Source organism: Kitasatospora sp. NPDC058115 (assembly GCF_042884635.1).
Taxonomy (GTDB): domain Bacteria; phylum Actinomycetota; class Actinomycetes; order Streptomycetales; family Streptomycetaceae; genus Kitasatospora.
In genome coordinates this window covers 1-56,562 of sequence record NZ_JBHVTL010000042.1, presented here as the reverse complement: position 1 = coordinate 56,562, position 56,562 = coordinate 1, and the positions used below count along the sequence as shown (strand labels likewise).

Annotated in this window: 48 protein-coding genes (1 of these 48 only partly in view); 16 read left to right on the top strand and 32 right to left on the bottom strand. The window is 74.9% G+C overall.

The features are described from left to right. Nucleotides 1-9, bottom strand: the beginning of a protein-coding gene (locus ACFVVL_RS32805; RefSeq protein ID WP_380296260.1) for a PaaI family thioesterase. The gene continues 564 nt to the left of window position 1, outside the view; 9 of the gene's 573 nt are visible here — the first part of the coding sequence; its start codon is at nt 7-9; the stop codon falls past the left edge of the window. Nucleotides 10-133: 124 nt separating this feature from the next. Here ACFVVL_RS32805 and ACFVVL_RS32800 point away from each other — a divergent pair, with 124 nt between their 5' ends. Next, nucleotides 134-583, top strand: a complete 450-nt coding sequence (locus ACFVVL_RS32800; RefSeq protein WP_380296245.1) for a DUF3093 domain-containing protein — start codon at nt 134-136, stop codon at nt 581-583. A gap of 253 nt (nt 584-836) precedes the next feature. On the opposite strand, the gene ACFVVL_RS32795 is transcribed toward ACFVVL_RS32800, so the two are convergent. The 4 genes from ACFVVL_RS32795 to ACFVVL_RS32780 form a co-directional block, all read right to left on the bottom strand. After that, the gene (locus ACFVVL_RS32795; RefSeq protein ID WP_327681335.1) at nt 837-1,136 is read right to left on the bottom strand and encodes a DUF4193 domain-containing protein; all 300 of its coding nucleotides are present in this window, start codon (nt 1,134-1,136) and stop codon (nt 837-839) included. A 453-nt stretch (nt 1,137-1,589) separates the two neighbouring features. Next, nucleotides 1,590-2,570 carry an acyl-ACP desaturase gene (locus tag ACFVVL_RS32790; protein ID WP_380296246.1) on the bottom strand — a complete coding sequence of 327 codons (981 nt, stop codon included), beginning with the start codon at nt 2,568-2,570 and terminating at the stop codon, nt 1,590-1,592. Nucleotides 2,571-2,892: 322 nt separating this feature from the next. Further along, entirely contained in the window at nt 2,893-4,203 is a 1,311-nt protein-coding gene (locus ACFVVL_RS32785) for a sensor histidine kinase (RefSeq protein ID WP_380296247.1), read from the bottom strand. 95 nt (nt 4,204-4,298) lie between these two features. Continuing rightward, a complete protein-coding gene (locus ACFVVL_RS32780; protein WP_148642660.1) occupies nt 4,299-4,952 on the bottom strand; it encodes a response regulator transcription factor in 654 nt (217 codons plus the stop codon). A gap of 458 nt (nt 4,953-5,410) precedes the next feature. On the opposite strand from ACFVVL_RS32780, the gene ACFVVL_RS32775 reads away from it, so the two are divergent. Beyond that, a complete protein-coding gene (locus ACFVVL_RS32775) occupies nt 5,411-5,596 on the top strand; it encodes a hypothetical protein (RefSeq protein WP_030301315.1) in 186 nt (61 codons plus the stop codon). A 160-nt stretch (nt 5,597-5,756) separates the two neighbouring features. Here ACFVVL_RS32775 and ACFVVL_RS32770 read toward each other — a convergent pair whose 3' ends face one another. Then, nucleotides 5,757-6,560, bottom strand: coding sequence for an inositol monophosphatase family protein (locus ACFVVL_RS32770; protein WP_387681712.1), 804 nt, complete (start codon nt 6,558-6,560; stop codon nt 5,757-5,759). Between the two features lie 42 nt (nt 6,561-6,602). Continuing rightward, nucleotides 6,603-7,745 (bottom strand): ferrochelatase, encoded by a 1,143-nt coding sequence (locus ACFVVL_RS32765; protein WP_380296249.1) that lies wholly within the window; start codon nt 7,743-7,745, stop codon nt 6,603-6,605. 128 nt (nt 7,746-7,873) lie between these two features. Here ACFVVL_RS32765 and ACFVVL_RS32760 point away from each other — a divergent pair, with 128 nt between their 5' ends. Both ACFVVL_RS32760 and ACFVVL_RS32755 read left to right on the top strand, forming a co-directional pair. After that, a complete protein-coding gene (locus tag ACFVVL_RS32760) occupies nt 7,874-9,130 on the top strand; it encodes an MFS transporter (protein WP_387681701.1) in 1,257 nt (418 codons plus the stop codon). A gap of 92 nt (nt 9,131-9,222) precedes the next feature. Next, nucleotides 9,223-10,545, top strand: coding sequence for a D-arabinono-1,4-lactone oxidase (locus ACFVVL_RS32755; RefSeq protein ID WP_380296251.1), 1,323 nt, complete (start codon nt 9,223-9,225; stop codon nt 10,543-10,545). Here ACFVVL_RS32755 and ACFVVL_RS32750 read toward each other — a convergent pair. After that, nucleotides 10,542-11,420, bottom strand: a complete 879-nt coding sequence (locus ACFVVL_RS32750; RefSeq protein ID WP_387681698.1) for a hypothetical protein — start codon at nt 11,418-11,420, stop codon at nt 10,542-10,544. The two genes, ACFVVL_RS32755 and ACFVVL_RS32750, sit on opposite strands and share 4 nt — an antisense overlap. 581 nt (nt 11,421-12,001) lie before the next feature. On the opposite strand from ACFVVL_RS32750, the gene sepH reads away from it, so the two are divergent. Further along, a complete protein-coding gene (gene sepH, locus ACFVVL_RS32745) occupies nt 12,002-13,078 on the top strand; it encodes a septation protein SepH (protein WP_380296254.1) in 1,077 nt (358 codons plus the stop codon). Between the two features lie 61 nt (nt 13,079-13,139). Here sepH and ACFVVL_RS32740 read toward each other — a convergent pair whose 3' ends face one another. After that, the gene (locus tag ACFVVL_RS32740) at nt 13,140-14,000 is read right to left on the bottom strand and encodes a sulfurtransferase (protein WP_380296256.1); all 861 of its coding nucleotides are present in this window, start codon (nt 13,998-14,000) and stop codon (nt 13,140-13,142) included. A gap of 155 nt (nt 14,001-14,155) precedes the next feature. Here ACFVVL_RS32740 and ACFVVL_RS32735 point away from each other — a divergent pair, with 155 nt between their 5' ends. After that, on the top strand, nt 14,156-14,905 hold the full coding sequence (locus ACFVVL_RS32735; RefSeq protein ID WP_387681693.1) for a VOC family protein: 750 nt from the start codon (nt 14,156-14,158) through the stop codon (nt 14,903-14,905). Between the two features lie 235 nt (nt 14,906-15,140). Here ACFVVL_RS32735 and ACFVVL_RS32730 read toward each other — a convergent pair whose 3' ends face one another. From ACFVVL_RS32730 to ACFVVL_RS32715, 4 genes are all read right to left on the bottom strand, one after another. Next, the gene (locus ACFVVL_RS32730; RefSeq protein ID WP_380295647.1) at nt 15,141-15,797 is read right to left on the bottom strand and encodes a thymidine kinase; all 657 of its coding nucleotides are present in this window, start codon (nt 15,795-15,797) and stop codon (nt 15,141-15,143) included. Between the two features lie 33 nt (nt 15,798-15,830). Then, nucleotides 15,831-17,015, bottom strand: coding sequence for an alkaline phosphatase family protein (locus ACFVVL_RS32725; protein WP_380295649.1), 1,185 nt, complete (start codon nt 17,013-17,015; stop codon nt 15,831-15,833). 151 nt (nt 17,016-17,166) lie between these two features. Beyond that, complete coding sequence (locus ACFVVL_RS32720; protein WP_380295651.1) at nt 17,167-17,757, bottom strand: DUF5998 family protein; 591 nt, start codon at nt 17,755-17,757, stop codon at nt 17,167-17,169. Between the two features lie 93 nt (nt 17,758-17,850). Beyond that, nucleotides 17,851-20,664 carry a GNAT family N-acetyltransferase gene (locus ACFVVL_RS32715; RefSeq protein ID WP_387681688.1) on the bottom strand — a complete coding sequence of 938 codons (2,814 nt, stop codon included), beginning with the start codon at nt 20,662-20,664 and terminating at the stop codon, nt 17,851-17,853. Nucleotides 20,665-20,893: 229 nt separating this feature from the next. Here ACFVVL_RS32715 and ACFVVL_RS32710 point away from each other — a divergent pair, with 229 nt between their 5' ends. Beyond that, the gene (locus tag ACFVVL_RS32710) at nt 20,894-21,175 is read left to right on the top strand and encodes an HPr family phosphocarrier protein (RefSeq protein ID WP_344332683.1); all 282 of its coding nucleotides are present in this window, start codon (nt 20,894-20,896) and stop codon (nt 21,173-21,175) included. Nucleotides 21,176-21,300: 125 nt separating this feature from the next. Here ACFVVL_RS32710 and ACFVVL_RS32705 read toward each other — a convergent pair whose 3' ends face one another. Next, complete coding sequence (locus ACFVVL_RS32705) at nt 21,301-21,933, bottom strand: NAD(P)-dependent oxidoreductase (RefSeq protein ID WP_387681684.1); 633 nt, start codon at nt 21,931-21,933, stop codon at nt 21,301-21,303. 132 nt (nt 21,934-22,065) lie between these two features. On the opposite strand from ACFVVL_RS32705, the gene ACFVVL_RS32700 reads away from it, so the two are divergent. Further along, nucleotides 22,066-22,872, top strand: a complete 807-nt coding sequence (locus ACFVVL_RS32700; protein WP_387681681.1) for an SDR family NAD(P)-dependent oxidoreductase — start codon at nt 22,066-22,068, stop codon at nt 22,870-22,872. A 6-nt stretch (nt 22,873-22,878) separates the two neighbouring features. After that, nucleotides 22,879-23,739 carry a GNAT family N-acetyltransferase gene (locus ACFVVL_RS32695; protein WP_387681678.1) on the top strand — a complete coding sequence of 287 codons (861 nt, stop codon included), beginning with the start codon at nt 22,879-22,881 and terminating at the stop codon, nt 23,737-23,739. A 143-nt stretch (nt 23,740-23,882) separates the two neighbouring features. Here the strand turns inward: ACFVVL_RS32695 and ACFVVL_RS32690 are convergent, their stop codons facing one another. Further along, the gene (locus ACFVVL_RS32690; protein ID WP_387681675.1) at nt 23,883-24,515 is read right to left on the bottom strand and encodes a TetR/AcrR family transcriptional regulator; all 633 of its coding nucleotides are present in this window, start codon (nt 24,513-24,515) and stop codon (nt 23,883-23,885) included. 397 nt (nt 24,516-24,912) lie between these two features. Between ACFVVL_RS32690 and ACFVVL_RS32685 the strand changes: the two genes are divergently transcribed. Next, nucleotides 24,913-25,659 carry a sensor histidine kinase gene (locus ACFVVL_RS32685; protein WP_387681672.1) on the top strand — a complete coding sequence of 249 codons (747 nt, stop codon included), beginning with the start codon at nt 24,913-24,915 and terminating at the stop codon, nt 25,657-25,659. Nucleotides 25,660-25,786: 127 nt separating this feature from the next. Continuing rightward, nucleotides 25,787-26,230, top strand: coding sequence for a response regulator transcription factor (locus tag ACFVVL_RS32680; protein WP_387681669.1), 444 nt, complete (start codon nt 25,787-25,789; stop codon nt 26,228-26,230). A gap of 21 nt (nt 26,231-26,251) precedes the next feature. Here ACFVVL_RS32680 and ACFVVL_RS32675 read toward each other — a convergent pair whose 3' ends face one another. Further along, nucleotides 26,252-26,521, bottom strand: coding sequence for a hypothetical protein (locus tag ACFVVL_RS32675; protein WP_380295666.1), 270 nt, complete (start codon nt 26,519-26,521; stop codon nt 26,252-26,254). A 289-nt stretch (nt 26,522-26,810) separates the two neighbouring features. Between ACFVVL_RS32675 and ACFVVL_RS32670 the strand changes: the two genes are divergently transcribed. Next, nucleotides 26,811-27,440 (top strand): TetR/AcrR family transcriptional regulator, encoded by a 630-nt coding sequence (locus ACFVVL_RS32670; protein ID WP_387681666.1) that lies wholly within the window; start codon nt 26,811-26,813, stop codon nt 27,438-27,440. Nucleotides 27,441-27,532: 92 nt separating this feature from the next. Here ACFVVL_RS32670 and ACFVVL_RS32665 read toward each other — a convergent pair whose 3' ends face one another. The 3 genes from ACFVVL_RS32665 to ACFVVL_RS32655 all read right to left on the bottom strand — a co-directional run bounded on the left by ACFVVL_RS32665 (nt 27,533) and on the right by ACFVVL_RS32655 (nt 31,802). Then, nucleotides 27,533-28,726 carry an RtcB family protein gene (locus tag ACFVVL_RS32665; protein WP_387681663.1) on the bottom strand — a complete coding sequence of 398 codons (1,194 nt, stop codon included), beginning with the start codon at nt 28,724-28,726 and terminating at the stop codon, nt 27,533-27,535. Between the two features lie 332 nt (nt 28,727-29,058). Continuing rightward, a complete protein-coding gene (locus tag ACFVVL_RS32660) occupies nt 29,059-30,426 on the bottom strand; it encodes a M16 family metallopeptidase (protein ID WP_380295676.1) in 1,368 nt (455 codons plus the stop codon). Nucleotides 30,427-30,446: 20 nt separating this feature from the next. Continuing rightward, nucleotides 30,447-31,802: a M16 family metallopeptidase gene (locus ACFVVL_RS32655; RefSeq protein ID WP_380295669.1), complete on the bottom strand. Its 1,356-nt coding sequence runs from the start codon at nt 31,800-31,802 to the stop codon at nt 30,447-30,449. Between the two features lie 260 nt (nt 31,803-32,062). On the opposite strand from ACFVVL_RS32655, the gene ACFVVL_RS32650 reads away from it, so the two are divergent. Both ACFVVL_RS32650 and ACFVVL_RS32645 read left to right on the top strand, forming a co-directional pair. Further along, nucleotides 32,063-34,513, top strand: a complete 2,451-nt coding sequence (locus tag ACFVVL_RS32650) for a DNA topoisomerase (ATP-hydrolyzing) subunit A (RefSeq protein ID WP_387681660.1) — start codon at nt 32,063-32,065, stop codon at nt 34,511-34,513. 139 nt (nt 34,514-34,652) lie between these two features. Continuing rightward, on the top strand, nt 34,653-35,561 hold the full coding sequence (locus ACFVVL_RS32645) for a sucrase ferredoxin (protein ID WP_380295673.1): 909 nt from the start codon (nt 34,653-34,655) through the stop codon (nt 35,559-35,561). A 53-nt stretch (nt 35,562-35,614) separates the two neighbouring features. Here ACFVVL_RS32645 and ACFVVL_RS32640 read toward each other — a convergent pair whose 3' ends face one another. The 6 genes from ACFVVL_RS32640 to ACFVVL_RS32615 form a co-directional block, all read right to left on the bottom strand. Then, on the bottom strand, nt 35,615-37,390 hold the full coding sequence (locus ACFVVL_RS32640; RefSeq protein WP_387681657.1) for a cation acetate symporter: 1,776 nt from the start codon (nt 37,388-37,390) through the stop codon (nt 35,615-35,617). Further along, nucleotides 37,387-37,740: a DUF485 domain-containing protein gene (locus ACFVVL_RS32635; protein WP_380295753.1), complete on the bottom strand. Its 354-nt coding sequence runs from the start codon at nt 37,738-37,740 to the stop codon at nt 37,387-37,389. Before ACFVVL_RS32635 ends, ACFVVL_RS32640 begins: the two co-directional genes overlap by 4 nt. A 294-nt stretch (nt 37,741-38,034) precedes the next feature. Further along, on the bottom strand, nt 38,035-38,724 hold the full coding sequence (locus tag ACFVVL_RS32630) for a response regulator (RefSeq protein WP_380295755.1): 690 nt from the start codon (nt 38,722-38,724) through the stop codon (nt 38,035-38,037). Further along, a complete protein-coding gene (locus ACFVVL_RS32625; protein ID WP_387681653.1) occupies nt 38,721-39,881 on the bottom strand; it encodes a sensor histidine kinase in 1,161 nt (386 codons plus the stop codon). The genes ACFVVL_RS32630 and ACFVVL_RS32625 overlap by 4 nt, the downstream gene beginning before the upstream one ends. A gap of 30 nt (nt 39,882-39,911) precedes the next feature. Continuing rightward, nucleotides 39,912-40,397, bottom strand: a complete 486-nt coding sequence (locus tag ACFVVL_RS32620; protein WP_387681650.1) for a DUF1453 domain-containing protein — start codon at nt 40,395-40,397, stop codon at nt 39,912-39,914. A gap of 154 nt (nt 40,398-40,551) precedes the next feature. Next, nucleotides 40,552-42,663, bottom strand: a complete 2,112-nt coding sequence (locus tag ACFVVL_RS32615; protein ID WP_380295760.1) for a type IIA DNA topoisomerase subunit B — start codon at nt 42,661-42,663, stop codon at nt 40,552-40,554. A gap of 539 nt (nt 42,664-43,202) precedes the next feature. Between ACFVVL_RS32615 and ACFVVL_RS32610 the strand changes: the two genes are divergently transcribed. Then, the gene (locus ACFVVL_RS32610; RefSeq protein WP_380623529.1) at nt 43,203-43,433 is read left to right on the top strand and encodes a hypothetical protein; all 231 of its coding nucleotides are present in this window, start codon (nt 43,203-43,205) and stop codon (nt 43,431-43,433) included. Between the two features lie 177 nt (nt 43,434-43,610). On the opposite strand, the gene ACFVVL_RS32605 is transcribed toward ACFVVL_RS32610, so the two are convergent. From ACFVVL_RS32605 to ACFVVL_RS32575, 7 genes are all read right to left on the bottom strand, one after another. Next, on the bottom strand, nt 43,611-44,420 hold the full coding sequence (locus tag ACFVVL_RS32605) for a S1 family peptidase (protein ID WP_380295772.1): 810 nt from the start codon (nt 44,418-44,420) through the stop codon (nt 43,611-43,613). A 308-nt stretch (nt 44,421-44,728) separates the two neighbouring features. Beyond that, nucleotides 44,729-46,372, bottom strand: a complete 1,644-nt coding sequence (locus ACFVVL_RS32600; protein ID WP_380295763.1) for an RNA polymerase sigma factor — start codon at nt 46,370-46,372, stop codon at nt 44,729-44,731. A gap of 545 nt (nt 46,373-46,917) precedes the next feature. Next, nucleotides 46,918-47,796 (bottom strand): FadR/GntR family transcriptional regulator, encoded by an 879-nt coding sequence (locus ACFVVL_RS32595; RefSeq protein WP_387681646.1) that lies wholly within the window; start codon nt 47,794-47,796, stop codon nt 46,918-46,920. Between the two features lie 162 nt (nt 47,797-47,958). Beyond that, a complete protein-coding gene (locus ACFVVL_RS32590; RefSeq protein WP_387681643.1) occupies nt 47,959-48,864 on the bottom strand; it encodes a hypothetical protein in 906 nt (301 codons plus the stop codon). A 3-nt stretch (nt 48,865-48,867) separates the two neighbouring features. Further along, nucleotides 48,868-50,958 carry an ATP-binding cassette domain-containing protein gene (locus ACFVVL_RS32585; protein WP_387681640.1) on the bottom strand — a complete coding sequence of 697 codons (2,091 nt, stop codon included), beginning with the start codon at nt 50,956-50,958 and terminating at the stop codon, nt 48,868-48,870. 226 nt (nt 50,959-51,184) lie between these two features. Then, on the bottom strand, nt 51,185-51,943 hold the full coding sequence (locus ACFVVL_RS32580) for an NUDIX domain-containing protein (protein ID WP_380295769.1): 759 nt from the start codon (nt 51,941-51,943) through the stop codon (nt 51,185-51,187). A gap of 150 nt (nt 51,944-52,093) precedes the next feature. Then, nucleotides 52,094-54,214, bottom strand: a complete 2,121-nt coding sequence (locus ACFVVL_RS32575) for a glycogen debranching N-terminal domain-containing protein (protein ID WP_387681708.1) — start codon at nt 54,212-54,214, stop codon at nt 52,094-52,096. 564 nt (nt 54,215-54,778) lie between these two features. On the opposite strand from ACFVVL_RS32575, the gene ACFVVL_RS32570 reads away from it, so the two are divergent. Continuing rightward, the gene (locus ACFVVL_RS32570) at nt 54,779-56,095 is read left to right on the top strand and encodes an alpha/beta fold hydrolase (protein ID WP_387681637.1); all 1,317 of its coding nucleotides are present in this window, start codon (nt 54,779-54,781) and stop codon (nt 56,093-56,095) included. Nucleotides 56,096-56,562 lie beyond the last annotated feature (467 nt).

The window sequence follows — 56,562 nt, the reverse complement described above, 5'->3', positions numbered from 1 at the left end:
GGGGGTCATGGGGGCGGCGGGCGCGGTGGGGGCTGTCGAACCGGTCACGCCTCCCCACCCTACCGAGCGGTAGCCGGGCCCGGGACGGGGGTTGCGTCCGGCCGCCGCCGTCACGGCGCCCACAATGGAGGGCATGTACGACGAACGCCTCACCGTGCCGCGCTCCTGGTGGCTGTTCCCGGTCGTGATCGGCCTCACGCTCGCGCTGATCCTGCTGCGCCTCAGCGCCGTGGGCGCGCTGGTCGGGCTGGTGGTCGGGATCGCCGCCGGCGCCGCCGCGATCAGCAGTTACGGCTCGGCCCGGATCCGGGTGGTCCAGGGCTCGCTGGTGGCCGGGCCGGCCCGGATCCCGGTGGACGCCCTCGGCGCCGCCCAGGCGCTCGGTCCGGCGGACGCCGCGGCCTGGCGCGGCCCGAAGGCCGACCCGCGGGCCTTCATGCTGCTGCGCAGCTACGTGCCGACCGCGCTGCGGGTCGAGGTGAGCGACCCGGCGGACCCGACGCCGTACCTCTATCTGTCGACCCGCTCGCCGATGAAGCTGGCCGAGGCCCTGGACGACGCCCGCCGCAGCGCCCGCGCCTGAGGCCCGGCCGGAGCGGACGAGCTCCGGGCGGGGCCCGGACGGGCCAGGAGACGACCGAAAGGAAAGGGACGGTACCGCCTCGGCGGTACCGTCCCTTCGCGTTCCTGGAAACGCTTTCCATCCGACCGTATGACTGGTGCGTCCGTCGCGACGGACGCCGGAGCTGCCGTCCGGCCCCGCTGCCCGGGGCCGGAAGGGGCGTCGCACCGGTCTCGCGGACACCGCGAAACCCGAGTCATGACCGCCCTGGTCCTCAGGCGCCGCAGTCCCGGCAGATCGGGTTGCCGTTCTTCTCGCTGTACAGCTGGCTGCGGTGGTGGACCAGGAAGCAGCTCATGCAGGTGAACTCGTCGGCCTGCCGCGGCAGCACCCGGACGGAGAGCTCCTCGTTCGAGAGGTCCGCGCCGGGGAGCTCCATGCCCTCGGCCGCTTCGAACTCGTCGACGTCGACCGAGCTGCCGCCCTTGTCGTTCCTGCGGGCCTTGAGCTCCTCGATGCTGTCCTCGTTGAGCTCGTCATCGGTCTTGCGTGGGGTGTCGTAGTCGGTAGCCATTTTTCGCTCTCCCCCTCCGGGTTGTGCGGTGTGTGCGGTATCTCCAGCGCACGTAACGCATGGGGGGTCGGTCTTGTGCCCGACCCGAGGCGGAGATTTTGCCTTACTTCAAGCCCCGTTACTCAATCGACACTCAGCCAGGGGTCCGTTGGGGTGATCCACTCGGGCGTTCGGGGCCTCACGCAGGGCCATCGCCGCCGCGCGCGAGCGACCGAATCGTGGACACGCTCCGTAAGCGAAGGGCCTTGCCGCGCTCGCCAATTCCCTTGCCCACCAGGGTCGGGAGCCAATCCTCCGATTCGCCCCCGATCGCCGCCGCACTCACCGACGGCGATCGGAGGGGCCGACGGAGTGATCACTCTCCGGCGTCGCCCGGTTCCCCGGAGCGACACGGTGTGAGCTTGGTCACGTTCGGGGCCGCCCCGGGCAAACCGTGGAAAATCCGCCCAAGCCCTACGCCTGCTGCCGGGCCGCCCGGCGGGCCAGCATCGCCGCCTGCCGCTCCTCGAACTTGCTCGCCTGGGCGTCGAGGCCGTCCAGGAAGACGCCGAGTTCCTGCTGGGCCTGCGCGCCGTCCGGGCCGAGGCCGGCCAGGTCCATGATCCTGAGGTGGCGCAGCACCGGCTGCAGCACGTCGTCGTGGTGGATGCGCAGGTTGTAGACGCCGCCGAGGGCGATCTGGGCGGCGGCCCGCTCGAAGCCGGGGATGCCGTGGCCGGGCATCCGGAAGTTGGTCACCACGTCGGCGACGGCGCGCATCGCCTGGTCCGGGGCGATCTCCAGGGCGGCCTTCAGCAGGTTCCGGTAGAAGACCATGTGCAGGTTCTCGTCGTTGGCGATCTTCGCGAGGAGCTGGTCGGCCAGCGGGCAGCCGGCGAAGTGGCCGGTGTTGCGGTGCGCGATGCGGGTCGCGAGCTCCTGGAAGGCCACGTAGGCGACCGACTGCAGCATGCTGTGCGCGTTGTCGGAGGAGAAGCCGTCCGACATGTGGGCCATCCGGGCCCGCTCCAGCTCGTCGGGGTCGACGGCCCGTGTGGTGAGCAGGTAGTCGCGGATGGCTATGCCGTGCCGCCCCTCCTCGGCGGTCCAGCGGTGCACCCACTCCCCCCAGGCGCCCTCGCGGCCGAACATGGTCGCGATCTCGTGGTGGTAGCTGGGGAGGTTGTCCTCGGTCAGCAGGTTGACCACGAGCGAGACCCGGCCGAGCGGGGTCACCTTGGACTGCCCGAGCTCCCAGGCCTCGCCGCCGAGCACGCCGTCGAAGTCGCGGCCCTGGCTCCACGGGACGAACTCGTGGGGCATCCACTCCTTGGCGACCTTGAGGTGCCGGTCGAGCTCCTTCTCGACGACCTCCTCCAGGGCCAGGATCAGCCGCGTGTCGGTCCAGGCGCTCGAACCGAGCGAGGTGCTGCGCTGCACGGGGGCGATGGTCACGGGTCTGGCTCCTGGGGGACGGGCACGCGCGGGACGGGCGCGTTGGGACGGGCACGCCGGAGTCCGTTCGGACGGCACTTACGGTCGCGTAGGTTACGACACCGTAAGTTGCTCGGGCCGGAAATGACAAGCCGCCCCCGCCTGGCCTTATGTCGTCTTGACGGGCCCGGCGGGGGCGGCTCGGAATGGTCGGCGCACGGACTTGGCTCACCCGGACAGCGCAACGGCCCCGCCGCGGCCCCGAGAAGGGCCGTGACGGGGCCGCGGGGGCCCGGGGAGCGCCTGCCCGGAGGGGAAGGGCGCCCGGCGTGTCCGGGGGCCGTCACCCGCCCGGGATGCGCACGCGCATGGTGAGGCCGCCGCCGGCGCGGGGGGTGGCCTCGATGGTGCCGTTGTGCGCCCGGACCACCGAGCGGACGATCGAGAGGCCGAGGCCGACCCCCTTGTCGCTGCGGGTCCGGTCGGCGCCCTTGACCCGGCGGAACGGCTCGAAGATGTGCTCCAGCTCGTACCCGGGCACGACCGGGCCGGTGTTGGAGACCACCAGCTCCCCGCCGCCGGGCACCGGGGCGGTGGTGATCTCGACCCAGCCGTCCGGGGCGTTGTAGCGGACGGCGTTCTGCAGCAGGTTGAGCGCGATCCGCTCCAGCAGGACGCCGTTGCCGGAGACCGTCGCCGGGTGCAGCGAGGCGCGCAGGTCGACCTCGCGCTTCGCCGCCTCCGCCCGGGTCTGCTCCAGGGCCCGGGTGGCCACCTCGGAGAGCTCCAGCGGACGGCGGTCGGTCAGCTCGTTGTCGCTGCGGGCGAGCAGCAGCAGGCCCTCGACGAGCTGCTCGCTGCGTTCGTTGGTGGCCAGCAGGGTCTTGCCGAGCTGCTGGAGGTCGGGCGAGGCCTGCGGGTCGGAGAGCTGGACCTCCAGCAGGGTGCGGTTGATCGCCAGCGGGGTGCGCAGCTCGTGCGAGGCGTTGGCGACGAAGCGGCGCTGGGAGTCGAAGGAGCGGTCGAGGCGCTCCAGCATGTCGTCGAAGGTGTCGGCCAGCTCCTTGAGCTCGTCGTCCGGGCCGTCCAGCTCGATCCGCCGGTGGAGGTCGGAGGAGGCCACCTCGCGGGCGGTGCGGGTGATCCGGCCGAGCGGGCGCAGCACCCGGCCGGCCATCGCGTAGCCGGCCGCGAAGGCGATCACGGCGAGGCAGACCAGCATGGTGAGCGACTTGCGCAGCAGCGTGTTGAGCGCGCTGTCGGACTTCACGGTGTGGCTGTTGGCGAGGTACTGGTTGAACTGCTCCGTGCTCATCCAGACGCCGTTCACCCGGGCTCCGGACGGGCCGAAGTCGAAGGGCGGGGGCTGGACGTCGCGCAGGGCCTGTTTGACGAAGACGTACATCAGCAGGAGCAGCACCACGCCGGCCATCAGGAACATCCCGCCGTAGAGCAGGGTGAGCCGGATCCGGATGGTGGGGCGGAACGGCAGCCAGGCGAGCATGCCGTCACCGGGCACGTAGGTGGCGTGCGAGGAGTGCAGGCGGGGGGCGCGCGGCGGGTGGGCGGGCCTGGGCGGTACGGGCCGGTCGGGCACGGCGCGCCCGCCGGTGGGCGCGCCGGAGGGCCCGCCGGCCGGGGGCGGGGTGGTCATGATGGTCCTCTCGGGGCGTCCGCCGGGGCGGGCGCGTGGGTGGGGGCCGGGATCCGGACGGGACCGCGGGTTCCGGTCGGAGCCGCGGCGTCCGGTCAGATCCGGTAGCCGGAACCCGGGACGGTGACGATCACCGGCGGGTCGCCGAGCTTGCGGCGCAGCGTCATCACGGTGACGCGCACGACGTTGGTGAACGGGTCGGTGTGCTCGTCCCAGGCCTTCTCCAGCAGCTGCTCGGCGGAGACGACGGCGCCGCCGGCCCGCATCAGCACCTCCAGGACGGCGAACTCCTTGGGGGCGAGCTGGACGGGGCGGCCGTCGCGGATGACCTCGCGGCGGCCGGGGTCGAGCGAGATGCCGGCCCGCTCCAGGACGGGGGGCAGCGGGACGGTCGCGCGGCGGCCCAGGGCGCGGACCCGGGCGACGAGTTCGCTGAAGGCGAACGGCTTCGGAAGGTAGTCGTCCGCGCCGATCTCCAGGCCCTCGACCCGGTCGCTGATGTCGCCGGAGGCGGTCAGCATGATCACCCGGGTGGCCAGGCCCTGGTCGACCACACTGCGGCAGACGTCGTCACCGTGGACGAGCGGCAGGTCGCGGTCGAGCACGACCACGTCGTAGTCGTTGACCGCGATGCGCTGGAGCGCGGCCTCCCCGTCGTAGACCACGTCGACGGCCATCGCCTCGCGGCGCAGACCGGTGGCCACTGCCTCGGCGAGCAGCTGCTCGTCCTCGACGACGAGAACCCGCACGGTGGTTGTCCCTTCTTCAGGCCGGCCCGGGAAGCGGACGCACGGCTCCGACGCTGCCTCCATCCTGCCTGGTCCGGCGGTAAGGCAGCGATAAGCTGCCCCGCGGGCACGGCTGCCCGCGGGGCGCCGCGGGTGCCCGCGGCGGGGGGTTCGTGGCGGAAGCAGTCCGGTTGGACTGTGACGCGGGCAACTTTCTTCGGCCGGGAGGTTTCCCGCCCCCGGGGGTGGGGAGGACAGCTGCACACCCGCGATCCGGTTTCTGAGCCGATCGCACCCACCCGCCGTGCGTTCATCCGCGCCGGCCCTGGGGCTGGGGCGTCACCGGGAGCGGCCGAGGGGCCGTCTCCGCGCCCGTCCGGAGATCTTCGACCGCCCGGACCGGACGCTTCCGCTGGCCACCGACACTCCAGGGCGGGGGGCGCACGACCGTGCACGTCCGACACAGTAAGGGGGCCCGTATGGACGCCTTCACCGCCGGAATCCTGCAGCGCATCGCCAATGCCGAGCAGGACCTGCACCGCGCGATCGAGGCCGGGGACGAGTTCCTCGCCGAGGTGGAACAGTCCGAGCTGGACGATCTGCGCCGTCTCGCCGCCGAGCACGGCGTGGACACGGTGCTGGAGCGCCACCGCACCGCCGCCTGATCCCAGCCCGACCCGTCGCCGGATCTCCGGCACCAGCGGCCCTGTGGGGGCCGTGCGAAATCCAGGCCCTGGCATCCCCCGTATGTCAGGGCTCTTCGTCGCCCCGGGGGCCCGTCCTCCCGACCGCACCGGCGGTGGGAGGGCGGGCCCCTTCGCGTGCTCAGTCCGCCCAGGCGTTCAGCGCGGCCAGCCGGTCCAGGAGCGGTTCGAAGACGCCGGGGGCGGCGGCCACGGTCAGCTCGCCGTCCGCGTCCCGGCCGGGGCGGCCGCCGACCAGGGCGCCGGCCTCGGCCGCGATCAGGCAGCCGGCCGAGCGGTCCCAGGGGGCCAGCCCGCGCTCGTAGTAGCCGTCCAGCCGGCCGGCGGCGACGTCGCAGAGGTCGACGGCGGCGGCGCCGCTGCGGCGGATGTCGCGGACCTCGGGCATCAGCCCGAGCACCACCTCGGCCTGCCGGACCCGCACCTCGCGGACGTAGGCGAAGCCGGTGCCGATCAGTGCCTGGCCCCACGGCGGGGCCGGGCGGGCGGCGATCGGGCGGTCGTCGCGCCGGGCGCCGCGGCCGAGCACGGCGTGGAACAGCTCGCCGCGCGCCGGGGCGTACACGACGCCGACCACCGCGCGCCCGTCCAGTTCGGCGGACACGCTGACCGCCCAGGAGGGCAGTCCGTAGAGGTAGTTGACCGTGCCGTCGAGCGGGTCGACGACCCAGCGCACCCCGCTGGTGCCGGGCCGTTCGGCGCCCTCCTCGCCGAGGTAGCCGTCCTCGGGCCGGCGGGCGGTGATCAGTTCCAGGACCAGCTTCTCGGAAGCCAGGTCCATCTCGGTGACCACGTCGACCGGGCTGCTCTTGGTGCCGGCGACCCCGAGGTCGGCGGGCCGGCCCTCCAGCAGCAGGGTGCCGGCCCGGCGGGCGGCGTCCAGGGCGACGTCGAGCAGTTCGTCGAGCAGGGCGGGATCGGGCACGGCGGGGCTGGACACGGGGTTCTCCTCCGGGGGCGGAACGGGTCAGCGCTCGGCGGCGGCCGGGCGGGGGGCGCGCGGATTGGGGCAGCAGGCCACGGCGCAGACGTCGTGGCTGGGGCCGAGCGCGCCGAGGGCGCAGCGGGTCACCGGCTCGCCGCGCTCGGCGGCGGCCCGCTCCAGGACGAGCTCCCGGACGGCGGCGGTGAACCGGGGGTCGGCGCCGACGGTGGCGGCCCGGGCGACCGGCAGGCCGAGCTCGGCGGCCTTGGCCACCGCCTCGGTGTCGAGGTCGTACTTGACCTCCATGTGGTCGGAGACGAAGCCGATCGGGACCATCACCACGGCCGGGGCGCCGTCGGCGTGCTGGGCCTCCAGGTGGTCGCAGATGTCCGGCTCCAGCCACGGGATGTGCGGGGCGCCGCTGCGGCTCTGGTAGACGAGCTCCCAGGGGCGGTCGGCGACCCCGGTGCGCTCGGCGACGGCGGCGGCGACCAGCCGGGCCACGTCCAGGTGCTGGGCGACGTAGGCGCCGCCGGGGCGTCCCCGGGCCGGGTCGTCGGGGGCGCCGGAGCTCTCGGCCATGGCGTCCGGGATCGAGTGGGTGGTGAACGCCAGCCGGGCGCCGGCCCGGACCTCCCCGGGCAGCCGGTCCAGGGCGGCCAGGGTGGCGTCGGTCATCGGCCCGACGAAGCCGGGGTGGTTGTAGAAGTGGCGCAGCTTGTCGACCCGCAGCTCCGGCAGGCCCTCGGCGGCCAGGGCGGCCAGCGCGTCGGCGAGGTTCTCCCGGTACTGGCGGCAGCCGGAGTAGCCGGCGTAGGCGCTGGTGGCCAGCACGGCGATCCGGCGGTGTCCGTCGGCGGCGATCTCGCGCAGGGTGTCGACCAGGTAGGGCGCCCAGTTGCGGTTGCCCCAGTACACCGGCAGGTCGAGTCCGTGCCCGGCGAAGTCCTCGCGCAGCGCGGCCAGCAGTGCGCGGTTCTGCCCGTTGATCGGGCTGACGCCGCCGAACAGGAAGTAGTGCTTGCCGACCTCCTGGAGCCGCTCCTTCGGGATGCCGCGGCCGCGGGTGACGTTCTCCAGGAACGGGACGACGTCCTCGGGGGCCTCGGGCCCGCCGAAGGAGAGCAGCAGCAGGGCGTCGTACGGGGCGGCGCCGGTGACGGTTGTGTTGCGCGCGTCGGACATGGAACCGATCCTGCCACCCTGAACGGGGGGGCCGGTTCCGGGGCCGCGCCCGATGCCCGGAAAATACCGTTTGCCAAGGTTCGTAAGCTGTCTTTGCCAGCGACGTTCCTTACCCCTCCGGAGCCCTCGTGCTGTCCAGCTACCGCCAGATCTTCGCCGCCCCCGGGAGTCTGGCCTTCTCCTCCACCGGGTTCATATCCCGGCTGCCGATCTCCATGACGGGGATCGGCATCGTCACCATGCTCTCCGAGCTGCGCGGCTCCTTCGGCGTGGCCGGTCTGGTCTCGGCGACGATGGCCGTGTCCGCGGCGGTCCTGGGCCCCCAGGTCTCCCGGCTGGTGGACCGGCACGGACAGCGCCGGATCATCCTGCCGGCCACCGCGCTCACCGTGGTCGCCGCGATCGGCCTGCTGCTGTCCGCCCGCTTCGAGGCGCCGGTGTGGACGCTCTTCGTGTTCGCCGCCGGCATGGGCGTGATGCCGAGCACCGGGGCGATGGTGCGGGCCCGCTGGGCGCACCTGTACCGGGACGAGGGGACGAAGCTGCACACCGCGTACTCCTTCGAGGCGGTGGTCGACGAGGTCTGCTTCATCGTCGGCCCGATCCTCGCGGTGACGCTGGCCACCGCGGTCTTCCCGGAGGCGGGCGTGCTGCTCGCCGGCGTCTTCCTGGCGGTGGGCGTGGCCCTGTTCGCCGCCCAGCGCTCCACCGAGCCGCCGGTCCATCCGGCCGCCCGGCACGTCGGCAGCCCGGTCATCCTCAACCGGGGCCTCCAGGTGCTGATCCTGACCTTCGTGTCCACCGGCGCGATCTTCGGCTCGGTCGAGGTGGTCACCGTGGCGTTCACCAAGGCGCAGGGGCACGGCGCCACCTCCGGTCCGATCCTGGCGCTCTGGGCGCTCGGCTCCTGTGTGGCCGGCGTGGTCTACGGCACCCTGAAGCCGGCCGGGTCGATGGCCGTGCGCTTCCTCGCCGGCGTGGTGTTCATGGCCGTCAGCATGGTCCCGCTGCTGCTGCTCGCCGAGAGCGTGGACGGGGTCGGCGGGCTGGTGGCGGTCGGCGGTGCGCTGCTGGTCGCCGGCATCGCCATCTCCCCCACCCTGATCACCGCGATGGCCCTGGTCGAGCGGCTGGTGCCGGCCGCGCAGCTGACCGAGGGCATGACCTGGACGACCACCGGACTGGCGCTGGGCGTCGCGGTCGGCTCCTCGGCCGGCGGCTGGGTGGTCGACGCGGCCGGGGCCGCGGCCGGCTACTGGGTGCCGCTGACCGCCGGGGTCTTCGGCGTGCTGGTCGCGCTCGCCGGGGTCGGCCGCCTGCGCGCCGGGGTGGCCGCCGAGGGGACCGCGCTGCCCTCGACCCAAACCGTGGACCTCGAACGGTGACCTGACTTACCCTCCTCCCTACCCGTGGCCTACCCGCGGGTAGGGACCGAGGTGAGCCGACGCCGTTCGGCCACGGAGCAGGAGGCGCCGCAATGCCCCAGGCCAGTACCGCGACCCCCACCCGCTGGACCAACTGGGCGGGCAACCAGAGCACCGTGCCCGCCCGGGTGGTCACCCCCGGCACGGCGGAGGAGCTGGCCAAGGAGATCCTGCGCGCCGGTGACCGGGGGCGGACCGTCAAGGCGGTCGGTTCCGGCCACTCGTTCACCGCGATCGCCTCGCCCGGCGACGGCGTGCTCGTGCGGCCGCACGCGCTGACCGCCGTGCGGGAGATCGACCGGGAGAACGGGACGGTCACCGTCGAGGCCGGTCTGCCGCTGCACCGCCTCAACCGCGTGCTCGCCGCCGCGGGCCTCTCGCTCACCAACATGGGCGACATCGAGGTGCAGACCGTGGCCGGCGCCACCAGCACCGGCACCCACGGCACCGGACGGGACTCCGGCTCGCTCGCCGCCCAGATCCGCGCCCTGGAGATCGTGCTCGCCGACGGCAGCATCCGGCGCTGCTCCCCCACCGAGGACCCGCGGCTCTTCGAGGCCGCCCGGCTCGGCCTCGGCGCGCTCGGCGTGATCACCGCGCTCACCCTCGCCGTCGAGCCGGCCTTCCTGCTCACCGCGCACGAGCAGCCGATGCGCTTCGACGAGGTGCTGGACCGGCTGGACGACCTCACCGCCGTCAACGAGCACTTCGAGTTCTACTGGTTCCCGCACACCGACCGCTGCTCCACCAAGCGGAACAACCGCAGCCAGGGCCCGGCCGCGCCGCTGCCCCGGTTCAAGGGGTGGCTGGAGGACGACTTCCTCTCCAACACCGTCTGGGAGGGCGCCTGCCGGGTCGGCCGCCGCTTCCCCGGCTCGGTGCCGGCGATCGCCGCGCTGGCCAGCCGGGCCTGGTCGGACCGCAGCTACACCGACACCGCGTACAAGGTGTTCACCAGCCCCCGCAAGGTGCGCTTCACCGAGATGGAGTACGCGGTGCCGCGCGCGGCGGCCGGCGAGGTGCTGCGCGAGCTGCGGGCGATGGTCGAGCGGTCCGGCTGGCGGATCAGCTTCCCGGTCGAGGTGCGGTTCGCCCCGGCCGACGAGGTCTGGCTCTCCACCTCGCACGGCCGGGACACCGCGTACATCGCCGTCCACCTCTACCGGGGCACCGCCGAGCAGGGGTACTTCACGGCGGTCGAGCGGCTGATGACCGAGCACCGGGGCCGCCCGCACTGGGGCAAGCTGCACACCCGCGACGCCGAGTACCTCGCCGGGGTCTACCCGCGCTTCGCCGACTTCACCGCGCTGCGCGACGAACTGGACCCGGACCGCCGCTTCGGCAACGACTACCTGCGCCGGGTGCTGGGGGCCTAGGGGGTGTTCCCCGGCGGAGCCGCCGGAGCCGCCTCCGGGGCGGCCGGGGCGGCGGGGGCGGCGGGCGGTTCGACGGCGGTGGTCGGGGCCGGGGGCTTCGGGGTCGCGGCGCCGGAGGGCTTCGCGGAGGCGGCCCCGTCGCCCGACGGCGCGGAGGGCGCGCCGGACGCGGGGGGCGCGGACGGCTCGCCGGTGGGGCGCGCGGAGGGCTTCGCGGACGGTTCCGTGCCCGGCCCCGCACCGGAACCGGCCGACGGGGAGGCCGGCGCTGCGCCGCCCCCGGTGTCCGGACGCGCGTCGGAGGCGCCGGGGCTCGGCCGCCCGGAGGCACCGCCGTCCCGGCCGGCCGAGGGCGAGGACGAGGGCACCGAGGACGGTCCGGAGGACGGTGCGTCACCCGTGGGGGCGGTCGGTTTCCGGTCGACCCGGCCACCGATCGAGGTCCCGGTGCCCGACTCGCCCTTGACCGTCGCCGACACCGGCTGCCCGGTCGCCAGCTCGAAGGCGAGGATCGGCACCATCGCGAGGGTGAACACCAGCACCGAGACCGCCGCGTACGACTTCCAGGTCCATCGGCGACGCGCCCGGACCACCTGCGGAGTGCTCCACTGCGCGGAGGGCGGCGGATCCGCCGCGGGGGCCGGCTCCGGCGCCTGCCGCAGCCCGTTCGCCAGCTGCCCCGGGCCGGCGGTCCGGTCCACCGCACCGCGCAGTTGTTCGCCGGTGCGCTTGAAGAGGTGCTGGAACACCGCACCTCCGGTGGTCGCGCCGATGCTCACCACCGCCGCGCCGAGAATGGTGCCGTACACCCCGAGTTCGGACGCGAGCACCGCCCCCACCACGGTCGCCAGTGCGCTGGCGGCGACCTGAGCCACACTCAGATCAATTCGCCTGCGACCTTCCTCGGCTCCGTCCGGGGCGGGCTTCACCTGCGGCATCAACATCCCTCGCGTCAGTACGACTGTCCTTCGAACAAGTCACTCCATCTTGCCCAAAGAAGGACACAAGGGTCGAAAATGCGGTTCTGCGCGAGAGATATATGTGAAGATGATCACCGTTCATCGGCCGATCCTCGGCCATTGGGGTCGTGCGCTCTTGAGATTCCCGTGAATCGCGGGAGACTTGAGCGGCGAGCCGCCCCTTTGGATGCCACGAATGGAGTACTGTTCGTAAAGCCTGAGCCCTGGGTCGACTTGTCGACTGCCCCTCAACCGGCAGCCTGACGAAGAGCCACGGAACAGGCACGCACGGCGACGCCCGTCCCGGACCGTCGCGTTCACTGCGCGTGCGAGGACGGCCGGGACACCCAGGCGCGACGTCGACGGATGGCGTGGCAAAAAGGCAACCGTGCCACAGCGGCGTGGACGGGCGTAGGCCCGACACGCCGGGGAACTCAGCAAGGTTGTGGCCAGTCGCGAGCGGGCAGGCCACACTCAGTACGGGAGCAGCGACGCAGGTGACGTCGGCAGGCACCACCCGGGAGGTAACCGTGCCCGAACTGCGGGTTGTGGCCGTCAGCAACGACGGCACACGGCTGGTGCTCAAGGCTGCCGACAGCACGGAGTACACCCTTCCCATCGATGAGCGGCTGCGCGCCGCCATCCGTGGCGACCGGCCCCGCCTCGGCCAGATCGAGATCGAGGTCGAGAGCCACCTCCGCCCCCGGGACATCCAGGCGCGGATACGAGCCGGTGCCTCCGCCGAGGAGGTCGCGCAGGCGGCCGGCATCTCCGTCGACCGGGTCCGCCGCTTCGAGGGTCCGGTGCTGGCCGAGCGCGCCTTCATGGCCGAGCGGGCCCGCAAGACCGCGATCCGCCGGCACGGCGAGGCCCCCGGTCCGCAGCTGGGCGAGGCGGTGGCCGAACGGCTGGCGCTGCGCGGCGCGGAGAAGGAGACCGAGCGCTGGGACTCCTGGCGGCGCGACGACGGCACGTGGGAGGTCATCCTCTCCTACCGGGCCGACGGCGAGGGCCGCAGCGCGTCCTGGACGTACGACCCGCCCCGGCGGCTGGTGCAGCCCAACGACGACGAGGCCCGCGCGCTGATCGGCGAGACGGTCGAGCGCGAGGAGGAGTCGGTCTTCCCGTTCATCCCGCGGATCGCCCGGCTCCCCCAGGAGCGGCCGCCGCGCCCGATGATCGACCGGCCCTCGGCGGACCGGATCATGTCGTCCCGCGAGGTGCGGGAGTCCCGCGAGGCCACGGCCGAGTCCCGCGACTCGCTGACCAGCCTGCTGGACGTGGTGCCCGCGTTCCGCGGCGACCTCGCGGTCGGCGCGCCGCCGCCGATCGAGCCGGTGCCCGCCGAGGTCGCCGAGGAGGCGGAGGAGCCGGCCGCCGCCGCTCCCGCGGTGGGCGCGGGCTCGGCGTACGCGGACATCCTGATGCCGCGCGCGGTCGCGCCGCACCGGGAGCGGCTGGTCGGCACCACCGACCGGCAGGCCGAGGCGGACGGCGTCCGGCCCGGCCGCCGGGCCACCGTGCCGAGCTGGGACGAGATCGTCTTCGGCAGCCGGCGCAAGAAGCAGGAGTAGCGGGAACCCACACGCGCGAGGGGCGGACGGCCGTGGCCGTCCGCCCCTCGCGCGTCCCGGCTCACCCGGGCTGGTCGGTGACGGCGACGGGGCGCGCCGGGTCACTGGACCACTCGCTCCAGGAGCCCGGGTAGAGGGTGGCCGGCAGGCCGGCGACCGCGAGGGCCAGGATCTGGTGCGCGGCCGTCACCCCCGAGCCGCAGTAGACGGCGGTCTCCCGCTCGCCCGCGCCCAGCGCCCGGAAGCGGGCGGCGAGTTCGGCGGCGGGCCGGAAGCGGCCGTCCGGGCCGACGTTCTCGGTGGTCGGCGCGGAGACGGCGCCGGGGATGTGGCCGGCCCGCGGGTCGATCGGCTCGGTCTCGCCCCGGTAGCGCTCCCCCGCCCGGGCGTCCAGCAGCAGCGCCTCGCGGGCCCAGGCGGCGGCGCCGTCCGCGTCGGTCACCGGAAGCCGGCCCGGCACCGGCTTGAAGTCGCCCTCCCCGGCCGGCGGCACCTCGATGCCGACCGGCAGTCCGGCCTCCCGCCAGGCCGCGTAACCGCCGTCCAGCACCCGGACGTCCGGGTGGCCGGCCCAGCGCAGCAGCCACCAGGCGCGGGCGGCGGCCATCGCGGTGGCGCCGTCGTAGACCACCACCGGACGGTCGGCCGAGACGCCGCAGCGGCGCAGCGCGGCACCGAACTCCTCCGGGTCGGGCAGCGGGTGGCGGCCGCCGCGGCCGGGCGGGCCGGCCGGGGCGGCGAGGTCGGTGTCGAGGGCGAGGAAGTGGGCGCCGGGGAGGTGACCGGCGGTGTAGTCCTCGATGCCGGGCGGGCCGCCGAGCTGCCAGCGCACGTCGAGCAGGACCGGCGGGAGCGCGGAGCCGAGCGCTTCGGCCAGTTCGGTCACCGACACCAGCGGGGAGTCATCGTGAAGCGTGGTCATGGCGGTCATTCTGGCGCAGGGCGACCGCGCCGGTGCTCTTTGTGCGGTCTTTGCCGGACTTTCCGCGCGGCCCGAGGGTTCGACGCGCGCCACGGTGGAAGCATCACCCTCACTGCGCCGTTTCGTGCGCCGTCCGTCCCCTGAGGAGACCTGTCATGTCCGCGCTGACACTCCGGCTGGCCCAGGGCACCCCGTGCTGGGTCAGCCTGATGACCGACGACCTGCCCGGAGCCCGGGCGTTCTACGGCGAACTGCTCGGCTGGACGTTCACCCCGGGGCCCGCGCAGCTCGGCGCGTACGTGCGGGCCCGGCTCGGCGAGGAGCCGGTGGCCGGGCTCGGGCTGTCCGCGGTGACCGGCTTCCCGGTGCAGTGGACCACCTACTTCGCGGTGGACAGCGCGGACCGCTCGGCCCAGCTGGTGCGGGAGTGCGGCGGCACGGTCGCGGTCGGACCGCTGCAGGCGGAGCGGGCCGGACGGCTGGCGATCGCGGCGGACGTCTCGGGCGCGGTCTTCGGGCTCTGGCAGGGCGAGGAGCACCTCGGCCGGGAGGCCGGCCCCGAGCCGGGCGGGCCGGCCTGGGCGGAGCTGCTCACCCCGGACGCGGACGGCGCGACGGTCTTCTACCGCGCGGTGCTCGGGGTGCCGGTCGCGGAGGCCGACGGCGGATCGGCGCTGCTGGTCGGCGGCCGGCCGGTGGCCGGGATCCGGCGCGACGCCGAGCTGCGCGGGCACCCGCCGCGCTGGCGCACCCACTTCGCCGTCACCGACGCGGAACTGACGGCCCGCCGGACGGTGGAGCTGGGCGGCCGGGTCCTGGTGGGGCCGCACGCGACGCCCCGCGGCCTCGCGGCCCGGCTGGCGGACCCGCGCGGCGGGCACTTCTCGGTGCTGGAAGGCCTCTAGGGTCTGTCTCTTGGATCCTTACCGGGTCCGCGACGCCTGGGCACGCACGCCCCCAGCCTCCGGCCGGGAGGTACCCCCACGCCGCGTTGTCGTCGGTCGCCAATGGCCCCCAGCCTGGCGGCCGGGAGGTGCCCCCACCGCAGTGGCTCCCTCCTCCGCCTTGCGATGCACGCACCCAGACGCCGCGGCCTGATCCGACAAAATCCAAGAGACAGACCCTAGGCCGAGGACCCGCTCAGGCCTGCTGGTCCTCGAAGGGGAGGACGTCCGGGGAGAGGACGGCGGCGCGGGCGGTGGCGGCGGTGAGGCGACGGCGGTGGTGGCGACGGCAGAGCACCTCGTAGCCGACCTCGTCCTCGCGCACCGAGATGTCGCCGATCACCACCTGAGCGCCCTCCACCACCATGACGCCCCCGACGGTGCGGGCGTTGTGGGTGGCCCGGGCGCCGCACCAGCAGAGCGCCTCGACCTGGAGCACCTCGACCCGGTCGGCGAGTTCGATCAGCCGCTGCGAGCCGGGGAAGAGCCGGGTGCGGAAGTCGGTGGTGATGCCGAAGGTGTAGACGTCGATGTCGAGTTCGTCCACGACGCGGGCGAGCTGGTCGATCTGGCCGGGGGTGAAGAACTGGGCCTCGTCGCAGATCAGGTAGTCGACCCGGCCGCCGGCCGAGAGCCGGTGCACCACGTGGGCGTGGAAGTCGAAGTCGTCGGCCACCTCGACGGCGTCGGCGCGCAGGCCGAGGCGGCTGGAAATGGTGGCCGCGCCGGCCCGGTCGTTGCGGGTGAGGATGATCCCCTGCCGGCCGCGGGCGGCGTGGTTGTGGTCCATCTGGAGCGCGAGCGTCGACTTCCCGCAGTCCATCGTGCCGGAGAAGAACACCAGTTCAGCCATGGGTGGTGCAAAGGCCTTTCGCATCGAGGGAATTCAGCGGCGGAATTCGAGCAGCGGCACGTACTGCTCGACCGGGGTCATCGAACCGTGCAGGCCGATCATCGCGGACTCGCCGGGCTCGTTGCGGGAGGCGGTGATCGCGATGTCGTCGCGGGCGGCGGCGACCACGTCGCCGATCCGGTGGTAGACCCGCTCGTCGACCGCGGGGCCGAACCAGCCGGCCCCGATCGCCTGGTCGCGGGTGGCCACCCACATCCGGTCGCCGAGCACCTCGCTCCACACCGCGTGGACGTCGGCGGCGGCGCCGGGGACGGCGTAGACGTGGCGGGCCCGGCCCTCGCCGCCGAGCAGGGCGACGCCGGCGCCGAGCTCCCAGTCCTCGTCGAAGTCGATCCGGTCCTCGGGGGCGATGTCGATCATGCCGTGGTCGGCGGTGACGTACATCACCGAGCGCGGCGGCAGCTGTTCGGCGAGCCGGCGGGCCAGCCGGTCGACCGCGTCCAGGGTCATCCGCCACTCGTCGGAGTCCACGCCGAAGCGGTGGCCCGCGCCGTCCAGTTCGCTGACGTAGGTGTAGACCAGCGCGCGGTCGTGCTCGGCCAGCCAGGCGGCGGCCCGGTCCATCCGCTCCTCGCCGGTGGTGCGGCCCAGGAAGGTGCCGCCGGAGAGCGCGACCCGGGTGAGCGGGGTCTGGGCGAACAGCGGGGAGGAGACCTGGGCGGTGGCCACCCCGGCGGCGTCGACCCGCTCGAAGACGGTCGGGTACGGCTGCCAGGTGCCCGGGTCGGTGTGCGGCTGCCAGCGCAGCTGGTTCATCAGGTGCCCGGCGCCGGGCACCGCCACCGTGTAGCCGGCCAGGCCGTGCAGGCCGGGCGGGGTGCCGGTGCCGACCGAGGCCAGCGAGGTGGCGGTGGTGGACGGGAAGCCCGCGGTCAGCGGACGGCCGGTGCCGCCGAGCGAGCCGGCCGTCAGCGAGGAGAGGAACGGCGCGTACTCGGGGTGGCGCAGCAGCAGTTCCCAGCCGAGGCCGTCGACGAGGAAGACCACCGCGCGGTCGGCGGGCGCCAGCGGCAGTGCCGCCTCGAAGCCGGCCACCCCGAGGCCGGCCGCCACCGAGGGCAGCAGGTCGCAGAGCGAGCCGGTGCCGTAGGGGGGCGCGGGCGCGGCGGCGGGGTCGAGGATCTCGAAGGCGTCGTGGCCGTCGGGGGCGAAGGGCATGGTGGCGGGGGTGGCTTCCTGGCTGGCCGGTACGGTCCGGGCGGGTGGGGGCGGCGTCCGGACGGCGCGGGTCGGTGCGTGACGGCGGAGCGGGACGGCGGAGCGGCGGTACGCGTGCGGGCGCGGCGGCGGGGCGCGCCGGCGCCGCGGATCAGACGGTGGTGACGGTGGCCTCGGAGAGGGCGCGGGCGAAGACCAGGGCCTGGGCGACCGTCTCCGGGCCGTCGCCGGCCTCGCTGACCCGCAGCGAGAGGTCGTCGGCGGTGGCCGAACCGGTGTAGCCGTGGTCCGCCTCGCAGTTGGGGTCGGAGCAGCCGGCCGGTTCGAGGTCGAGGCGCTGGACGGCGCCCCAGCCGATGGTCAGCACCACCTCGCGGGGCAGGGTGCCCGGGGTGTACGTCTCCGGGTTGGCGACCATCCGGCTGACCACCACGGAATTGATCCGGTCCAGGCGCACGCTCTCGGTGGAGGTGGTGGCCAGCGGGACCGCGGGGCTGCTGCCGTCGCCGGTCTGCTCGTCGGTGTGGCTCACCACGAAGCGGGTCGGGGTCAGCACCAGCACGGTGACGTGCCGGCGGACCTCGTTGGCGTCGAAGGTCGTCTCCTGGTGCACCAGGTAGGAGCTGATCGGCTCGGGACCCACCGCGGACTCCACCGCCTCGGACACCAGGGCCGGGTAGTAGCCGCTGCGCTCGATCGCGGAACGCAGGTCCTGCGTGGTGGTGGTACCGGTCTTCGCCATAACTCCATCCTGGCATGGTCCGCCGACGAAGCGGGCGGCGCGGCGCCGAGCTTCGGACAACGGCGCCCGCGGTCCGGACGCAACCAAGGAAGGTTACAGCGTGCTCATGGCGCGCGGGCCCAGATCACTGCGGACCGGAAGGGGTGCGATGCGCACGCGCGCCCCCAGGATCGCCAGTCCGTGCGGGGCCACGACCACCGGTTCGAGGTCCACCGAGGCGACCTCCGGAAGGTCGTCGACCAGCCGCGACACCCGCAGCAGCAGCTCCTCCAGGGCGTCGGTGTCGACCGCCTCGGCACCGCGCCAGCCGAACAGCAGCGGGGCCGCCCGGACCTCGCGGACCAGCGAGGCGACGTCCTGGTCGGTGGCCGGAACCAGCCGGTGGGCGACGTCGCCGAGCAGTTCGGCGGGGGCGCCGGCCAGGCCGAAGGAGAGGATCGCGCCGACCGCCGGGTCGACGGTGGCGCCGATCACGGTGTCCACCCCGCGCGGGGCGAGCCGCTGGACCATCAGCTGGGCCTGGGCGGCGCCGCCGAGCAGGGCGTCCAGCTCCTGGTGGGCGCGGCGCAGACCGGGCTCGCCGGTCAGGTCGAGCCGGACGCTGCCGAGGTCGGGGCGGTGGCGCAGGTGGGGGGCGGTGGCCTTGAGCGCGACGGGGTAGCCGAGGGTGGCGGCGGCGCGCACCGCGCTCTCCTCGTCGGGTGCGGGCAGGGTCGGCGAGACGTCGACGCCGTACCGGGCGAGCAGGGCGGCCGCGTCGGCGTCGGGCAGGGTGATCCGGGCACCGCCGGGCTGGGTGCGGGCGGCGATCGCGGTGCGGGTGGAGAGCGCGGCCTCGACCAGGGTGCGGGCGCCCGCCTCGTCGATCCGGTCGAGTTCGGGGACCCGGGCGGTCTCCTCGGCCTCGGCCATCCGCCGGCGCCAGTCGGCGTAGTGGACGGCGTGGGAGAGGGCGCGCACGGCCCGCTCGGGCGCCGGGTAGGCGGGGATGCCGCCGGGGCGCAGCCGGCCGGGCAGGTCGGTGAGCGCCAGGTGGGCGAGGAGCAGCGGCTTGCCGGCGGCGCGGGCGCGCTCGCCGGCGTCGAGCAGCGCGGCCGCGATCTCGGGATCGTCGGAGCCGAGTTCGGGGTCGTCCGGGCCGGTGAGCCGGCCGCCCATGAACGCGTGGGCGGAGGTGCCGATCGGCGGGATGGCGACGGCGATCACCGCGTCCACCCCGGGGTCGCTCAGCGCGGTGTCCAGGGCGATCCGGAAGTTCTCGCCGGTGGCGGCGGTGGTGAGGTCGACGGGGGTGCGCGGGCGCAGGCCGGCGGAGAGGCAGGCGTCGTGGGTGAGCAGGCCGAGGGAGTCGGAGTTGCCGATCACCGCGACCCGGTCGCCGGGCGGCAGCGGCTGGAGCGCGAGCAGTTCCCCGGTGTCGTACAGCTCGGTGATGGTCTCCACCCGGGTGACGCCGGCCTGCTGGAAGAGCGCGTCGACGGTGGCGTCCTTGAGGCCGGTGGCGGTGGCGGGGACGGCGTGCCCGGGCGGCAGGCTGCCGGTGTGGCGGGCGCCCTTGACCACGACGACCGGCTTGGCCTGGGCGAGCCGGCGGGCGATCCGGGTGAACTTGCGGGGGTTGCCGAAGGACTCCAGGTAGAGGAGGACGACGTCGGTGGCCGGGTCCTCGGCCCAGTACTGGAGGAAGTCGTTGCCGGAGACGTCGGAGCGGTTGCCGACCGAGGCGAAGGAGGAGATGCCGAGGCCGCGCCGGTGGGCGGCCTCCAGCAGGGCGACGCCGATCGCGCCGGACTGGCAGAAGACGCCGAAGCCGCCGCGCGCGGGCAGCGCGGGGGCGAGCGAGGCGTTGAGCGGCCGCTCGGGGTCGGTGGAGATCAGGCCGAAGGCGTTGGGGCCGATCACCCGCATGCCGGCCGCGCGGGCCTGGCGGACCAGGGCGCGCTGGCGGTCACGGCCCTCGGGGCCGGTCTCGGCGTAGCCGGCGGTGACCACCACCAGGCCCTGGACGCCGTGGGCGCCGCACTCGGCGACCGCCTCGGGGACGGCGGAGGCGGGGACGGCGATCACCGCGAGGTCGACCGGGCCGGGGATGTCCAGGATCGAGCGGTGGACCGGGACGCCGTCCAGCTCGGTGCCGGGCGGGGCGGCGCGGTTGACCGCGTGGACCTGGCGCCCGTCCCCGGCGGATCCGGCGAGCAGGTCGCGCAGCAGGGCCCGGCCCACGGTCTGCGGGCGGCGGGAGACGCCGATCACCGCGACCGAGCGCGGGGTGAGCAGCCGCTGGACGGAGCGGGCCTCGGCGCGGTGCTCGCGGGCCCGCATGACGGCGAGCGAGGCGGCGGTGGGTTCGAGGTCGAACTCCAGGTGGACGACGCCGTCGGCGAAGCTGCGGCGCTGGACGTAGCCGGCGTCGGTGAAGACCTTCACCATCTTGCGGTTCTCCGGCAGCACCTCGGCCTGGAAGCGGCGGATGCCGCGTTCCTGGGCGACGGCGGCGATGTGCTCCAGCAGCGCGGAGGCGACGCCGCGGCCCTGGTGGGCGTCCTGGACCAGGAAGGCCACCTCGGCGTCGGTGCCGGTCTCGGAGGGGCGGCCGTCGTGGTCGATCCGGTCGTAGCGGACGGTGGCGATGAAGCGGTCGCGGACGACGACGGCGAGGCCGACCCGGTTGACGAAGTCGTGGTGGGTGAAGCGGCGGACGTCCTTGTCGGAGAGCCGGGGGTAGGGCGCGAAGAAGCGGAAGTACTTGGACTGGTCGGAGACCTGCTCGTAGAACTCGACCAGGCGGCCGGCGTCGGCGGGGGTGATCGGCCGGATCCGGGCCGTGCCGCCGTCGCGCAGGAGGATGTCGGCCTCCCAGTGCTGGGGGTACTCCGGTTCGGTTCGCGGTACCGCAGAGTCGTCCACGACCGTCAGGTTATCCGGCGGCGAGCCGAATGGCGCCGGCCGTGTGTTCACGGCAGGGTGGACAGGGCCGCTGAACGGGGATTATGCGCCGTTTATGCCCCTGAAAGAAACAATCACAACTCCCGAACGCGACGGCTCCGAGGGGTCGCCTGCGTGCAACACTGGTCTAGACAACACGTCCGTTTCCCCCATCACGGCCGTGACCAGCTTTACCGGAAAGGCACGTCTCATGGCTGAGCGCCGCGTCACCATCGGTTGGGCCGAGGGCCTGCACGCCCGTCCCGCCTCCGTCTTCGTCAAGGCCGTCGCGGCCACCGGCGTGCCGATCACCATCGCCAAGCCCGGCGGCAACCCGGTCAACGCCGGCTCCATGCTCGGCCTGCTGGCGCTCGGCGCCCAGGGCGGCGAGGAGGTCGTGCTGGCCTCCGACGCCGAGGGCGCCGACCAGGCCCTGGACCGCCTGGCCAAGCTGGTCTCGGAGGGCCTGGACGAGCTGCCCGCCGCCGCCTGAGACGGCGCCGCACGCGTCCGGAGCCCGGGCCCCGTTGGTCGGGGGGCCCGGGCTCCGGTGCGTCCGCGGCGGATCGGTGCGCGTCCCGGCGCCCGCGCGGCGGGCGGCCCGGGCCGCGCCGGGGGTCATCGGTCGGCCACCTCGACGCGCCGGCCGAAGGTCGCCGGGTCGTCCAGGTGGGTGACGATGTAGTCGGCGATGTTCGCCCGCGCGACGCGCGAGGCCCTGGGGAGGTGCCCGCCCACCACCGCCCGGTAGCCGGGCGTGGCCGGGCCGTCGGTGAGCATCGGCGCCCGGACGATCGTCCAGTCCAATGAGCCGGCCTCGATCTCGGCCTCCATCCGGCCGAGGTCGAGGTGGATGTTCCGGTAGATCCGGTCCACCACGAGCCCGGCGACGAAGCGCTGCACCGCCGGCAGGTGCCCGGTCTCCAGGCCCGCCGAGGACATCGCGACCAGCCGGCGCACGCCGCCGGCGCGGGCGGCCGCGATGACGTTGCGCACGCCCTCGGAGAACACCGTCGTGGCGCCGCGGCCGGTCACGCCCAGGGCCACCACCACGGCGTCCTTCCCCTCCAACGGGCCGGTCAGCGAGCCGGCGTCGAACACGTCGCCGCGCACCTTGGTCAGCCGTTCGTGCTCCGCCACCGGCCTGGCCGGGTCACGCAGCAGGGCGGTGACGCCGTGCCCGTCCGCCAGGGCCTTCTCGACCACCAGCCGGCCCGTGCGGCCGGCCGCTCCCACCACGACGATCTCCATGACGTCCTCCATGGGCTTGAATTCGTATAGACTATACAATCAAAATCAGGGTCGAGAGCCAACGGGAGGGTGGCCACCGGCCACCCGGAGGGGTAGCTGATCATGCGTCAACTCCAGGGGAAGATCGCACTCGTGACCGGATCCACGGCGGGCATCGGGGCGGCCACGGCGGCCGCCCTGGCCGCCGCCGGGGCCCATGTGGTGGTCTCCGGCCGCCGCGCCGAACTGGGCCACGCCGTCGTGCGGCGGATCCGCGAGCAGGGCGGGCAGGCGGAGTTCACCGCCGCCGACGTCACCGTCGAGGACGACGTCGCCCGGCTGGTGGGCGGCACCGTCGAGCGCCACGGCCGGCTGGACATCGCCTTCAACAACGCGGGCGGCGGCGGGGCGTTCGGTCCGCTGGACCGGGTCCCGGCCGAGGCCTTCGCCGAGGTGATCGCCGTCAACCTGACCGGCACCTACCACGCGCTGAAGCACGAGATCGCCGCCATGCGGGCGAACGGCGGCGGCAGCATCATCAACAACGCCTCCACCGCCGGCGTCCGGGGCACCGCCTTCGGCCTGGGCGCGTACACCGCCGCCAAGCACGGGGTGGTCGGCCTGACCCGGGCCGCCGCGCTGGAGGCCGGCCCGGCCGGGATCCGGGTGAACGCCCTGATCACCGGGCCGGTCGACACCGAGGACTTCCGCCGGCGGATCGCCGGCACACCGGGCGCGCTGGAGCAGGCCGGGGCGGCCACCGCGCTGGGGCGGATCGCCACCGAGGAGGAGGTCGCCGACGCGGTGGTCTTCCTGGGCGGCGACGCGGCCGGCTTCATCACCGGCTCGCTGTTCGAGCTGGACGGCGGCATGACCGCCGGTGTCACGGCCGGGACGATGGGACGGCCCGGCGGCGGCGCCCCGGGCCCGGGCCGGGCCGGCGGCGCCGGGGCGAACTGACCCGCCATGCTCGTCAGGACCACACGGGACACCGAGGAGTTCGCCACGCAGACCGGCGGGTGGATCGCCGGCGACCCGGTCGCCAACTCCATCCTGCTGACCCTGTTGAAAGGGGCGCAGTTCCGGCCGCCGGCCGCCCCGCCGACCACCTGGAGCCGCGTCGAGGACCCCGCGTCCGACGGCAGCCCGGTGGTCGGCGCAGCGGCCTTCACCCCGCCGCACCCGGTCGTGCTGAGCGGCATGCCGGCCGCCGCCGCGGCCGCCCTCGGTGCCGAACTCGGTGCCGAAACGGGCGCCGGGGCCGAGCGGGCGCGCGGGGTGATCGGCGCGGACCCGTCGGCCGCCGCCTTCGCCGGGGCGTGGTCCCGGACCACCGGCCGGTCCGCCCGGGCGGACCGGCGTGAGCACCTGCTGAGCCTGGACGGCCCGGCCCCGGCGGAACCGCGGCCAGCCGTGCCCGGACGCTCCCGGGCCGCCCGGCCCGAGGAGTCGGAGCTGTTCACCGACTGGTGCCTGGAGGCCGCGCACGGCGCCGGGCTCGGCCGGGAGATCGTCCGGCGCTCGCTCCGGGGCCAGATCGCCGGCGGTCTGCTGCGGGTCTGGGAGGAGGACGGACAGCCGGTCGCCGTGCTCGGCCGGACCGCCGCCGTCGCCGGGGTGACCCGCTTCAACCCGCTCTGCTCACGGCCCGGGCTGCGGCACGACGGCTGCGCGCGGGCGCTGCTCGGCGAGGCGGTGGCCGCGCTGCGCGCCGACGGTCTGACCGGCCTGGCGGTGGTCGGGGACGGCAATCCGGCGGCCCGCGGACTCTTCGAGTCGTTCGGCTTCCGCCGGGTCGGCGGCCTCTCGGAGTACCGCTTCGACTGACCGCCGGGGCTGCCCGGGGACGACTGCCGAGGGGCCCGGATCCACGGGGGATCCGGGCCCCTGCCACGGCGTCCGGATCCCGCGGCGTCCGGATCCCATCGCGCACGGATCCCGCGGCGCCCGGCGCGTCGGGGTGGTCGCGCTCAGCGGGTGGCGCGGCTCTCCCCCGGCGCCGCCGGCCGCTCGGCGGGGGCCAGCGTCCGCCAGAGCTGCCGGGCGAACGCCGCGGCCTCGCGCGGTGCCTCCGGCCCGCCCGCCGGGACGGCGGACCCGCCCCCGTACGCGGCCAGGTAGCAGGCTCCGAGCAGGAGTTGGGCCGCGGCCGCCGGGTCGGCGTCGCGGCTCACCAGACCGGCCCGCTGGGCCCGCCGCAGGTAGTCGGCCAGCAGTTCGGCGGCCCGCTGCGGCCCCGTGTTGGTGACCCGCGTCCACTCCCGGTGGCGCTCCAGCAGCCTGGGCTCGGCGAAGACGGACAGCAGCACCGGCATCGACTCCCGGTAGAACACGAGCGCCTCCTCGGCCACCTGCTGCAGGGCCGCCCGCACCTCGCCCTCGTCGGCGACCTCCTCGGGCAGCGCCCGCAGCACCGGCGGCAGGCCGGGCAGCCGCTCGGCGAGGACGGCCAGGAAGACGTCCTCCTTGCTGCGGAAGTGCCGGTAGATGGTGCCCTCGGAACAGCCCGCCCCCTCGGCGATCTCCTTGGTCGTGCAACGGGCCAGGCCGAGGTCCCTGATCACCCGCTCGGCGGCGTCGACGATCTGCTCGCGCATGCTCATGAAGGCTCCGAGGGACGGGGCGGCCGGTTCCGGACCGGGCTGCGGCTGCGGAGGGGTATCCGAAGGATAGCGGGCGGTGAGTATCCGCTCACGGGTTTCGACCAGCAGGCCGGTCCCGGCCCCGGAAGCCGGTGCGGGTATGTGCTCACTCACCGTCTGTCCGGATCCGTCGCGGTTTCCTCCCCCACCCGCCCCCTCGCCTTGCGTCCCGCGCAACGGCGCGCCTAAGGTCTTGTCCCGGGCGGATGGGGATCACGGCATTGGAACGCACGAGGGGCCGATAGGACGGCTGCACCGTGCCGGTTATTCGGACGTGCCCGGAAACTCCATTTCCCCGCTCCAGGAAACACCCGCTCACGGCGGGTCGGACGCGAGCGACGGGGGGATCTCAGGAACCATGTCGGACCAGATCGTGAAATCCTCCGGCAGGGCCGCCCGCGGCGCGGCCGCCCACCCGGCCGCCGGCACGGAGCCGGCCTGTCCGGAAGCCGCCGCCAGGCTCGACGAACGCCGCCGCCTCCGGCGCGAGTTGCACGATTCACTGGCCCCCCGGCTGGCCGCCCTGCACATGCGGATGGAACTGACCGGGCTCGAACTGGGCGGTGACGCCGGGCGGGCGCCGGCCCTGCTGGCCCGGGCCCGGGAGGACGTCGGCGCCGCCATCGCCGACGTCCGCCGGGTGATCCGCGACCTCGACCGCTCCGAGCCCCGGACCGCCGGACCCGCCGGGACGCTGCGCCGGTTCCTGGACCGGCAGGTCCGCGCCTTCGAGGAGGCCGGGGCCGGCCGGCTGCGCTTCGTCACCGAGTTGCCGGCCGCCCTGGACGATTTCCCGGCCGAGGTCCAGAACGAATTGCAGAAGATATCCGGCGAGGCCCTCGCCAATGTCGTCCGGCACGCGCGGGCGACGGTCTGCCGGATCTGCGCATCGGTCGGCCGGAACGGTCTGACCCTGTCGATCGAGGACGACGGGATCGGAATTCCCCCGGACGCGCCCTGCGGAATCGGACTTCCGTCGATGTACGTCCGCACCAAGGAACTCGGCGGCATTTTCTCGGTCGCGGCCCGCAACCCGCACGGCACCGCGGTCCGGATCCGGCTGCCGCACCAGGAGCCGGCCGACGGCACCGGCCCGCTCGACTGATCCGCTCCCGTCCTCCCCGCTCCTCCCCGCTCCTCCCGCTCCTCCCGGGGCCTCGCGGCGTCCGTGCCCGACCGACCCGCGCCGGCCCCGGCCTCCCCCGCGTTCCGCGCCTCTCCCAGGAGCCCCCATGGACCCGGTCGCGCCCCGAGAGCTCCGCATCCTGGTCGTCGACGACCACGAGCTGTTCCGGGCGGGTTTGCGCCAACTCCTCAACCGGATCGACTCGCTGACGGTGGTCGGTGAGGCGTCCGACGGCGCGGAGGCGCTCGCCGCCGCCGAGCGGCTCGCTCCCGACGTCGTCCTGATGGACATCGGCATGCCCGGCACCGACGGCATCGAGGCGACCCGCTCCCTGGTCGCCCGCCACCCCGGGGTCGCGGTGGTGATGCTGACCGCCGACGACAACGACGACTCCGTCGCCGCGGCGGTCCGGGCCGGCGCCCGGGGCTACCTGGTCAAGGGCGCCGGGCTGGACGACGTCCGCCGCGCCGTCACCGCGGCCGGCCGGGGCGGGACACCGTGCGGCCCGCAGGCCGCCCCCCGGACGCGGCGGGCCGGCCCCGGCGGCTGAACCGGCGGCCCGGCCCGCCGGTCAGCGTTCCAGCAGGCGCGCCCACAGCTCCTCCTCGGACCGGGTCAACGGCGCGCCGCCCGCCCCGGACCGTTCCGGATGCCACGGCGGCACCCCGGGCGGGGGCAGCGCGTCCTGCGGTTTCCGCGCTCCCGGCAGCGCGTCGGGCGAGGCCATCGCCCCCATCACCAGCCCGAGCCAGATCAGCCCGTCCGCCAGGTGGCGGCCGGTCCGCCGCAGCCACCGGCGCAGCAGCAGACGGCGGTGGGCGCGGCGCAGGGCGGTTCGCATCGGGGCCTCCGGCGGGACGGCGGCGGGGGGCGGCGCCACGGCGGTGCAGCGGCCGTCCGTCCCACCGCGCGAGCGGCCGGGACTCCCCGGCACGCTGGAAACCTTTCCTGCCCCGCCCCCGGTCACGGCCCCTCACCCGGGCGACCGAAGCGCGGCGGGCGGCACGCGCCCCATCGTCGGTGCCGCACGCCGGGGCGGGGGCCGGCCCGGACGGGCGTCCCGGTATTTTTATTTGGACCGAGTGCACAATGAATGCCGGAGCACCCGCCTCAGGAGACGTCGACAGCCCATGAGCCCACGCCAGTACCGAGCCGGCCAGCGCCAGGTGGCCGCCGAACAGACCCGCACCCGCATCCTGGAGGCGGCCTGCGAGCTGCTGACCGGGGAGAAGGGCCCGGCCTCGTTCAGCATGGACGCGGTCGCCAAGACCGCCGGTGTGGCGCGGATGACCGTCTACTACCAGTTCGACTCGAAGACCGGCCTGCTGGAGGCGCTCTTCGACGACCTGGCCCAGCGCGGCGGCATGGCCGGGATGCCCGCGGCGTTCACGGCGCCCAGCGGCCGGGAGGCGCTCTCCGCCCTCCTCGACGTGCTCGCCGGCTTCTACGCCTCCGGCCGGGTCGCCCTGCGACGGCTGCGCGGACTGGCCATCCTCGACCCGGAGCTCGACACCGCGCTGCAGAGCCGGGGCGAGCGGCGGCGCGGCGGCCTGCGGGTGGTGCTCGGCCGGGTGCTCGCCGACCGCGACGCGCAGCTCGGCGAGGCGGAGCTCGACGAGCTGGTGGCGGTGCTCTTCATGCTGACCAGCTTCGAGAGCTTCGACCTGCTGGCCGGGCCGGACGTCGACAGCGCCGCGGTGGCCCGCCGGGTCGAGGAGCTGATTCTCGCCGTCCTCGACCGGCGGCTCGCGGCCGCCTGACGCCCGGCGGCGCGGGCGCGGCGGCGTCCGGACGCACCGGAACCCCCGGCCGGACGGCCGGGGGCCGGCGCGGGGAGCCCCGACGCGGCGGCTCAGCCCTTGACGCAGACCACCTGCTTGAGGTGCGCCACGACCTCGACCAGGTCCCGCTGCTGCTCGATCACCTTCTCGATCGGCTTGTACGCGCCGGGGATCTCGTCCACCACCCCCGCGTCCTTGCGGCACTCCACGCCCTTGGTCTGCTCGGCCAGGTCCTGCGTGGTGAACCGCTTCTTCGCGGCGCTGCGGCTCATCTTCCGGCCGGCGCCGTGCGAGGCCGAGTTGAACGACGCCTCGTTGCCCAGTCCGCGCACGATGTACGACCCGGTGCCCATCGACCCCGGGATGATCCCGTGGTCGCCCGACCCGGCGCGGATCGCGCCCTTGCGGGTGACCAACAGGTCGACGCCGTCGTAGCGCTCCTCCGAGACGTAGTTGTGGTGGCAGCTGATCACCTCGTCGAAACCGACCTTCGCCCGCGGGAACTCCCGCCGGACCACGTCCTGGAACAGCGCCATCATCAGCGCCCGGTTGCGCTTGGCGTACTCCTGCGCCCAGAAGAGGTCCTGCCGGTACGCGGCCATCTGCGGGGTGTCCGCGACGAACACCGCGAGGTCACGGTCGATCAGGCCCTGGTTGTGCGGCAGCGACTGGGCCACGCCCATGTGGTGCTCCGCCAGCTCCTTGCCGATGTTGCGCGAGCCGGAGTGCAGCATCAGCCAGACCGCGCCGGTGTCGTCGACGCAGACCTCGATGAAGTGGTTGCCGCCGCCGAGCGTCGCCATCTGCTGGGCCGCCCGCTCACGGCGCCACTTCACCTCGGGGGCGACCGCGTCGAAGCGCTGCCAGAATTCGTCCCAGCCGCCGGTCGGCACACCGTGCAGCCGGCCCGGGTCGACCGGGTCGCCGTGCATGCCTCGGCCGACCGGGATGGCCTGCTCGATCCGCGAGCGCAGCCGCGACAGGTCGTCCGGCAGGTCCTTCGCGGTGAGCGAGGTCTTCACCGCGCTCATCCCGCAGCCGATGTCCACGCCGACCGCCGCCGGGCAGACGGCGCCGCGCATGGCGATCACCGAGCCCACCGTCGCGCCCTTGCCCAGGTGGACGTCGGGCATCACGGCGAGCCCGTGCAGCCAGGGCAGCGAGCTGATGTTGCGCAGCTGCTGCATCGCCTGGCCCTCGACGGTGGCCGGGTCGGTCCACATCCGGATCGGAACCCGGACGCCGGGTACCTCGGTGTACGACATGGTTCAACGACCTCCAAGGTCGGATGGTTCAAGCCTAGGCGGGGTGTCCGCCCCGGGGGATGCCGCGCGAAGGGACCCGGCGCGACGCGGGGATGTCAGAGGTCGGCGACGCTCAGGCGGCCGAGGGGCATCGGGAGGACAGTCTCGGGGAGCGCCGCTGGAATGGCTCGACCCGCATGGTGACCGCCTCCTCTCCGTGTGTGTGACCGGTGCCGGGGGCTATCTACCCACGCACGGCGCCACCGCCGCAAGGGAATTAACGCCGCGACGCAGGAGGGCCCGGCGGAGCGTCGGAACGCTCCACCGGGCCCTCGGTGCCTTGCTGCCCCGGGTCAGGCGCTGATCACGGTGACCTCGCCGATGCCCAGCTCCCGCACCGCGTCCGCGAACGCCGCGGCGTCGCCGACCAGGACGGTGACCAGCCGGTCCGGCGGGAACGCCTTGACCACGGCCTCGGTGGCGGCGGCGGTCGGCAGCTCGGCCAGCTGCCGGTAGACCTCCGCCTGGAAGTCGTCGGCCAGGTGCTGCTCGACCTGGTCGGCCAGGGTGCCGGCCACCGAGCCCGCCGTCTCGTACTTCAGCGGCGCCACGCCGACCAGGAACTGCACGGCCTCGGCGCGCTCCGCGTCGGTGAGCCCCTCGGCGGCCAGCGTGCGCAGGATCGTCCAGGTGTCGGCCAGCGCCGGGGCGGTGGAGGCGGTGTCCACCGAGCCGCTGATCGCCAGCAGGGAGCGCCCGCTGCCGTCGGCGGCCGAGCGCAGCGGCTGGGCGAAGGCCCGCACGCCGTAGGTGTAGCCCTTCTCCTCGCGCAGCACCCGGTCCAGCCGGGAGGTGAGGGTGCCGCCCAGGCAGTAGGTGCCGAGGATCTGCGCGGCCCAGCTCGGGTCGTGCCGGTCCGGGCCGATCCGGCCGATCAGCAGCTGGGTCTGCACCGAGCCCGGGCGGTCCACGATGATCACCCGGCCGGTGTCGTCGGCGGTCACCGGCGCGTGCGCGCTCGGCTCGGCCGCGGAGCCCTTCCAGGCGCCCAGGGTGGACTCCAGCAGGGCCGGCAGGTCGGTGCCGGTGAGGTCGCCGACCACGACCACGGTGGTGGTGGCGGGCCGCACGTGCGCCTCGTAGAAGGCCCGGACGGCGGCCCGGTCGATCGTCTTGACCGTCTCGGCGGTGCCGGCGCGCGGCCGCGACAGCCGGTCGGCGCCGTCGAACAGCTCGGCGTACAGCGCCTTGGCGGCCCGCCGGGCCGGGTTGGCCTGCTCGTGCACGATCTCGTCCAGCCGGTTGGCGACCAGCCGCTCGATCTCGTTCTCCGGCAGCGCCGGGCTGCCCAGCGCGGCGGCCAGCAGGTCCAGGCCGCGGGCCAGCCGGGAGGCCGGGACCTCCAGCGAGACCCGGATGCACGGGTGGTCCGCGTGCGCGTCCAGGGTCGCGCCGGCCCGCTCCAGCTCCGCCGCGAACTCCTCGGCCGTCAGCGTGTCGGTGCCCTCGCTGAGCGCCCGGGCCAGGATCGAGGCGACGCCGTCCGCGCCCTCCGGCTCGGCCGCGAGCGGCGCGTCGAGCAGCACGTCGACGGCCACCAGCTGCTGCCCGGGGCGGTGGCAGTGCAGCACCGTGATGCCGTTGCCGAGCGCGGCGCGCTCCGGCGCCGGGAACGCCCACGGGCCGGGGGTGCCGGGCTGGGGCTGGGGGTGGAAGGTCATGGCGGGGACGTACTCGGTGCTCATACGGCGGCGCCCTCCTCGTCGGTCTCGGCGGTGGCAGCGGTGTCGTCGGCGGTGTCCTCGGCCGGGGTCGGCTCGTACACCAGCACCGCCCGGTTCTGCGGGTGCAGCCGCGCGGCGGCGATCTCCCGCACCTCCTCGGCGGTGACGTCGAGGACCTTGGGCAGGGCGTCGTTCAGCAGCTTCGGGTCGCCGAACAGCACGGCGTAGCGGCAGAGTTCGTCGGCGCGGCCGGCCACCGTGGTGAGCCGGTCCAGCCACTCGCGCTCGATCTGCGCCTGGGCGCGCTCCAGCTCGGCCGGGGTCGGTCCCTCGGCGGCGAACCGGGCCAGCTCCTCGTCGACGGCCGCGTCGATCTGCTCGATGGTGGCGTCGCCCGAGGTCTTGACGTCCAGCCAGCCCAGGCTCGGCGCGCCGGACAGCCGCAGCAGGCCGAAGCCGGCCGCGACGGCGGTGCGGTCCCGGCGGACCAGCCGGTTGTACAGCCGGCTCGACTCGCCGCTGCCGAGGATGGTCAGCGCCAGGTCGGCGGCGTCCGCCTCGCGGGTGCCGTCGTGCGGCAGCCGGTAGGCGGCCATCAGCGCGCGGGACGGCACGTCCTCGCGGATCAGCTCGCGCAGCTCCCGGCCGACCGTCTCCGGCAGGCTGCCGTCGCGCGGCGGCTGCTTGCCGTCGTGCGCGGGGATGCTGCCGAAGTACTTCTCCACCCAGGCGACGGTCTGCTCGGGGTCGATGTCGCCGACCACCGACAGCACCGCGTTGTTGGGCGCGTAGTAGGTGCGGAAGAACGCCCGGGCGTCCTCCAGGGTGGCCGCGTCCAGGTCGGCCATCGAGCCGATCGGGGTGTGGTGGTACGGGTGGCCGTCCGGGAAGGACAGCGCGGCGAGCTTCTCGAACGCGGTGCCGTAGGGCACGTTGTCGTACCGCTGGCGGCGCTCGTTCTTCACCACGTCGCGCTGGTTCTCCATCGACGTCTCGTCGAGGGCCGCCAGCAGCGAGCCCATCCGGTCCGCCTCCAGCCAGAGCGCCAGCTCCAACTGGTGGGCCGGCATGGTCTCGAAGTAGTTGGTGCGCTCGAAGCTGGTGGTGCCGTTGAGCGAGCCGCCGGCGCCCTGGACCAGCTCGAAGTGCCCGTTGTTGGACACGTTGGCGGACCCCTGGAACATCAGGTGCTCGAACAGGTGGGCCAGCCCGGTGCGGCCCTTCACCTCGTGCCGGGATCCGACGTCGTACCAGAGGCAGACCGCTGCCACCGGGGTCAGGTGGTCCTCGGAGAGGACGACGCGCAGGCCGTTGGCCAGGCGGTGCTCGGTGATGGCGATGCCTCGCTGGGAGGCGGGGGCCGGGTTGGCCATGCGCTCGGGTCCTTCCCGTCGTCGAAGTCGGGGTTCGTGTGGCGTCCCCCATTGTGGTGCAACGCGCGAACGGCGTGGATGTGTCCGCGCGGACGGGGCGTTCGCCAGGGGCGGAAGAGGGGCGCTGGCCGGGACTGTCGGCGGGAGGGTCCACAATGGGGGCGCCGAGCCCTGTTGACAGACCCGCCGACAGCCCCGGCGAAACCGCGCCGACGAGACGTGGACGAGACGCAAGCGAGACGTAAGGGAGCCCCGCCGCGATGGCCCGCCGCAGTTCGCAGACCCCGCCCCCCGGAGACTTCGAGGAGCGCATCCTCGACGTCGACGTCGTGGACGAGATGCAGGGCTCGTTCCTCGAGTACGCCTACTCGGTCATCTACTCCCGGGCCCTCCCGGACGCCCGGGACGGCCTCAAGCCGGTGCATCGCCGCATCCTCTACCAGGCCAACGAGATGGGCCTGCGCCCGGAGCGCGGCCACGTCAAGTGCGCCCGCCTGGTCGGCGAGGTGATGGGCCGGCTGCACCCGCACGGCGACGCCTCCATCTACGACTCGGTCGTCCGGATGGCCCAGCCGTTCTCGATGCGGCTGCCGCTGATCGACGGCCACGGCAACTTCGGCTCGCTCGGCAACGACGACCCGCCGGCGGCGATGCGGTACACCGAGTCCCGGCTGACCGCCGCCTCGATGGCCATGGTCGAGTCGATCCACGAGGAGACCGTCGACTTCGGGCCCAACTACGACGGCAGCGAGCAGGAGCCGCTGGCGCTCCCGGCGGCCTTCCCCAACCTGCTGGTCAACGGCGCCACCGGCATCGCCGTCGGCATGGCCACCAACATGCCGCCGCACAACCTCTCCGAGGTCGTCGCCGCCGCCCGCCACCTGATCAAGCACCCGAACGCCGACCTCGACACCCTCATGCGGTTCGTCCCCGGCCCGGACCTGCCCACCGGCGGACGGATCGTCGGCCTCTCCGGCATCCGGGACGCCTACGAGTCCGGCCGCGGCACCTTCAAGATCCGCGCCACCACGAGCATCGAGGCGGTCACCGCCCGCCGCAAGGGCATCGTGGTCACCGAGCTGCCGTACAACGTCGGCCCGGAGAAGGTCATCTCCAAGATCAAGGACCTGGTCAACGCCAAGAAGCTCCAGGGCATCGCGGACGTCAAGGACCTCACCGACCGCGAGCACGGGCTGCGCCTGGTCATCGAGGTCAAGAACGGCTTCGTGCCCGAGGCCCTGCTGGAGCAGCTCTACAAGCTGACGCCGATGGAGGAGACCTTCGGCATCAACAACGTGGCGCTGGTCGACGGCCAGCCGCTCACCCTCGGCCTCAAGGAGCTGCTGGAGGTCTACGTCGACCACCGCTTCGAGGTGGTCCGCCGGCGCAGCGACTTCCGCCGCCGCAAGCGCCAGGAGCGGCTGCACCTGGTCGAGGGCCTGCTGGTCGCGCTGGTCGACATCGACGAGGTCATCGCGATCATCCGGTCGAGCGACAACGCCGCCCAGGCCAAGGAGCGCCTGATGGAGCGCTTCTCGCTGTCCGAGACGCAGACCGCGTACATCCTCGACACCCCGCTGCGCCGGCTCACCCGCTTCGACCGGGTCGAGCTGGAGCAGGAGCAGGCCAAGCTGACCTCCGAGATCGCCGACCTGACCGAGATCCTGGAGTCGGACAGCAAGCTGCGCAGCGTCGTCTCCGGCGAACTCGGCGCCGTCGCGAAGCAGTTCGGCACCGAGCGGCGCACCGTCCTGCTGGAGGCCGGCGCCGCCCCGGCCGCCTCGCTGACCGTCCCGCTGGAGGTCGCCGACGACCCGTGCCGGGTGCTGCTCTCCTCCACCGGCCTGCTCGCCCGCACCGCCGACGGCGAGCCGTTCGAGCTCTCCGAGAAGCGCGCCAAGCATGACGTGATCGTCTCCGCGGTGCCCACCACCGCCCGGGCCGACGTCGGCGTGGTCACCTCGGCCGGCCGGGTTCTGCGGCTGCCGGTCATCGACCTGCCTGCGCTGCCGCCCACCCCCTCGCCGACGCTGGCCGGCGGCGCCGCCGTCACCGAGTTCCTCCGGCTGGAGGCCGACGAGCGGGTCCTCGCGCTGACCACCCTGGACGAGTCCTCCCCCGGCCTGGCGCTGGGCACGGTGCAGGGCGTGGTCAAGCGGGTGGTCCCCGAATGGCCCGCCAACAAGGACGAGTTCGAGGTGATCGCGCTCAAGGACGGCGACGAGGTGATCGGCGCGGTCGAGCTGCGCACCGGCGAGGAGGACCTCGTCTTCATCACCTCCGACGCCCAGCTGCTGCGCTACCCCGCCGGACAGGTCCGCCCGCAGGGCCGACCGGCCGGCGGCATGGCCGGCATCAAGCTCGCGGACGGCGCCCGGGTGCTCTCCTTCACCGCCGTCGACCCGGCCGCCGACGCGGTGGTCGTGTCGGTGGCCGGCACCTCCGGCACGCTGGCCGGCGAGGCGCAGTCCTCCTGGAAGGTCACCCCCTTCGAGCAGTACCCGCGCAAGGGCCGCGCCACCGGCGGCGTGCGCTGCCACCGCTTCCTGCGCGGCGAGGACGCCCTCGCGTTCGCCTGGGCCGGCCCGGCGCCCGCCCGCGCCGCCACGGCCAAGGGCGCCCCGGTCGACCTGCCGGAGCGCGACCCGCGCCGGGACGGTTCCGGCACCCCCGTGACCACCCCGGTCAGCACCGTCGCCGGTCCCGCCTGACCGCCGTTCCCCCCGCAGGGCGCCGGACCCGTCCGGCGCCCTGCGGCGTTCCCGCCCGCACGCGTCCGTCCCGCCCGCACGCCTCCGTCCCGCCCCGGCGGCCGCGCCGCGGCGGACCGGCAAGGGTAGCCTTACCGGGGTGAGCACCTGTGCGACCCTGTCGCGTGAACTGTCGGAACCCCTGGCCGCCACCGCCGCGACCGCGACCACCTGGCTGCTGGTGGAACAGAACGGTCCGTGGGGGGCGAAGGCGCTCGCCGAGAGCCATCTGGACCCGGCGGTCGGGCGGGCCCTGGACGCGGCGGCGGCCGGCACCGGGGTGCGGGTGGCGCTGATCCGGCGACCCGGGCGGCACGCGGACTGCCTGCCGACGGCCCGCCACGAGGTGATCGTGGCGCACACCGTCCCGGCCCCCGGCCGCAGCTGGGTGCGCCGCCACGAGGTGGCCGACCCGGCGGAGCTCCTCGCGCTGGACTTCGCGGCGCTGGGCGCCGGCGACCACGGCGGCCTCGGGGTGCCGCACGTCGGCGGCCCGGTCGCCCTGGTGTGCACCAACGGCCGCCGGGACCGCTGCTGCGCGCTGCTGGGCCGCCCGCTCGCGGCCGATCTGGCCGCCGCCGGCCACAGCGAGGTGTGGGAGGTGACCCACCTGGGCGGCCACCGCTTCTCCCCCACCGTGCTGGTGCTGCCGTACGGCTACGCGTACGGCCGGCTGACCGCCGAGTCCGCCAAGGAGGTGCTGGCGGCGACGGCCGCCGGCCACGTGGTGCCGGAGTGGTCGCGCGGCTGCTCCGGCTGGGAGCGTCCCGGCCAGGCGGCCGACCACGCCGTGCGGCTGGCCACCGGGGAGACCAGGGCCGACGCGCTCACCGTGGCCCAGCACGAGGACGGCGCGGGCCGCTGGCGGGTCGAGGTCCGGCACGAGGACGGCCGGGCCTGGGAGGTCCGGGTGGTCGAGGGCGTCAGCGAACCGGCCCGGCCGGAGAGTTGCGGCAAGGCTGCGGCCACCCCGTCCCGGATGGAGGCCGTCTCGCTCCGGGAGCTGTGACGTGCGACGACCCCCGGCGGATGCCCGCCGGGGGTCGTCGCTGCCCGGGCTGCTCAGACCGCCCCGGCTCCGGTCAGCGAGCGGACCTCCAGCTCGGCGTACCGGTCCGGATCGGCCGTCTCGGGCGAGAGGAGGGTGCCGATCCAGCCGGCCAGGAAGCCGAGCGGGATGGAGACGATGCCCGGGTTCTCCAGCGGGAACCAGTGGAAGTCCATCCCCGGGAACAAGGCCACCTTGGTGCCGGAGACCACCGGCGAGAAGGCCACCAGCACCACCGCGGGAACCAGCCCGCCGTACACCGACCAGACCGCGCCGCGGGCGGTGAACCGCCGCCAGAACAGGCTGTAGAGCAGGACCGGCAGATTGGCGGAGGCGGCGACGGCGAAGGCCAGGCCGACCAGGAAGGCGACGTTCAGCTGCTGGGCGAAGAGGCTCAGCACGATCGCCACCGCGCCGATCCCGACCGCCGCGATCCGCGCCACCAGGACCTCGTCCTGCTCGGCGACCGCGGGCGCGCCGTCCGCCTCCGCCCCGGTCCCGGTCCAGGCGTCCGCCTCGCCGCGGGCCCGCCGGGAGGCCGGCACCACGGCTCCCCCGCCGCGGGCGCCCCGGCCGCCGCGCCGGTCGCGCGAACCCCGCCGGTCGCGCGAGCCGCGGGGCCGTCCGCGCCAGGCGCCCGCCCAGATGTCGTGGGCGAACGCCGCCGAGGAGGCCAGGGTGAGCCCGGCGACCACGGCGAGGATGGTGGCGAAGGCGATCGCCGAGATCAGCGCGAACAGCACCACCCCGCCGGTGGAGCCGTTGCCGCCGCCGAGCACCAGGGCGAGCAGCGGGACGGCGGTGTTGCCCGCCGAGTTGGCCTGCCGGACCTCGGCCGAGCCGATCAGCGCGGTGGCCCCGAGGCCGAGCGCGATGGCCATCAGGTAGAAGCCGCCGACCAGGCCGATCGCCCACATCGTCGAACGCCGGGCGGCCCGCGCGGTGGGCACGGTGTAGAAGCGGGACAGGATGTGCGGCAGACCGGCGGTGCCCAGCACCAGGGCCAGGCCCAGGCTGAAGAAGTCCAGCCGGCTGGTGAAGCTCTTGCCGTACTTCAGCCCGGGCTCCAGGTAGCGCTGCCCGGCGCCGCTGTGCTGGGCCGCCTGCCGCATCAGTTCGGCGACGTCCCCGTGGAAGCGGACCACCAGCAGCACGGTCAGCACCACCGAGCCGGCGACCAGCAGGAACGCCTTGACGATCTGGATCCAGGTGGTGGCCCGCATACCGCCGATCGTGACGTAGACGATCATCAGACCGCCCACCGCCACGATGGTCCAGGTCCGGGCCTGGGCGCTGTTGGTGCCGAGCAGCAGGGCGACCAGACTGCCCGCGCCGACCATCTGGGCGACCAGGTAGAACAGCGTGACGACGACACTGGCACCGCCGGCCGCCGCCCGGACCTTGCGCCGGCGCAGGCGCAGCGCCAGCACGTCGGCCAGGGTGTACCGGCCGGCGTTGCGGACCAGTTCGGCGACCAGCATCAGCACCACCAGCCAGGCGACCAGGAAGCCGATGCTGTAGAGCACGCCGTCGTACCCGTAGAGCGCGATCAGCCCGGCGACGCCGAGGAAGGAGGCGGCGGAGAGGTAGTCGCCGGAGAGCGCGAAGCCGTTCTGCAGCGGCGTGAAGTCGCGGCCGCCGGCGTAGAAGTCCTCGGCGGCGTTGCCGCCGCGGCGGCCGGCCCAGAAGGTGATCGCCAGGGTGACCAGGACGACGACGGCGAAGAGCACCACGGCCAGTCCGTGGTGGTCCCCGGTGGCGGCGACGGGGGGCGGGGTGGCGGCCCTCATCGCAGCTGGTCCTGGGTGTCCCAGCGCAGCGACAGGGCGGCCCGGTCGCGCTGGGTGCGGGCGTTGCGGGCGTAGAGCCAGGCCAGCAGGAAGGTGGTGGCGAACTGCAACAGGCCGAGCAGCCAGGCCACGTTGACCGGGCCGGCGACCGGACGGCGCATCAGCCCGGGGGCCGCGGTCTGGGCGGCCACGTAGAGCAGGTACCAGCCGAGGAAGACGCCGGTGACCGGGAAGACGAACGTCCGGTAGCTGTGGCGGATCCGCTGGAAGGCCGCGCTGCGCTGGACGGCCCGGTACACCTCGGTGCTGCTGTCGACCCCGGGCGCCTCGTCGGCCACCTCGTCGGGCACGGCCGCCGGCGCGGGGACCGGAACGGCGGTCCCCGGTACGGGGGCTCCCGGCGCGGCCCCCGGAACGGCGGTCCCCGGCGCGGTCCCGGACACCGGTGCGGGCGCCGGTTCCGGTGCCCACCAGTCCAGTTGCCCTCCCGGCTCGGGGTTTCTCGTCTGCTGTTGTGGCACGGCTGCTCCTGGGCCGGGGGGTTGTGACCCGACCCATCATGGGGTCGCCCGAACTCCCCAAACTCCCAACGCAGATACGTTCACTCGATGAGGTGATCGATGATCCGACAGACGCTCATCCGACTACTGCGGCGACCCGGTGATTCCGTTTCGGAAGGCGTACGCGACCGCTTGCGCACGGTCCCGCACGCCGGTCTTGGCGAAGAGATTGTTGATGTGGGTCTTCACGGTGGCCGGGCTGACGTACAGCCGGCGGGCGATCTCGGTGTTGGAGAGCCCCTGCGCGATCAGCCCCAGCACCTCCGCCTCCCGCGCGGTCAGCCCGTCCGGCAGCTCCGCCGCCGGTCCGGGCGCCGGTCCGGCCGCCGCGGCGGGGGCGTCCCCCGACAGCCGCTCCAGCAGCCTCAGCTGCACCTGCGGCGACAGCCCGGCCGCCCCCGACCGGACGTCCGCGATCGCCCGGGCGATCTCCTCGGCGCCCGCGTCCTTGGTGAGGTAGCCGCGCGCCCCGGCCCGCAGCGCCGGGAACAGCGAGTCGTCGTCGGCGTAGGTGGTGAGCACCACGACCTCGGTGCCCGGGTGGCCGGCGCGGATCCGGCGGGTCGCCTCGACCCCGTCGCAGCGCGGCATCCGCAGGTCCATCAGCACCACGTCCGGCCGGTGCCGGGCGACCAGGGCGACGGCCTCCTCGCCGTCCGCCGCCGAGCCGACCACCTCGATCCCGGGCAGCAGCCCGAGCAGCATCACGATGCCCTCGCGGACCACCGTCTGGTCGTCCGCGACCAGCACCCTGGTGACCACCGGTTCCGTCATGCCGGCACCCGCAGCAGCACGCGCCATCCTCCCTCGTGGGGGCCCGCCAGCAGGGTGCCGCCGAGCAGTTCCGCGCGTTCGCGCATACCCAGCAGACCGTACCCGCCACCGCTCGCCGCCAGGTCACCGGGCGCTTCGGCCCGGCCCGCGCGCCGGTCCCGCACCTCCAGCTCCACCTCGTCCGCCAGGTAGCGCAGTTCGACCGTGCAGCGCGCACCGGGGGCGTGCTTGCGCACATTGGTCAGCGCTTCCTGGGCCGTGCGCCGGACGGCGAGCCCCGCCTCGGCGGCCAGCGGACGCGGCGTGCCGGCCACCCCGAACCCCGCGCGCTCCGCCCCCGTCAGCTCCACCAGGTACTCGCCGACCGGGGTGAACTCGCCGCGCAGCGCGGACAGCGCCTGCCGGGTCTCGGCCAGTCCGTCCTGCGCCATCCGCCGGGCGGCCACCACCCGCTCGCGGACCTGTTCGCGGTCGGTGCCGGAGTCCAGCATCAGCCGGGCCGCCTCCAGGTGGACCAGCTGGGCGGAGAGGCTGTGCGCCAGCACGTCGTGGATCTCCCGGGCGATCCTGGCCCGTTCGGCGAGCGCGGCGCTCTCCGCCTCGGCGGCCCGGGCGGCCCGTTCCTGGTCCAGCAGCCGGCGGGCGGTGCCGCGCGCCTCGATGTCCAGCCGCAGCAGGTAGCCGAGCAGCAGCAGACCACCGACGGTCGCCGTGATGCTCAGCCAGCTCGCCCAGCTCACCGAGGCGTACGAGCCGAGCGCGGCGCCGGCCGTGAGCAGCGTGGGCCCGAGCGGCAGCCGGACCACCGCGGTCACCGCCAGCCCGTACCAGAGCACGTCGGAGAGCAGGTAGGCCTGCCCCCGGTCGGCCAGCCAGGCGGCCGTGAAGACCCCGGCGGCCAGCAGGTACGAGCGCGTCGCCCGCTGCTCCCCGCTGGCGTGCAGGTAGCCGGCGGCGAGGGCGACCGCCGCGCCCAGCCCCGCCACCGCGACCGCCAGCGCCCAGCCGGCGTACCTGCCGCCGGAGAACGTCCCCCAGCCGACGCTGACCAGGACGACGAGCCTGCCGAGCGCGGTGAGGAGCCGCCGGGGCCGGCTCCCGGCGTCGTCCCGCAGCCCCTCGCGGGACGGCCAGCGGGTCCAGTACCCCTCGGCCAAGCGTTCCTCCAGGTGGGCTCGCGACGACGGTCAGCGCGGCGCGGCGGCCGGACCCGGGGGCTCCAGGGCCCGCGCCCTCCAGTTCACCACGAGCGTGCGGACCAGCAGCAGGAGCGCCAGCCCGAGCAGCAGCGCGCTGCCCGACTGGTGCAGGTGCATGACCTCACCGATCCCGAACAGGCCGAACCTGATCGCGAGCAGCCCTCCCCAGGCGGCCGCCGTCGCCGCGGTGCCCCGGACCCAGAGCGCCCCGTCGGCCCCCCGCCAGATCCGGACGGTCCAGCCCCAGACCGAGCCCGCCGCGAGCACCGCGAGCAGCTCGCAGCCGACCAGGACGGCGGACCACGCGGTGTCCCGGCGGTCGAGCAGCTGCGGGTCGCGCAGCGCGACCGCGGCGAGGACCACCGGCAGCACCCGGAAGCGGCGTTCGGTGTCCAGCCGCCGGGCGCGCATCTGGCGCTGGAGCACCAGCACCGACACCGCGACCACCAGGGCGGCGTCGAGCAGCGCGGACATGGGCTTCTCCGTCCGGGAAGGGGCTTGCTCCGACCCCTTCGACGCTACGGATCCGGCGCCCCCGGCTGATCGGCGCCGGGGTGGACGGCGGGTGGAACCGGCAGCACGAGGGCCCTCCACCCGCGGGTGGAGGGCCCTCGTGACGGCGGGGTGCTCAGGCGTCGATGCGCGAGCGGTCCAGGGTGGCCGCCGAGTCCACGATGAACTCCTTGCGCGGCGCCACGTCGTTGCCCATCAGCAGGTCGAAGACCTTCTCGGCCTGCTCCAGGTCGCCCAGGTTGATCCGGCGCAGCGTGCGGTGGCGCGGGTCCATGGTGGTCTCGGCCAGCTGGTCGGCGTCCATCTCGCCCAGGCCCTTGTACCGCTGGACCGGGTCCTTCCAGCGCAGGCCCTTGCGCTGGAACTCCAGCAGGGTGGAGCGCAGCTCGGCGTCCGAGTAGGTGTAGTGGTACTTCTCCTGCCCGCGCTTGGGGTTGGTGAGCTCGATCCGGTGCAGCGGCGGCACGGCCGCGAAGACCCGGCCCTGCTCGACCATCGGCCGCATGTAGCGCTGAAACAGCGTCAGCAGCAGGCAGCGGATGTGCGAGCCGTCGACATCGGCGTCGGCCATGAAGATGACCCGGCCGTAGCGGGCCTGGTCGATGTCGAAGGTGCGGCCCGAGCCGGCCCCTATCACCTGGATGATCGCCGCGCACTCGGCGTTCTTGAGCATGTCGCTCACGGACGCCTTCTGCACGTTGAGGATCTTGCCGCGGATCGGGAGCAGGGCCTGGAACTCGGAGTTGCGGGCCAGCTTGGCGGTGCCGAGCGCGGAGTCGCCCTCGACGATGAACAGTTCGCTGCGGTCGACGTCGTCGCTGCGGCAGTCGGCCAGCTTGGCCGGCAGCGAGCTGGTCTCCAGCGCGGTCTTCCGGCGCTGGGCCTCCTTGTGCTGGCGGGCGGCGACCCGGGTGCGGGCGGCGGCCACGACCTTCTCCAGCACCGCCCGGGCCTGGACCTTCTCGTCCTTCTTGGCGGAGGTGAGGAAGGCCTTGAGCTCCTTGGCGACGACCGCCGCGACGATCCGGTTGGCCGCCGAGGTGCCGAGCACCTCCTTGGTCTGGCCCTCGAACTGCGGCTCGGCGAGCCGGACGGTGACCACGGCGGTGAGGCCCTCGGTGGCGTCGTCCTTGGTGATGTCGTCCTCGGCGACGCGCAGCAGCTTGCCCGCCCGCAGCGCCTCGTTGACGGTCTTGGCCAGCGAGCGCTCGAAGCCGGTGACGTGGGTGCCGCCCTTGGGGGTGGCGATGATGTTGACGAAGGAGCGCAGCGTGGTGTCGTAGCCGGCGCCCCAGCGCAGCGCGATGTCCACCCCGAGGTGCCGGGTGACCTCGGTCGGCGTCATGTGCCCGAGGTCGTCCAGGACCGGCACGGTCTCCTTGAAGGTGCCCTCGCCGTGCAGCCGCAGCACGTCGCAGATCGGCTTGTCGGGCGCCAGGAACTCGCAGAACTCGGCGATGCCGCCGTCGTAGCGGAAGGTGTTCTCCTCGACCTGCTCGCTCTCGGTGAGCCGCTCGTCACGCACCACGATGGTCAGGCCGGGCACCAGGAAGGCGGTCTGCCGGGCCCGGGCGTGCAGGTTCTCCAGGGAGAGCCTGGCGTCCTTGAGGAAGATCTGCCGGTCGGCCCAGTAGCGGATCCGGGTGCCGGTGCGGGTCTTGGGCACCTTGCGGACCCTGGTCAGCCCGTTGGCCGGCTCGAACGGGGCGTCCGGGCTGGTCTCGGTGAAGATGCCCGGGGTGCCGCGGCGGAAGCTGATCGCGTGGGTGTGGCCGCCGCGGTCGACCTCGACGTCCAGGCGGGCGGAGAGCGCGTTGACGACGGAGGCGCCGACGCCGTGCAGACCGCCGGAGGCCGCGTACGAGCCGCCGCCGAACTTGCCGCCGGCGTGCAGCTTGGTCATTACGACCTCGACGCCGGACAGTCCGGTCTTCGGCTCGACGTCCACCGGGATGCCGCGCCCGTTGTCGCGGACCTCGACCGAGGCGTCGTCGTGCAGCACGACCTCGATCCGGTCGCAGTAGCCGCCCAGCGCCTCGTCGACGGAGTTGTCGATGATCTCCCAGAGGCAGTGCATGAGACCGCGGCTGTCGGTCGAGCCGATGTACATGCCGGGGCGCTTGCGGACCGCCTCCAGGCCCTCCAGGACGAGCAGGTGCCGAGCGGTGTAGTTGGAACCGTCGTCGCCGGCCAGCAGAGCGGACGGCACGGTCGTTTCGGCACTCACGCGGCACTCTCCTCGGTCAAGTTCTGTCTCATCGGTCACATCCGGACGCGTCCGGACCGTCCGCCAGTGCAGCACACCGCACCGACAGCCGTTTCCCCTGCGTGTGCGCACCCCTCCGCTGGGTGCACAGCACGGCGGGCCGGTCCCGCGCAGCTTGTACGCGCTGCGCGAACAAGGGCCGTGCCGGATTCGGGTCGCCGGGGCTCCATCTCCTCCCGGTACCACCGCTCCTGGCGGACCGTGGGACCGGGTGCAGGCTCCGGAACTGCCGTTATGCAGGCTACCGGGGCCCGGGACGGGGCTTATGCTCCAACCCAGCAGAGGATTATGCTACGCGGACTCTCACATCCGGTTCCGATCGGGCGTTCGAGCGACGGGCGGATCCTGGGATTCGGTACGCATGAACCACCGGCCCCCGGGGCACGTCCTCATCAACACAGCAGAATCCTCAGAGAAGAAAAGCCACGAGCGGGAACGTTTTCGGCCTGGTTGGATGTTCACCCTGGTACGACAGCTCGTCGAGCTAGAGAAGAGGCGACGTGACTACTGTTCTGACACCTGCGAGCCCGCTCACCGCGGCTGACCGCTGCGACCGCTGCGGCGCCCAGGCCTACCTGCGCGTCGTACTCGCCAGCGGCGGAGAGCTGCTCTTCTGCGCCCACCACGGCCGGAAGTTCGAGCCCGAGCTCAAGAAGATCGCCGTGGAGATACAGGACGAGAGCGGCCGCCTGGGCAGCACGTCCGCCACGGCCAACGACGACGAGCGCTGATCCGCGGCGCCACCAGGAACCAGCGTCGAGCTGTGTGTCCGGCCGCGCACGGCGCGTGACCGGTGAGCCGGGTGACCGCCCCCTCGGGGGCCGGTCGCCCGGCTTCGTCGTTCCCGGGCCGGTTCCACCCACCGCCCCGGGCGCTGCCCGAACGGTCGACTCCGGGTGCCCGCCCGGCTACAGCACGGCGCGCACCGCGTCGGTGACCGAGGCGATCCGGGTGTAGACGCCGGGGTGGCCCGCCTCGGCGCAGCCCGTCCCCCAGGAGACCAGCCCGGCGAGCCGGCCGGCGACCACCAGCGGGCCGCCGCTGTCCCCCTGGCAGGCGTCCTTGCCGCCCTGCTGCTCGCCCGCGCAGACCATGCCCCGCGCGTCGAAGCGCCCGTCCGGGCCGCCCGGGTAGGCCTGGGCGCAGGTCTGGTCGGGGATGACCGGGACCTCCACGCTGCGCAGCGCGGGCGAGTAGTCGCCGCGGCCGGTGGTGTCCCCCCAGCCGTACACCTGCGCCCTGGTCCCCGGCCGGTACGGCTCCGTCTCGCCCTGGCCGACCAGCTCGATCACCGGCCGGGTGCCCTGCGACTCGGCCAGGGTGACCACCGCCACGTCGTTCATGTTGGCGGTGAAGGAGTAGCCGGGGTGGACCCAGACGCCGCGGACCGCCACCTCGCGGCCTGCCGAACCGCGCAGGTCGTCCCGGCCGACCACCACCCGCAGGCCCGGCCGGTCCACCTGGCGCCCGCTGGACTCGTCGTAGAAGCAGTGCGCCGCGGTGACCACCTTGGTCGGGGTGACCAGCGCTCCCCCGCAGAACTGCCCCGAGCGCCCGGAGCCGAACTGCTGGCGGCTGGCGAGCGCGACCATCCACGGGTGGTCGTCCGTGCTCACCGTCCCGCCGCCGACGATCCGGCCCTGCGGCCGGGCCTGGGCGGCCGGGGCCGCCGGGCCGAGGGCGAGCAGCGGCGCGGGCAGCGCGGCGAGCAGCGTCAGGACGGCGGCCCGGCGCCGCCGGGAGACCGGGCCGGCGGCCCCGGGTGCGGCGGCGGGCGCGGGGGTCGGCAGGTCGGCGCGGGTGGGCGGCACCGTGTCTCCAGGTGGCTCGGCAGCAGGCAACCGGCACAGCGTAGGTGAACCGCTACGGTCCGCGACCGCTCACCGCCGCGCCACCACCCGGACGAGCGACAACGGCCACCCGGACGCTGACGCGACCGGCCCCGAACGGCCGGAAGGCCCGGAGCACGGGGCTCCGGGCCTTCCGGCGGTACCGGCCGACCGGTACCGGGGATCGTTCGCGCCGATCAGTCCAGGTAGTCGCGCAGCACCTGGGAACGCGACGGGTGGCGCAGCTTGGACATGGTCTTGGACTCGATCTGGCGGATGCGCTCACGGGTGACCCCGTACACCTTGCCGATCTCGTCCAGCGTCTTCGGCTGACCGTCCGTCAGGCCGAAGCGCATCGAGACCACGCCGGCCTCGCGCTCGGACAGGGTGTCCAGCACCGAGTGCAGCTGCTCCTGGAGCAGGGTGAAGGAGACCGCGTCGGCCGGGACGACCGCCTCGGAGTCCTCGATGAGGTCACCGAACTCGCTGTCGCCGTCCTCGCCCAGCGGGGTGTGCAGCGAGATGGGCTCGCGGCCGTACTTCTGGACCTCGATGACCTTCTCCGGGGTCATGTCGAGTTCCTTGGCCAGCTCCTCCGGGGTGGGCTCGCGGCCCAGGTCCTGGAGCATCTGGCGCTGGACGCGGGCCAGCTTGTTGATGACCTCGACCATGTGCACCGGGATGCGGATGGTGCGGGCCTGGTCGGCCATCGCGCGGGTGATCGCCTGGCGGATCCACCAGGTCGCGTAGGTGGAGAACTTGTAGCCCTTGGTGTAGTCGAACTTCTCGACCGCACGGATCAGACCGAGGTTGCCCTCCTGGATGAGGTCCAGGAAGAGCATGCCGCGGCCGGTGTAGCGCTTGGCCAGCGAGACCACCAGGCGGAGGTTGGCCTCCAGCAGGTGGTTCTTGGCGCGGCGGCCGTCCTCGGCGATGATCTCCAGCTCGCGCTTGAGCTTGGGGGCGAGCTTGTCGGCGGCCGAGAGCTTGTCCTCGGCGAACAGGCCGGCCTCGATCCGCTTGGCGAGCTCGACCTCCTGCTCGGCGTTGAGCAGCGGGACCTTGCCGATCTGCTTCAGGTAGTCCTTGACCGGGTCGGCGGTGGCACCGGCGACGGCGACCTGCTGGGCCGGCGCGTCGTCCTCGTCGTCGTCGGAGAGGACGAAGCCCTCCGACTCCTCCTCGGGGGCGTCGCCCTCGGCACCGGCCTTGTCGCCCGGCAGGGCCACCTCTTCGAGCAGCTCCTCCTCGCCGAGCAGCTCCTCGTCGCCCTTGCCCGTCTTGGTGGCGGCGGTCTTCTTGGCGGCGGTCTTCTTGGCCGGGGCGGCGGCCTTCTTCGCGGTGGCCTTCTTGGCCGGGGCGGCCTTCTTCGCCGGAGCCGCCTTCACCTCGGCGGCCGGGGCGGTCGCCTCGGCGGTGATCTCGGCGGACACCGTGCTGACCGGCGCGGCGGCGGCCGCGACCGCCGGGGTGGAGATGGTCGCACCGGGCGCGATGCGCACGGGCGGCTTGGTCGGGGCCGACGGAGCGGCCGGGGTCCGGGTGGTGACCGCCTTGGTCGCCGTGCGCTTGGCGGGGCTCTTGGCAGCAACGCTCTTGCGCTTGGCGCCGGCCGGTTCGGCCGCGCTGACCATGAGGTCCACCCCCTCCTCAATCAGCACCTGGTTGAGGCTGCGCATGACGTTCTTCCACTTGGTGACCGGGATCTGGTCCGCCTCGAACGCCTGGCGCACGTCGTCACCGGCGATCTGCCCCTGGGCCTTGCCCCGCTCGATGAGCGCCAGCAGAGCCGCGGACTCGGCGATCTCGGGGGGAAGCGAACGGGATGTGCTGGCCGACACGAACAACCTCTCGGACGATGAGTGGACTCGAACCCGTACCGGCCGCCCGAGCGGGCGGGGAAGGAGATCGCGCGTCGGGCACGCGGTGTCGATTCCGACCGACTCGGGCTTGAGGACTGGGTTTGCAGGACGGCAGCAGCGCCGCAGACCAACACAGCATTCTGACATGTTGGGGTATTCCGGAGCTGCTTCCGCTCAGGACACATCGCTGCTACTCGTCAAGTGTTACGCATGGCCTTCGTGTCGCGGGTCACACCGGACGTGGCCCCGCGGCCCGGGGCCGGCTTCCATCATCCCCCACCCGCGCCGGAACCGTTCCTCGTGAACACGACATTCCATTCCCGGCGGCCTCCGCGAGGCGGCCGCGGACCGGTCCCGGAAACGCGGAGGCCCCCCGGCTGCACCGTGGCGGCAGCCGGAGGGCCCGGGTCGCGGAGGAGGCGGCGGATCGCCGCGGGACGGTCGCGGTCGGACGGATCATGGCGGGGCGGTCCGTGGACGGGCCGGGGGCAGGAGTGACGGCACCCGGTCGCCGAACGGTCCGCTCAGTGCTCCCGGGGAGCCGGGACGGAGGGCTCGATCTCGGGGTGGACGGTGAGCAGCGCCCGCATCGCGGTCTCGGCGGCGGTGCCGTCGCCGGTGCCGAGCGCGTCCACCAGCCGGGCGTGCAGTCCGACCGAGGGCTCCGAGGGCCGCTCGCAGGAGGTGGCCGGACCGCCGGACACCTGGAGCGCGCAGGCGACGATCCCGGAGAGGTGCTCCAGCATCCGGTTGCCCGCCAGCTGCAGCACCAGGCCGTGCAGCTCGGCGTCGGCGCGGGCGTAGGTGGCGAGGTCCGCCTGGGCGCAGGCGTGGCCCATGATCTCGACCAGCTCGGCCAGCCGCTGCTGGACGTCCTCCCGGCCGTGGCCGGCGGCCAGCCGGGAGGCCAGCGGCTCGATCGCCCAGCGGAGCTCGAACAGCTCCCGGCGCTGTTCGTCGCGCTGCGGGCCGAAGGCGCGCCACTCGATGATGTCCGGGTCGAGCAGGTTCCAGTCGCTGACCGGGCGGACCCGGGTGCCGACGTTGGGGCGGGCACTGACCAGGCCCTTGGCCTCCAGCACCCGCAGCGACTCGCGGACGACGGTGCGGGAGACCTCGAAGCGCTGGCCGATCTCCTCGGGGACGAGCGGGCGGTCGGCGCCGAGGTCGCCGGAGACGATCATCTGGCCGAGCTGCTGGACGAGCTGGCCGTGCAGGCCGCGGCCGCGGCTGCTGGTGGTCTTGCGGCCGACCCGGGCGAGGTCCGACTCGGCGCCCTCCCAGCGGGGCGCCGGCGGGGTGGGCCGGTCGGCGTAGGAGAAACGGTCCAGGTCGGCCGGGCCGGGGATGGCCCCGTCGGCGGAACGGGCGGGGGTCATGGTGGGGTGCGCAAGGGTGTTCACAGCTCCTTTGTCGGCGATCGGCGGGCGCAGCTTGAGAATTCTCGTGAAAAGCACACGAAAGGGTGATCGGCCGTGACTGGATAATTGACTTCATATCAGGGCGAAGCGCGCATTACGGTCACCCTTGGTCGATCTTGACGAACCGCCCCGCCGGGCCGGGACTCACAGCATCCGGCGCCTGACCTGCACCGCGAGGGTCACCAGCAGCAACACGAAGGCCGGCGCCGCCGCCGCGGCCAGCAGCGCCGGATCGCTCAGCACCGAACCGCCGTCCGCAACCCGGCGGTCCCCGCCGTACACCCATCCGTACGCCCACTCGATCCCGGACTGGAACGGCAGCAGCTCCGCCGCCCGGGTCGGCCAGGCGGTCCCGGTCTGCCGCAGCAGCAGCGCCACCCCGGACTCCAGCAGCGGCGGCAGCGCGCAGAGCAGCAGCACCCCGGCGACCGCGCTGCGGGTCAGCGCGGCGGTCAGCACCCCGGTCCAGCCCGCGGCGACCACCAGCAGGGCGAACGCCAGCAGCGCCGCCGGCGTCCCGGGCCCGGCCCCGAGCGCCAGCGGGGCCGGCAGCCCCGACAGTTCGGCCGGCCCGCCGAAACCGGCCGAGGCCAGTGCCCGGGCGATCCGCCCGGACAGCGCGGCCTGCTCCGGCCAGACCTCGACCGCCACCCCGGACGGCAGCGCCAGGTGCACGGTCACCGCGTCGACCAGCAGCGTCACCAGCGCCAGCGCCGCCGCGATCGCCCCGGTCACCAGCAGCTTGCCCGCCAGCAGCCGCACCCGGCGCAGATAGCCCACCTGCGAGGCCGCCAGCCCCGGGTGGCGCACCTCGTGCCCGTACGACAGCGCGCCCAGCACCCCGGCCCCCAGCGCCGCGAACGGCAGCGGCACCAGCGGCACCGCCGCCGTCAGCAGCCGCACCGCCGCCGGGCCGCCCAACTCGCCGTGGGCCGTCCGGGCCGCCAGCACACCGGCGACCGCGGCGTCGACGAGCACCACCAGGCCGAGCAGCAGCCAGGTCGAACGCAGGCCGCGCAGCCGGCGCAGCTCATAAGCCAGAACTCGCACGCTTCACTCGCTCCGAAGGTCAGAGGTCACGGGAACAACGGACCCGCCCCGGTCCGCCCCGGCGGCGCCGCCGGCCGCCTCCCCCGCGCCCTCCCGGGCCGCAGCCGGGGCAGGGGCCGGGGCCGGGGGTCCGGCGGGTGGGCGGGGGGCCTGGGGAGGGGCGGCCGACGGGTGGGCCGCAGGCGGGTGGATGGCCGGCGGACGGGCCGCCAGTGGGTGGACGGCCTGGGCATGGGCCGCCGGCGGGTGAGCCGCCGGCGGGTGAGCCGACTGGGAAGGGGCCGTCGGCGCGTGGGCGGCCCGCACATGAGCCGCAGGCAGGTCGGCAGCCTGGGAAGGGGCCGCAAGCGGGTGGATCGCCGGCGGTTGGGCCACCGGCGGGTGAGCCGGCTGGGAAGGGGCCGTCGGCGGATGGGCGGCCTGCGGATGGGCCACGGGCAGGTGGGCTGCCTGGGAAGGGGCCACGGGCGGGTGGACCGCCGGCGGACGGGCCGCCGGCGGGTGAGCCGACTGGGAACGGGCCGTCGGCGGATGGGCCACGGGCAGGTGGGCTGCCTGGGGAGGGGCCACGGGCGGGTAGACCGCCGGCGGGTGGGCGGCCTGGGGGTGGGCGGCCTGGGGGTGGGCGGCGAGTGGGCGGACGACGCGGCCCAGGCGGATGGTGTCGTCGGCCCGTGGCTCCGCGGGCTCGTCGGAGCGGCCGTCGGCCGGGCGGGCGAGGCCGGACCGGCCGTCCCGGAAGAGCCGGTCCACCGCGACGGTCGGCGAGGCCTCCTCCTCCGGCCTCCCGCCGCCCCCGGTCCCGCCCTTCCCCCGGGCCGGCGGGCGGGACCGCCCGTCCTCGGCGGCCGCGCGCCGGGAGAGGGCCCGGACGCCGCTGCGGGTGGTGAGCGCGGACAGCGCGGTCGCGGCCGAGAGGCCGGCCACCGCCGCGACCGGAAGGGCGAGGGTGGGCGCGGGGTCCTGCTCCCGTCCGGCGGCGGGGACGGACGGCCCCACCGGCGCCCGCTCCGGTGCCGTCCGCTCCGGCACGGCCTTCCCCGGTGCCGCCTGCTCCGGCGCCGACCGCGCAGCCGTCACCCGGTCCCCGGCCCGCTCCTTCGGGCCCTCCCCCGCCGGCGCGGCCCCCGACGGCCCGAGCGCTCCGGGACCGGCCTGCGCCCGGAGGTGGCCGGACCGGCCGGAGCCGGCCGGCAGGGCCGCCCGGGGGGCCGGCTGCTCGACCACCCGGTCGGCGAGCTCGTGCAGCAGGATGCCGTGCCGGTAGGCCAGTTCACCGATCTCGGTGCGCCCGATCCCGGCCACCGCGAGCCCCGCGCCACCGTCCCGGCGCACCTTCGCGCCATGGCCCGTCAGCAGGTCGGCGAGCCGGGCCATCTGCGGCCCCCGGACGGCGACCTCGGGGCTGATCCGGGTGCGCCGGAACTCCGCCACCGGCTGGTCGGCCGCCATCCGGCCCTCGTCCAGGGTGATCACCCGGTCGGCGAACCGTGCGGCCTCCTGCGGGGTGCGGGTGGTGACCAGGACCGTGCCGCCGGCGGCGCCGAACGAGCGCAGGAAGGAGTGGAACCACTCCACGTTGCGCGGGGAGAGCCCCTCGGTGGGCACGTCCAGGAGCAGCGTGCCGGGCTCGCCGAGCAGGGCCGCGGCGAGGGCGAGCCGCCGGTGCATGCCGGGCGAGAAGGTGCGCAGGCGCTGGTCGGCGACGGCCGCCAGCCGGATCTGCTCCAGGAGTTCGTCGGCCCGCCGGGCCGGCACCCCGATGGCCGCGGCCAGCATCCTGAGGTGCCCCCGGGCCTTCCGGCCGGGGTGCCCCGCGGTGTCCGGCGCCCCGGGCGTGCCGCCCGGTCCGGCGAGGACCACGCCGACCTCCTGCTCGGGCCGCCGCAGCCGGCGGTAGGTGCGGCCGCCGAAGAGCGTGACGCCCCGGCCCCGTTCGAGCTCCAGCATCAGCCGCAGTGCGGTCGTCTTGCCGGCCCCCTCGGGGCCGAGCAGTGCCGTCACCTCGCCCGGGCGGGCCTCGAAGGTCAGGTCCAGCACGGCCGGCGGAGCACCCCGGCGGTAGACCTTGGTCAGTCCGGTGATCTGGATCATCGCTGGCTGCTCCCATGCCCTCGGCCGCTGGTCCGTGCGGCGCCGGGTCGCGCCCGCACGGTTCCGCGCCAGCACATTAGGGGTCCGCGGCGGCGATTCCGGGCATTGCGGGAGCGGCACGGGCGCACCGCCCGCACACCTCACCCGATCAGGGGACAATCCGATCCTGCGACCGAGACGTCCGGGGTCGCCGGCCGTGCCGGTCCCGGGCTCCGGAGAAGGGGGTTCAGGACTCCGGGCGCAGCATCGGCGGGTTGAGCACATTGGCCCCGCCGGAGGTGAACAGCTGGGCCGGACGCCCGCCCTGACGGGTCGTCGTGCCACCCGAGGGCAGCAGGAAGCCGGGGGTGCCGGTCACCTTGCGGTGGAAGTTCCGCGGGTCGAGGACCACGCCCCAGACCGCCTCGTAGACCCGGCGCAGCTCACCGACGGTGAACTCGGCCGAGCAGAAGGCCGTCGCGAGCGAGGAGTACTCGATCTTGGAGCGGGCGCGTTCCACCCCGTCCGCCAGGATCAGCCCGTGGTCGAAGGCGAGCGGGACGCCGTCGGCCGGGTTCGGGCCGAGGAGTTCGGTGACCGGGGCCCAGCGGGCGCTGCTGGCGTCGCCGCCGGCGCGCGGGGTCGGCAGGTCGGGCGCGAGCACCAGGTAGGCCACGCTGACCACCCGCATCCGGGGGTCGCGCTGGGGGTGGCCGTAGGTGGCGAGCTGTTCGAGGTGGGCACCGGCGGTGCCGGGCCCGGCCGCGTCGTGGCCGGGGGCGGAGTGGGCGCGCAGGCCGGTCTCCTCGGCCAGCTCCCGCGAGGCGGCCTCGGCCAGCCCCTCGTCGGGGCGCACGAATCCCCCGGGGAGCGCCCAGTAGCCCTGGTAGGGCGGCTCGCCCCGGCGGACCAGCAGGGCACAGAGCGCGTGCTCGCGCACCGTCAGCACGACCAGGTCGACCGTGACTGCGAACGGGGGGAAGGCCGACGGGTCATAACGCGACATGGCGACGATCATAGTCGTCTCTCTGACGATAAGCACAGGCCCGTGTACGGGCCGTGCTGTCCCGGCCGTCCGCGCCTCCACCCCACGCCGCTTGCCCCGCGCGGGCCGGTGGAGCCGGCCCGCGCCCGGGCGGCGGGGGCGGAGGCGACGTCAGCGCGCCACCAGCTGGAGCTCCGCGGACGCCTCCTCCACCATCGCCACGCCGATCCGGCTGACCCGGACCGAGAACGGCTCGCCGGCCACCCGCAGCCCCGTCAGTTCCAGCTCCCCGAGCGGAGCCGTGCTGGCCGGGCGGACCAGCACCCGCCCGCCGGGGACGTCCGGCCTGACCCCGGCGAGCGCGAACACCGCGTGCGCGGCACCGGCGGCCGAGACCGCCGCCGGCCGGCAGGCCCCCGGGTGCGGCACCGGCGGGCAGCCGGGCGTCCACTGCTCCCCCGCGTACATCTCGGGCAGCCGCCCCTCGAAGTGGGCGGCGGCGGCGAGCAGGCCCTCCAGCAGGGCGCCGGCCTCGTTCTCGTGGCCGGCCTCCGCGAGCCCGGCGACGGCGAGGGCGGTCTCGTGGACGCGCACCGCCCCGCTGCGGTGGCCCAGCGGGTTGAACCGGGGCGACTTGGCGCTGAGCGTGCGCAGCCCCCAGCCGCTGTCGAGCTCGGGCGCGGCCAGCCGCTGGGCGAGCAGCCTGGTCTGCTCGCGGTCCAGCAGGCTCTCGTGCCGGCCGCCGTCGGCGGACAGGCCCGGGTCGAGGAGGTGGACCAGTGACGCGGCGACGGCCGGCAGCGGCTGGCCGCCCGGGGCGAGCCCGGCGGCGGGGCGGCCGCCGGAGAGGTCGTCCACCCAGAACCGTTCGCGGAACCGGCCGCGCAGGGCGGCCGCCCAGCCGCGCCACTCCTCCGCGCCGGGCCGTCCGAAGGCCTCCAGGAGGTCGGCGCCGTGCAGGGCGGCCCGGTGCGCCTGGGCCTGCACCTCGGCGCGGGCCGGAACCGGGTGGGCCGAGCGCTCCTCGACGGGCCGGCTCAGGTCGGTGACGAAGCCGTCCACCAGGCCGTCGCGCAGCGCGCCGAGCGCGCGCTCGGCGGCCGGGAGGAGTTCGGCCGCCTCCGCCCGGGGCAGACCCCAACGCCAGGCCTCGGCCAGCACGGTGACGAACAGCAGGGTCGCCTCGGTGGCGGTGCAGGTCGGCGGCAGCTCGGGGCCGCCGTGCCGCAGCGCGCCGGGGAGCAGCCCCTCGGGGCGGTGCGGGCCCTGGCCGGGGGCGGCGGCGGGCTGCTGACGGCGGGCCAGGGCGCGCAGGGTGCCGGCGGCGAGCCGGGTGCCGAGCGGCAGGGTCAGCCTCGCCGCCCAGAGCGCGTCGGCCGGGGCGAGGCCGAACCTCCAGGGTGCACCGGAGGCCAGGTAGAGGTCGGTGGGCCGGTCGGGGTCGGCGAACAGCAGCCCGCCGAGGGCGTCCAGGGAGCGCGACACCACCAGCGCCGCGCGGGGGTCGTCGCAGCGCACCTCGGGCTCGGCCCACGGGAGCGGGACCCCGGCGCCGCGGCCGCCCGGCGGGCGGGGTCCGGGGGCCGTGGTCTCCAGCCCGGCCCGCAGCTCCACCGACCAGCGCGCCCCCGGCTGGACCTCCAGGTCCCAGCGCAGCACGCCGGCTCCGGCCAGCACGGCGTGCGGCGAGGGCTGGGCGCTGACCGTGGCGCTGTGGGTCGGCCCCGCCCAGCGCAGCCCGGCGGACTGCACCTGGCCCGGCAGGTCCGGCGGCCGGTGGCCGGCGGCGATCTCGCCGACCGGGCCGAGGTCGGTGGCGAGCGCGATCTCCAGCGGCAGCCGGGCCGGGCGGCTGCCGGCGTTGCGCACCGTGACGGTCTCGACGCCGTCGGCGTGGCGCAGCCGCTCGACGGTGAGCGCCGGGTCCGGGTCGAGGTCGCCGGGCAGCCGGACGGCGCCCAGGAAGCGGGCCTGGGCCGCCGAGGTCAGGGTGCCCTGGAGCGGCAGCGGCTCGACCCCGCCGAGGCGCACCTCCATCCGGGCCACCACCCGGACACCGGAGCGGTAGAAGCCGTGCAGGCCGTGTCCGCGCAGCTGGCCGTCGGGGCCCGAGGCCGCCATCGCGGGCGCGTTCACGCAGAGCACCGCGTGGTGGGTGGCGGCCGGCTGCGGGCGCGGCGGCACGGGCCTGGCCGGGCCGCCGGGGGCGGCCGGCTGGGCCTGGTCCGGCCGGCCCGCCGGTCTGGGCGCGCCGACCACACTCTCGGCGGGTGCGGCCTGTGGCGGCCTCATCGCGGTCACCGGACTCTCCTCCCCTCGGCGGTCCGGTGGCCGGTCAGGGCCGATGGGCCGCGAGCATGTTCGATCGCGTGCGTGCTGCTGCCGGGCCGGCGGACACCCCGCCGGCCACTGTGCCGTGTCTGGCCGTACCCGGTGCCGGGCCGTGCCAAGCGGCGCGCGGTACCGCGTCGGTACCGGCTCCGCGTCGTTCGTTCCCCGGGCGTCGTCGCGCCCGGCCGTCACCGTGCCTCCGGCGCACCGCCGGGCCCCGCGGGACGGTCCGCCCCCGGGCACAGGGCCCCCGGGGTGAACGCCGGAGACCGGCGGCAGGTCACGCCCGCCGGGTCGTCCCGGGTCGGGTCACCGCCCGGGCGCCGCGGCCGCCGGCCGGACCGCCGCCACTGCCGGCCCGTCGTCCCCGGCCGCACGGGCCGCCGGGTGGGCGGTCGCGGGCGGCGGCCGCCGGGGCGGCCCCGGGCCGCGGCCAGGATACGGTGCGGGGGTCGCGGCCCCGCCACCGGCAACCCCGGCCGGGGCCGGCGCGACCGCTGTGACCAGCAGAGACCGAGGAGTTGTATGTCCACCGCCAGCCGGCTGCCCGGGATTGAGTTCACCGACCACGTCTTCCGGGTGCCGCTCGACCACGCCGCCCCGCAGGCCGAGCAGATCGAGGTGTACGCCCGTGAGGTGGTCGCCTCCGGCCGCGCCGAGGACACCGGTCTGCCGTGGCTGCTCTTCCTCCAGGGCGGTCCGGGCGGCAAGGCCGGCCGCCCGCTCGGCCGGGACGGCTGGCTGGAGCGCGCGCTCGACGACTACCGGGTGCTCCTGCTCGACCAGCGCGGCACCGGGCGGTCCACGCCGGCCACCCGGCAGACGCTGGCGCGCCGCGGCGGCGCCGAGGAGCAGGCCGACTACCTCGCGCACTTCCGGGCCGACTCGATCGTGCGGGACGCCGAGCTGATCCGCCGCCGGCTGCTCGGCGACGACCGCCGGTGGAGCGTGCTCGGCCAGAGCTTCGGCGGCTTCTGCACCCTCACCTACCTCTCGACCGCCCCCGAGGGACTCGACCAGGCCTTCATCACCGGCGGGCTGGCCGGGCTGCGCAGCTCCGCCGACGACGTCTACCGGGCCGCCTACCCGCGCGTCGTCCGCAAGAACGAGGGCCACTACGCGCGCTTCCCGCAGGACGTCGAGGCGGTGCGCCGGATCGCCGCGCACCTCGCCGACGCCCCCGCCGTCCTGCCCGACGGCGGACGGCTCACCGTCGAGGCGTTCCAGGCCCTCGGGATGCTGCTCGGCGGCGGCAGCGGCTCCGGGACCCTCCACTACCTGCTGGAGGAGGCCTGGGTGGAGGGCACGGCCGGTCCCGAGCTCTCCGACACCTTCCTCGCCGGCGCCCAGGCGCAGCTCTCCTTCGCGCAGGGCCCGCTCTACGCCGTCCTCCATGAGTCGATCTACGGCCAGCGCTCGGTGGACCCGGCCGGCACCGGCTGGTCCGCCGCGCGCGTCCGCGCGCAGTTCCCGGAGTTCGACGCCCGGGCGGCGCTGGAGTCCGGGGCGCCGGTGCTGTTCACCGGGGAGATGATCTACCCCTGGATGTTCGACACCGACCCGGCGCTGCGCCCGCTGAAGGAGACCGCGGAGCTGCTCGCCGCCCGCGCCGACTGGCCCGACCTCTACGACCCCGCCCGGCTGGCCGCCAACGAGGTGCCGGTGGTGGCGGCGGTCTACCACGACGACATGTACGTCGACACCGCCGATTCGCTGGAGACCGCGCGGTCCGTTCGGGGGCTGCGGACCTGGATCACCAACGAGTGGGAGCACGACGGCCTGCGGGTCAGCGGGGGCAAGGTGCTCGACCGTCTGATCGCGATGGCGCGCGGCGAGGCGTAGTGCCCCGCCGGAGGCGGCCACCGGGCGGAACCGGCCCGGCCGGGGCTTCCCCGGCCGCCCCGGAGGACGGCCGGGGAAGCCGGTCCGGTGGCGGGCGGACCGGCCCGGTCCGCCCGCCGGGGCCGTCAGGACGTCACCTCCCATGACGCTCCGCCGCCGTGCCCCGCGCGCGCCGGGCCCGGCTCCGCCGGCAGCCGCCCGCCGGGGAGGGCGCCGGCCAGGGCGCCGGGCGGCCGATCCGCGCCGCGCGAAGGGCGCGCTGCCGCTCCGGCGGCCGGCACCCCGCCGGCCGGGCGGTGCGGCAGCGGGCCGCGGCCGCATCCGTGCACCCCGCCCGCGCGGTGGGGGCCACGGTGCCTCCGCCCGCCCCGGGGGCGCCACCGCCGCCGTCACCGTCCCGCCCCGGCGGCGCCCCGGCCGGGCGGCCGGGGCCGGCGGGTTCCCCGGGCACCCGCCCGGGCCCGGAC

Coding starts and splice junctions, on each gene's coding strand:
- ACFVVL_RS32670 (WP_387681666.1), top strand. CDS start 26,811: ATGAGCCCACGCCAGTACCGAGCCGGCCAGCGCCAGGTGGCCGCCGAA.
- ACFVVL_RS32785 (WP_380296247.1), bottom strand. CDS start 4,203: ATGACCACCCCGCCCCCGGCCGGCGGGCCCTCCGGCGCGCCCACCGGC.
- ACFVVL_RS32570 (WP_387681637.1), top strand. CDS start 54,779: ATGTCCACCGCCAGCCGGCTGCCCGGGATTGAGTTCACCGACCACGTC.
- ACFVVL_RS32650 (WP_387681660.1), top strand. CDS start 32,063: ATGGCCCGCCGCAGTTCGCAGACCCCGCCCCCCGGAGACTTCGAGGAG.
- ACFVVL_RS32765 (WP_380296249.1), bottom strand. CDS start 7,745: ATGTCCGACGCGCGCAACACAACCGTCACCGGCGCCGCCCCGTACGAC.
- ACFVVL_RS32740 (WP_380296256.1), bottom strand. CDS start 14,000: ATGACCACGCTTCACGATGACTCCCCGCTGGTGTCGGTGACCGAACTG.
- ACFVVL_RS32630 (WP_380295755.1), bottom strand. CDS start 38,724: ATGACGGAACCGGTGGTCACCAGGGTGCTGGTCGCGGACGACCAGACG.
- ACFVVL_RS32705 (WP_387681684.1), bottom strand. CDS start 21,933: ATGGAGATCGTCGTGGTGGGAGCGGCCGGCCGCACGGGCCGGCTGGTG.
- ACFVVL_RS32735 (WP_387681693.1), top strand. CDS start 14,156: ATGTCCGCGCTGACACTCCGGCTGGCCCAGGGCACCCCGTGCTGGGTC.
- ACFVVL_RS32575 (WP_387681708.1), bottom strand. CDS start 54,214: ATGAGGCCGCCACAGGCCGCACCCGCCGAGAGTGTGGTCGGCGCGCCC.
- ACFVVL_RS32680 (WP_387681669.1), top strand. CDS start 25,787: ATGGACCCGGTCGCGCCCCGAGAGCTCCGCATCCTGGTCGTCGACGAC.
- ACFVVL_RS32800 (WP_380296245.1), top strand. CDS start 134: ATGTACGACGAACGCCTCACCGTGCCGCGCTCCTGGTGGCTGTTCCCG.
- ACFVVL_RS32795 (WP_327681335.1), bottom strand. CDS start 1,136: ATGGCTACCGACTACGACACCCCACGCAAGACCGATGACGAGCTCAAC.
- ACFVVL_RS32710 (WP_344332683.1), top strand. CDS start 20,894: ATGGCTGAGCGCCGCGTCACCATCGGTTGGGCCGAGGGCCTGCACGCC.
- ACFVVL_RS32695 (WP_387681678.1), top strand. CDS start 22,879: ATGCTCGTCAGGACCACACGGGACACCGAGGAGTTCGCCACGCAGACC.
- ACFVVL_RS32755 (WP_380296251.1), top strand. CDS start 9,223: ATGCCCCAGGCCAGTACCGCGACCCCCACCCGCTGGACCAACTGGGCG.
- ACFVVL_RS32620 (WP_387681650.1), bottom strand. CDS start 40,397: ATGTCCGCGCTGCTCGACGCCGCCCTGGTGGTCGCGGTGTCGGTGCTG.
- ACFVVL_RS32660 (WP_380295676.1), bottom strand. CDS start 30,426: ATGACCTTCCACCCCCAGCCCCAGCCCGGCACCCCCGGCCCGTGGGCG.
- ACFVVL_RS32685 (WP_387681672.1), top strand. CDS start 24,913: ATGTCGGACCAGATCGTGAAATCCTCCGGCAGGGCCGCCCGCGGCGCG.
- ACFVVL_RS32725 (WP_380295649.1), bottom strand. CDS start 17,015: ATGCCCTTCGCCCCCGACGGCCACGACGCCTTCGAGATCCTCGACCCC.
- ACFVVL_RS32665 (WP_387681663.1), bottom strand. CDS start 28,726: ATGTCGTACACCGAGGTACCCGGCGTCCGGGTTCCGATCCGGATGTGG.
- ACFVVL_RS32655 (WP_380295669.1), bottom strand. CDS start 31,802: ATGGCCAACCCGGCCCCCGCCTCCCAGCGAGGCATCGCCATCACCGAG.
- ACFVVL_RS32585 (WP_387681640.1), bottom strand. CDS start 50,958: ATGATCCAGATCACCGGACTGACCAAGGTCTACCGCCGGGGTGCTCCG.
- ACFVVL_RS32580 (WP_380295769.1), bottom strand. CDS start 51,943: ATGTCGCGTTATGACCCGTCGGCCTTCCCCCCGTTCGCAGTCACGGTC.
- ACFVVL_RS32690 (WP_387681675.1), bottom strand. CDS start 24,515: ATGAGCATGCGCGAGCAGATCGTCGACGCCGCCGAGCGGGTGATCAGG.
- ACFVVL_RS32640 (WP_387681657.1), bottom strand. CDS start 37,390: ATGAGGGCCGCCACCCCGCCCCCCGTCGCCGCCACCGGGGACCACCAC.
- ACFVVL_RS32775 (WP_030301315.1), top strand. CDS start 5,411: ATGGACGCCTTCACCGCCGGAATCCTGCAGCGCATCGCCAATGCCGAG.
- ACFVVL_RS32730 (WP_380295647.1), bottom strand. CDS start 15,797: ATGGCTGAACTGGTGTTCTTCTCCGGCACGATGGACTGCGGGAAGTCG.
- ACFVVL_RS32675 (WP_380295666.1), bottom strand. CDS start 26,521: ATGCGAACCGCCCTGCGCCGCGCCCACCGCCGTCTGCTGCTGCGCCGG.
- ACFVVL_RS32720 (WP_380295651.1), bottom strand. CDS start 17,757: ATGGCGAAGACCGGTACCACCACCACGCAGGACCTGCGTTCCGCGATC.